At 53.5% G+C, this 57,671-nt stretch carries 53 protein-coding genes and 2 pseudogenes (1 of these 55 running past the window's edge); 37 read left to right on the top strand and 18 right to left on the bottom strand.

The features are described 5' to 3' along the window. The 7 genes from ACUU1M_RS01700 to ACUU1M_RS01670 form a co-directional block, all read left to right on the top strand. Window positions 1-195, top strand: the end of a protein-coding gene (locus tag ACUU1M_RS01700; protein WP_005077881.1) for a DUF4049 domain-containing protein. Its footprint begins 1,428 nt before the window's first position; only the last 195 of its 1,623 coding nucleotides appear in the window; its start codon lies beyond the left edge, outside the window; its stop codon occupies window positions 193-195. A 189-nt stretch (window positions 196-384) separates the two neighbouring features. Further along, window positions 385-498 carry a protein YhiY gene (gene yhiY, locus ACUU1M_RS01695; protein WP_001296785.1) on the top strand — a complete coding sequence of 38 codons (114 nt, stop codon included), beginning with the start codon at window positions 385-387 and terminating at the stop codon, window positions 496-498. Between the two features lie 62 nt (window positions 499-560). Then, entirely contained in the window at window positions 561-1,628 is a 1,068-nt protein-coding gene (locus ACUU1M_RS01690; RefSeq protein ID WP_000361463.1) for an HlyD family secretion protein, read from the top strand. After that, on the top strand, window positions 1,625-4,360 hold the full coding sequence (gene rbbA, locus ACUU1M_RS01685) for a ribosome-associated ATPase/putative transporter RbbA (protein WP_000149092.1): 2,736 nt from the start codon (window positions 1,625-1,627) through the stop codon (window positions 4,358-4,360). The genes ACUU1M_RS01690 and rbbA overlap by 4 nt, the downstream gene beginning before the upstream one ends. Next, on the top strand, window positions 4,360-5,484 hold the full coding sequence (locus tag ACUU1M_RS01680) for an ABC transporter permease (protein WP_001216257.1): 1,125 nt from the start codon (window positions 4,360-4,362) through the stop codon (window positions 5,482-5,484). Before rbbA ends, ACUU1M_RS01680 begins: the two co-directional genes overlap by 1 nt. Before the next feature lie 58 nt (window positions 5,485-5,542). Next, the gene (locus ACUU1M_RS01675; RefSeq protein ID WP_001259385.1) at window positions 5,543-5,818 is read left to right on the top strand and encodes a type II toxin-antitoxin system HicA family toxin; all 276 of its coding nucleotides are present in this window, start codon (window positions 5,543-5,545) and stop codon (window positions 5,816-5,818) included. Further along, window positions 5,815-6,174, top strand: a complete 360-nt coding sequence (locus ACUU1M_RS01670) for a type II toxin-antitoxin system HicB family antitoxin (RefSeq protein ID WP_000593555.1) — start codon at window positions 5,815-5,817, stop codon at window positions 6,172-6,174. Before ACUU1M_RS01675 ends, ACUU1M_RS01670 begins: the two co-directional genes overlap by 4 nt. A 119-nt stretch (window positions 6,175-6,293) precedes the next feature. On the opposite strand, the gene nikR is transcribed toward ACUU1M_RS01670, so the two are convergent. The 8 genes and pseudogenes from nikR to ACUU1M_RS01630 all read right to left on the bottom strand — a co-directional run bounded on the left by nikR (window position 6,294) and on the right by ACUU1M_RS01630 (window position 13,377). Continuing rightward, window positions 6,294-6,695 carry a nickel-responsive transcriptional regulator NikR gene (nikR, locus tag ACUU1M_RS01665; RefSeq protein ID WP_001190062.1) on the bottom strand — a complete coding sequence of 134 codons (402 nt, stop codon included), beginning with the start codon at window positions 6,693-6,695 and terminating at the stop codon, window positions 6,294-6,296. Between the two features lie 5 nt (window positions 6,696-6,700). Next, complete coding sequence (gene nikE, locus ACUU1M_RS01660; RefSeq protein ID WP_000173669.1) at window positions 6,701-7,507, bottom strand: nickel import ATP-binding protein NikE; 807 nt, start codon at window positions 7,505-7,507, stop codon at window positions 6,701-6,703. Further along, the gene (gene nikD, locus ACUU1M_RS01655; protein WP_001136237.1) at window positions 7,504-8,268 is read right to left on the bottom strand and encodes a nickel import ATP-binding protein NikD; all 765 of its coding nucleotides are present in this window, start codon (window positions 8,266-8,268) and stop codon (window positions 7,504-7,506) included. Before nikD ends, nikE begins: the two co-directional genes overlap by 4 nt. Next, complete coding sequence (gene nikC, locus ACUU1M_RS01650; RefSeq protein ID WP_001008975.1) at window positions 8,268-9,101, bottom strand: nickel ABC transporter permease subunit NikC; 834 nt, start codon at window positions 9,099-9,101, stop codon at window positions 8,268-8,270. The genes nikD and nikC overlap by 1 nt, the downstream gene beginning before the upstream one ends. Continuing rightward, on the bottom strand, window positions 9,098-10,042 hold the full coding sequence (gene nikB / locus ACUU1M_RS01645) for a nickel ABC transporter permease subunit NikB (RefSeq protein WP_000947068.1): 945 nt from the start codon (window positions 10,040-10,042) through the stop codon (window positions 9,098-9,100). Before nikB ends, nikC begins: the two co-directional genes overlap by 4 nt. Continuing rightward, window positions 10,042-11,616, bottom strand: a complete 1,575-nt coding sequence (gene nikA, locus ACUU1M_RS01640) for a nickel ABC transporter substrate-binding protein (protein ID WP_000953356.1) — start codon at window positions 11,614-11,616, stop codon at window positions 10,042-10,044. Before nikA ends, nikB begins: the two co-directional genes overlap by 1 nt. A gap of 110 nt (window positions 11,617-11,726) precedes the next feature. Further along, window positions 11,727-12,314, bottom strand: coding sequence for a 4'-phosphopantetheinyl transferase AcpT (acpT, locus tag ACUU1M_RS01635; RefSeq protein WP_000285784.1), 588 nt, complete (start codon window positions 12,312-12,314; stop codon window positions 11,727-11,729). 54 nt (window positions 12,315-12,368) lie between these two features. Next, a pseudogene (locus ACUU1M_RS01630) lies at window positions 12,369-13,377 on the bottom strand (AI-2E family transporter). A gap of 131 nt (window positions 13,378-13,508) precedes the next feature. On the opposite strand from ACUU1M_RS01630, the gene ACUU1M_RS01625 reads away from it, so the two are divergent. Next, window positions 13,509-14,726: an MFS transporter gene (locus ACUU1M_RS01625; RefSeq protein ID WP_005077893.1), complete on the top strand. Its 1,218-nt coding sequence runs from the start codon at window positions 13,509-13,511 to the stop codon at window positions 14,724-14,726. Window positions 14,727-14,729: 3 nt separating this feature from the next. Here ACUU1M_RS01625 and dcrB read toward each other — a convergent pair whose 3' ends face one another. Next, window positions 14,730-15,287, bottom strand: coding sequence for a phage sensitivity protein DcrB (gene dcrB / locus ACUU1M_RS01620; RefSeq protein WP_001245295.1), 558 nt, complete (start codon window positions 15,285-15,287; stop codon window positions 14,730-14,732). 72 nt (window positions 15,288-15,359) lie between these two features. Further along, a complete protein-coding gene (locus tag ACUU1M_RS01615) occupies window positions 15,360-16,025 on the bottom strand; it encodes a 7-cyano-7-deazaguanine/7-aminomethyl-7-deazaguanine transporter (protein ID WP_001100467.1) in 666 nt (221 codons plus the stop codon). A gap of 220 nt (window positions 16,026-16,245) precedes the next feature. Between ACUU1M_RS01615 and tusA the strand changes: the two genes are divergently transcribed. Then, entirely contained in the window at window positions 16,246-16,491 is a 246-nt protein-coding gene (tusA, locus tag ACUU1M_RS01610; RefSeq protein ID WP_000130621.1) for a sulfurtransferase TusA, read from the top strand. Between the two features lie 101 nt (window positions 16,492-16,592). Here the strand turns inward: tusA and zntA are convergent, their stop codons facing one another. Together zntA and ACUU1M_RS01600 are read right to left on the bottom strand one after the other, a co-directional pair. Further along, window positions 16,593-18,791 carry a Zn(II)/Cd(II)/Pb(II) translocating P-type ATPase ZntA gene (gene zntA, locus ACUU1M_RS01605; RefSeq protein ID WP_000106523.1) on the bottom strand — a complete coding sequence of 733 codons (2,199 nt, stop codon included), beginning with the start codon at window positions 18,789-18,791 and terminating at the stop codon, window positions 16,593-16,595. Between the two features lie 73 nt (window positions 18,792-18,864). Further along, on the bottom strand, window positions 18,865-19,491 hold the full coding sequence (locus tag ACUU1M_RS01600; protein ID WP_000964718.1) for a lysoplasmalogenase: 627 nt from the start codon (window positions 19,489-19,491) through the stop codon (window positions 18,865-18,867). 140 nt (window positions 19,492-19,631) lie between these two features. Between ACUU1M_RS01600 and ACUU1M_RS01595 the strand changes: the two genes are divergently transcribed. Then, window positions 19,632-19,991 carry a DUF2500 domain-containing protein gene (locus tag ACUU1M_RS01595; protein WP_000042900.1) on the top strand — a complete coding sequence of 120 codons (360 nt, stop codon included), beginning with the start codon at window positions 19,632-19,634 and terminating at the stop codon, window positions 19,989-19,991. A 2-nt stretch (window positions 19,992-19,993) separates the two neighbouring features. Here the strand turns inward: ACUU1M_RS01595 and ACUU1M_RS01590 are convergent, their stop codons facing one another. Both ACUU1M_RS01590 and rsmD read right to left on the bottom strand, forming a co-directional pair. Then, the gene (locus tag ACUU1M_RS01590) at window positions 19,994-20,263 is read right to left on the bottom strand and encodes a DUF1145 family protein (protein ID WP_001295207.1); all 270 of its coding nucleotides are present in this window, start codon (window positions 20,261-20,263) and stop codon (window positions 19,994-19,996) included. Beyond that, the gene (rsmD, locus tag ACUU1M_RS01585; RefSeq protein ID WP_000743201.1) at window positions 20,253-20,849 is read right to left on the bottom strand and encodes a 16S rRNA (guanine(966)-N(2))-methyltransferase; all 597 of its coding nucleotides are present in this window, start codon (window positions 20,847-20,849) and stop codon (window positions 20,253-20,255) included. Before rsmD ends, ACUU1M_RS01590 begins: the two co-directional genes overlap by 11 nt. Window positions 20,850-20,998: 149 nt before the next feature. On the opposite strand from rsmD, the gene ftsY reads away from it, so the two are divergent. From ftsY to livJ, 5 genes are all read left to right on the top strand, one after another. Further along, window positions 20,999-22,492, top strand: coding sequence for a signal recognition particle-docking protein FtsY (ftsY, locus tag ACUU1M_RS01580; protein ID WP_001040707.1), 1,494 nt, complete (start codon window positions 20,999-21,001; stop codon window positions 22,490-22,492). Between the two features lie 2 nt (window positions 22,493-22,494). Next, on the top strand, window positions 22,495-23,163 hold the full coding sequence (gene ftsE, locus ACUU1M_RS01575; protein ID WP_000617723.1) for a cell division ATP-binding protein FtsE: 669 nt from the start codon (window positions 22,495-22,497) through the stop codon (window positions 23,161-23,163). Then, a complete protein-coding gene (gene ftsX / locus ACUU1M_RS01570) occupies window positions 23,156-24,214 on the top strand; it encodes a permease-like cell division protein FtsX (RefSeq protein ID WP_001042003.1) in 1,059 nt (352 codons plus the stop codon). Before ftsE ends, ftsX begins: the two co-directional genes overlap by 8 nt. 244 nt (window positions 24,215-24,458) lie before the next feature. Beyond that, complete coding sequence (gene rpoH, locus ACUU1M_RS01565) at window positions 24,459-25,313, top strand: RNA polymerase sigma factor RpoH (RefSeq protein WP_000130216.1); 855 nt, start codon at window positions 24,459-24,461, stop codon at window positions 25,311-25,313. A 270-nt stretch (window positions 25,314-25,583) separates the two neighbouring features. Beyond that, a complete protein-coding gene (gene livJ, locus ACUU1M_RS01560) occupies window positions 25,584-26,687 on the top strand; it encodes a branched chain amino acid ABC transporter substrate-binding protein LivJ (protein ID WP_001021996.1) in 1,104 nt (367 codons plus the stop codon). A gap of 198 nt (window positions 26,688-26,885) precedes the next feature. Here livJ and panM read toward each other — a convergent pair whose 3' ends face one another. After that, window positions 26,886-27,269, bottom strand: coding sequence for an aspartate 1-decarboxylase autocleavage activator PanM (panM, locus tag ACUU1M_RS01555; RefSeq protein ID WP_000778795.1), 384 nt, complete (start codon window positions 27,267-27,269; stop codon window positions 26,886-26,888). Between the two features lie 423 nt (window positions 27,270-27,692). Between panM and livK the strand changes: the two genes are divergently transcribed. The 10 genes and pseudogenes from livK (at window position 27,693) to ugpQ (ending at window position 37,801) form a co-directional block, all read left to right on the top strand. After that, on the top strand, window positions 27,693-28,802 hold the full coding sequence (livK, locus tag ACUU1M_RS01550) for a high-affinity branched-chain amino acid ABC transporter substrate-binding protein LivK (protein ID WP_152028845.1): 1,110 nt from the start codon (window positions 27,693-27,695) through the stop codon (window positions 28,800-28,802). Between the two features lie 47 nt (window positions 28,803-28,849). Further along, the gene (livH, locus tag ACUU1M_RS01545) at window positions 28,850-29,776 is read left to right on the top strand and encodes a high-affinity branched-chain amino acid ABC transporter permease LivH (protein WP_001295108.1); all 927 of its coding nucleotides are present in this window, start codon (window positions 28,850-28,852) and stop codon (window positions 29,774-29,776) included. Next, window positions 29,773-31,050 (top strand): branched chain amino acid ABC transporter permease LivM, encoded by a 1,278-nt coding sequence (gene livM / locus ACUU1M_RS01540; protein ID WP_000803792.1) that lies wholly within the window; start codon window positions 29,773-29,775, stop codon window positions 31,048-31,050. Before livH ends, livM begins: the two co-directional genes overlap by 4 nt. Continuing rightward, complete coding sequence (livG, locus tag ACUU1M_RS01535) at window positions 31,047-31,814, top strand: high-affinity branched-chain amino acid ABC transporter ATP-binding protein LivG (protein ID WP_000082101.1); 768 nt, start codon at window positions 31,047-31,049, stop codon at window positions 31,812-31,814. Before livM ends, livG begins: the two co-directional genes overlap by 4 nt. Before the next feature lies 1 nt (window position 31,815). Then, the gene (livF, locus tag ACUU1M_RS01530; RefSeq protein ID WP_000416895.1) at window positions 31,816-32,529 is read left to right on the top strand and encodes a high-affinity branched-chain amino acid ABC transporter ATP-binding protein LivF; all 714 of its coding nucleotides are present in this window, start codon (window positions 31,816-31,818) and stop codon (window positions 32,527-32,529) included. A 396-nt stretch (window positions 32,530-32,925) separates the two neighbouring features. Then, a complete protein-coding gene (gene ugpB, locus ACUU1M_RS01525; protein WP_000803201.1) occupies window positions 32,926-34,242 on the top strand; it encodes a sn-glycerol-3-phosphate ABC transporter substrate-binding protein UgpB in 1,317 nt (438 codons plus the stop codon). Window positions 34,243-34,339: 97 nt separating this feature from the next. Next, window positions 34,340-35,227: a sn-glycerol-3-phosphate ABC transporter permease UgpA gene (ugpA, locus tag ACUU1M_RS01520; protein WP_000099271.1), complete on the top strand. Its 888-nt coding sequence runs from the start codon at window positions 34,340-34,342 to the stop codon at window positions 35,225-35,227. Next, a complete protein-coding gene (gene ugpE, locus ACUU1M_RS01515; RefSeq protein WP_000572170.1) occupies window positions 35,224-36,069 on the top strand; it encodes a sn-glycerol-3-phosphate ABC transporter permease UgpE in 846 nt (281 codons plus the stop codon). The genes ugpA and ugpE overlap by 4 nt, the downstream gene beginning before the upstream one ends. Window positions 36,070-36,127: 58 nt before the next feature. Beyond that, window positions 36,128-37,061 (top strand): annotated as a pseudogene (locus ACUU1M_RS01510) (sn-glycerol-3-phosphate import ATP-binding protein UgpC). Beyond that, a complete protein-coding gene (gene ugpQ / locus ACUU1M_RS01505; RefSeq protein ID WP_000073597.1) occupies window positions 37,058-37,801 on the top strand; it encodes a glycerophosphodiester phosphodiesterase in 744 nt (247 codons plus the stop codon). The pseudogene ACUU1M_RS01510 and the gene ugpQ overlap by 4 nt, the downstream one beginning before the upstream one ends. On the opposite strand, the gene ACUU1M_RS01500 is transcribed toward ugpQ, so the two are convergent. Then, the gene (locus ACUU1M_RS01500) at window positions 37,788-38,228 is read right to left on the bottom strand and encodes a DUF2756 family protein (RefSeq protein WP_000825996.1); all 441 of its coding nucleotides are present in this window, start codon (window positions 38,226-38,228) and stop codon (window positions 37,788-37,790) included. The genes ugpQ and ACUU1M_RS01500 overlap by 14 nt on opposite strands. 119 nt (window positions 38,229-38,347) lie before the next feature. Here ACUU1M_RS01500 and ggt point away from each other — a divergent pair, with 119 nt between their 5' ends. Then, a complete protein-coding gene (gene ggt / locus ACUU1M_RS01495; protein ID WP_000595079.1) occupies window positions 38,348-40,090 on the top strand; it encodes a gamma-glutamyltransferase in 1,743 nt (580 codons plus the stop codon). A gap of 58 nt (window positions 40,091-40,148) precedes the next feature. On the opposite strand, the gene yhhY is transcribed toward ggt, so the two are convergent. Beyond that, window positions 40,149-40,637: an N-acetyltransferase gene (yhhY, locus tag ACUU1M_RS01490; RefSeq protein ID WP_001315054.1), complete on the bottom strand. Its 489-nt coding sequence runs from the start codon at window positions 40,635-40,637 to the stop codon at window positions 40,149-40,151. Window positions 40,638-40,969: 332 nt separating this feature from the next. Between yhhY and ACUU1M_RS01485 the strand changes: the two genes are divergently transcribed. From ACUU1M_RS01485 to gntU, 5 genes are all read left to right on the top strand, one after another. Further along, the gene (locus tag ACUU1M_RS01485) at window positions 40,970-42,007 is read left to right on the top strand and encodes an oxidoreductase (protein WP_000236313.1); all 1,038 of its coding nucleotides are present in this window, start codon (window positions 40,970-40,972) and stop codon (window positions 42,005-42,007) included. 122 nt (window positions 42,008-42,129) lie between these two features. After that, entirely contained in the window at window positions 42,130-42,825 is a 696-nt protein-coding gene (gene yhhW, locus ACUU1M_RS01480) for a quercetin 2,3-dioxygenase (RefSeq protein ID WP_000639811.1), read from the top strand. Window positions 42,826-43,048: 223 nt separating this feature from the next. Further along, window positions 43,049-44,044 (top strand): gluconate operon transcriptional repressor GntR, encoded by a 996-nt coding sequence (gene gntR, locus ACUU1M_RS01475; RefSeq protein ID WP_000730261.1) that lies wholly within the window; start codon window positions 43,049-43,051, stop codon window positions 44,042-44,044. A gap of 138 nt (window positions 44,045-44,182) precedes the next feature. Then, window positions 44,183-44,710, top strand: coding sequence for a gluconokinase (gntK, locus tag ACUU1M_RS01470; protein WP_000108334.1), 528 nt, complete (start codon window positions 44,183-44,185; stop codon window positions 44,708-44,710). A gap of 3 nt (window positions 44,711-44,713) precedes the next feature. Beyond that, the gene (gene gntU, locus ACUU1M_RS01465; RefSeq protein ID WP_000210127.1) at window positions 44,714-46,054 is read left to right on the top strand and encodes a gluconate transporter; all 1,341 of its coding nucleotides are present in this window, start codon (window positions 44,714-44,716) and stop codon (window positions 46,052-46,054) included. A 56-nt stretch (window positions 46,055-46,110) separates the two neighbouring features. Here the strand turns inward: gntU and yhgN are convergent, their stop codons facing one another. Next, window positions 46,111-46,704 (bottom strand): NAAT family transporter YhgN, encoded by a 594-nt coding sequence (gene yhgN, locus ACUU1M_RS01460; protein ID WP_001002544.1) that lies wholly within the window; start codon window positions 46,702-46,704, stop codon window positions 46,111-46,113. 191 nt (window positions 46,705-46,895) lie between these two features. On the opposite strand from yhgN, the gene asd reads away from it, so the two are divergent. From asd to glgP, 6 genes are all read left to right on the top strand, one after another. Further along, the gene (asd, locus tag ACUU1M_RS01455) at window positions 46,896-47,999 is read left to right on the top strand and encodes an aspartate-semialdehyde dehydrogenase (protein WP_000799956.1); all 1,104 of its coding nucleotides are present in this window, start codon (window positions 46,896-46,898) and stop codon (window positions 47,997-47,999) included. Window positions 48,000-48,271: 272 nt separating this feature from the next. Beyond that, the gene (gene glgB / locus ACUU1M_RS01450; RefSeq protein WP_001283739.1) at window positions 48,272-50,458 is read left to right on the top strand and encodes a 1,4-alpha-glucan branching enzyme; all 2,187 of its coding nucleotides are present in this window, start codon (window positions 48,272-48,274) and stop codon (window positions 50,456-50,458) included. After that, complete coding sequence (gene glgX / locus ACUU1M_RS01445) at window positions 50,455-52,428, top strand: glycogen debranching protein GlgX (RefSeq protein ID WP_000192556.1); 1,974 nt, start codon at window positions 50,455-50,457, stop codon at window positions 52,426-52,428. Before glgB ends, glgX begins: the two co-directional genes overlap by 4 nt. A gap of 17 nt (window positions 52,429-52,445) precedes the next feature. Further along, window positions 52,446-53,741: a glucose-1-phosphate adenylyltransferase gene (gene glgC / locus ACUU1M_RS01440; RefSeq protein WP_152028846.1), complete on the top strand. Its 1,296-nt coding sequence runs from the start codon at window positions 52,446-52,448 to the stop codon at window positions 53,739-53,741. Further along, a complete protein-coding gene (glgA, locus tag ACUU1M_RS01435) occupies window positions 53,741-55,174 on the top strand; it encodes a glycogen synthase GlgA (protein ID WP_001197646.1) in 1,434 nt (477 codons plus the stop codon). The genes glgC and glgA overlap by 1 nt, the downstream gene beginning before the upstream one ends. A gap of 18 nt (window positions 55,175-55,192) precedes the next feature. Continuing rightward, window positions 55,193-57,640 carry a glycogen phosphorylase gene (gene glgP / locus ACUU1M_RS01430; protein WP_000993449.1) on the top strand — a complete coding sequence of 816 codons (2,448 nt, stop codon included), beginning with the start codon at window positions 55,193-55,195 and terminating at the stop codon, window positions 57,638-57,640. The last annotated feature ends 31 nt before the right edge of the window (window positions 57,641-57,671 follow it).

The raw sequence follows: 57,671 nt of genomic DNA, 5'->3' as shown, positions 1-57,671 counted from the left end.
GGTGAAACGGGGACAGTTTTAGGTCTTAACGCCCGTGACAGTAAACATGCTGGAAGAATGTTCAGCATGCATAATTGCCAAATTAACCCTGGTGCAGGGCCAGAGATAACCACTCCCTGGAAGTCTTACCAGCATGAAAAAAACAGAAATGGACTTATGCCTTTGATTAGAAGGCGCACAATGTTACAGCTCTGAACCATAGACAACATGAATATTAATGTTACTATCTGGTTGAGACTGTTGATAAAACGTAAAAAGGAATGCTCTGTTCCTGCAACTGAACAGGCGTGAAACGCGATCCAACAGGATGGATACCGTTTTGTCAGCCAGTTTTATAGATCACACTTATGAGTATGCGTGTTTCATTTACGGCCAGGAATGCTGATGATGACAACATTACTACCCGTTTTCACTAAGCCTTCCCCGTTGGCGCTCAATGCTCTGCGCGCTGGTCGTATTTGTCGTTTCCTTCTTATCCCGGATGGAAGAATCCGCTGAACGTCGTTCGGCGGCAGTTGTAACACGCGTCGTTTGCTTACAGGGATTATGGCGGGTCGATTATGGATAAGAGTAAGCGCCATCTGGCGTGGTGGGTTGTCGGGGCACTGGCGGTGGCTGCCGTCGTGGCGTGGTGGCTGTTGCGCCCGGCGGGTGTGCCGGAAGGCTTTGCTGTCAGCAATGGGCGCATTGAAGCGACGGAAGTGGATATCGCCAGCAAAATTGCCGGGCGTATCGACACCATTCTGGTGAAAGAAGGCCAGTTTGTTCGCGAAGGCGAAGCGCTGGCGAAGATGGATACTCGCGTGTTGCAGGAACAGCGACTGGAAGCCATCGCGCAAATCAAAGAGGCACAAAGCGCCGTTGCCGCCGCGCAGGTTTTGCTGGAGCAACGACAAAGTGAAACTCGTGCCGCACAGTCGCTGGTCAATCAACGCCAGGCCGAACTGGACTCTGTTGCCAAACGTCATACGCGTTCCCGCTCGCTCGCCCAACGAGGGGCTATTTCTGCGCAACAGCTGGATGACGACCGCGCCGCCGCTGAGAGCGCCCGAGCTGCGCTGGAATCAGCGAAAGCCCAGGTTTCGGCTTCTAAAGCGGCTATAGAAGCAGCACGCACCAATATCATTCAGGCGCAAACTCGGGTCGAAGCAGCGCAAGCCACTGAACGGCGCATTGCCGCAGATATCGATGACAGTGAACTGAAAGCCCCGCGTGACGGACGCGTGCAGTATCGGGTTGCCGAGCCAGGGGAAGTGCTGGCGGCAGGCGGTCGGGTGCTGAATATGGTCGATCTCAGCGACGTCTATATGACCTTCTTCCTGCCAACCGAACAGGCGGGCACGCTGAAACTGGGCGGTGAAGCCCGGCTGATCCTCGATGCCGCGCCAGATCTGCGTATTCCTGCAACCATCAGTTTTGTCGCCAGTGTCGCCCAGTTCACGCCAAAAACCGTCGAAACCAGCGATGAACGGCTGAAACTGATGTTCCGCGTCAAAGCGCGTATCCCACCGGAATTACTCCAGCAGCATCTGGAATATGTCAAAACCGGTTTACCGGGCGTAGCGTGGGTGCGGGTGAATGAAGAACTTCCGTGGCCTGACGACCTCGTGGTGAGGTTGCCGCAATGACGCATCTGGAACTGGTTCCCGTCCCGCCTGTCGCGCAACTGGCGGGCGTGAGCCAGCATTATGGAAAAACCGTTGCGCTGAACAATATCACTCTCGATATTCCGGCCCGTTGCATGGTCGGGCTGATTGGTCCGGATGGCGTCGGGAAGTCGAGTTTATTGTCACTGATTTCCGGTGCCCGCGTCATTGAGCAGGACAATGTGGTGGTGCTGGGTGGCGATATGCACGACCCGAAGCATCGCCGAGACGTCTGCCCGCGCATCGCCTGGATGCCGCAGGGGCTGGGCAAAAACCTCTACCACACCTTGTCGGTGTATGAAAATGTCGATTTTTTCGCTCGCCTGTTCGGTCACGATAAAGCGGAGCGGGAAGTGCGAATTAATGAGCTGCTGACCAGCACCGGGTTAGCACCGTTTCGCGATCGTCCGGCAGGTAAACTCTCCGGCGGGATGAAGCAAAAACTTGGGCTGTGCTGCGCGTTAATCCACGACCCGGAACTGTTGATCCTTGATGAGCCAACAACGGGGGTTGACCCGCTCTCCCGCGCCCAGTTCTGGGAGCTGATCGACAGTATTCGCCAGCGGCAGAGCAATATGAGCGTGCTGGTCGCCACCGCCTATATGGAAGAGGCCGAACGCTTCGACTGGCTGGTAGCGATGAATGCCGGAGAAGTGCTGGCAACCGGCAGCGCCGAAGAGCTGCGGCAGCAAACGCAAAGCGCCACGCTGGAAGAAGCATTTATTAATCTGTTACCGCAAGCGCAACGCCAGGCGCATCAGGCGGTAGTGATCCCACCGTATCAACCTGAAAACGCAGAGATTGCCATCGAAGCGTGCGATCTGACCATGCGTTTTGGTTCCTTCGTTGCCGTTGATCACGTCAATTTCCGCATTCCACGCGGGGAGATTTTTGGATTCCTTGGTTCGAACGGCTGCGGTAAATCCACCACCATGAAAATGCTTACCGGACTGCTGCCCGCCAGCGAAGGTGAGGCGTGGCTATTTGGGCAACCGGTTGATCCAAAAGATATCGATACCCGCCGTCGTGTGGGCTATATGTCGCAGGCGTTTTCGCTCTATAACGAACTCACCGTGCGGCAAAACCTGGAGTTACATGCCCGTTTGTTTCACATCCCGGAAGCGGAAATTCCCGCGCGAGTGGCTGAAATGAGCGAGCGTTTTAAGCTCAACGACGTTGAAGATGTTCTGCCGGAGTCATTGCCGCTCGGCATTCGCCAGCGGCTTTCGCTGGCGGTGGCGGTGATTCATCGCCCGGAGATGTTAATCCTCGATGAGCCTACTTCTGGTGTCGATCCGGTGGCGAGGGATATGTTCTGGCAGTTGATGGTCGATCTCTCGCGCCAGGACAAAGTGACTATCTTCATCTCCACCCACTTTATGAACGAAGCGGAACGTTGCGACCGCATCTCACTGATGCACGCCGGAAAAGTGCTTGCCAGCGGTACACCGCAGGAACTGGTTGAGAAACGCGGAGCCGCCAGTCTGGAAGAGGCATTTATCGCCTATTTGCAGGAAGCGGCAGGGCAGAGCAACGAAGCCGAAGCGCCGCCCGTGGTACACGACACCACCCACGCGCCGCGTCAGGGATTTAGCCTGCGCCGTCTGTTTAGCTACAGCCGCCGCGAAGCGCTGGAACTGCGACGCGATCCAGTACGTTCGACGCTGGCGCTGATGGGAACGGTGATCCTGATGCTGATAATGGGTTACGGCATCAGTATGGATGTGGAAAACCTGCGCTTTGCGGTGCTCGACCGCGACCAGACCGTCAGTAGCCAGGCGTGGACACTCAACCTCTCCGGTTCCCGTTACTTTATCGAACAGCCGCCGCTCACCAGTTATGACGAGCTTGATCGTCGGATGCGTGCGGGCGATATCACGGTGGCCATTGAGATCCCGCCCAATTTCGGGCGCGATATCGCGCGTGGTACGCCTGTGGAACTCGGCGTCTGGATCGACGGAGCGATGCCCAGTCGTGCCGAAACGGTAAAAGGTTACGTGCAGGCAATGCACCAGAGTTGGCTTCAGGATGTGGCGAGCCGACAATCGACACCCGCCAGCCAAAGCGGGCTGATGAACATTGAGACGCGTTATCGCTATAACCCGGACGTAAAAAGCCTGCCAGCGATTGTTCCGGCGGTGATCCCGCTTCTGCTGATGATGATCCCGTCAATGCTAAGCGCCCTTAGCGTGGTGCGGGAAAAAGAGCTAGGGTCGATTATCAACCTTTACGTGACCCCCACCACCCGTAGCGAATTTTTGCTTGGCAAACAGCTGCCGTACATCGCGCTGGGGATGCTGAACTTTTTCCTGCTCTGCGGCCTGTCGGTGTTTGTGTTTGGCGTACCGCATAAAGGCAGTTTCCTGACGCTCACCCTGGCGGCGCTGCTGTATATCATCATTGCCACTGGAATGGGGCTGCTGATCTCCACCTTTATGAAAAGCCAGATTGCCGCCATTTTCGGAACGGCGATTATCACATTGATCCCGGCGACACAGTTTTCCGGGATGATCGATCCGGTAGCTTCGCTGGAAGGGCCTGGACGTTGGATCGGCGAGGTTTACCCGACCAGTCATTTTCTGACTATCGCCCGCGGAACGTTCTCGAAAGCGCTGGATCTGACTGATTTGTGGCAACTTTTTATCCCGTTGCTGATAGCCATCCCGCTGGTGATGGGCTTAAGCATCCTGCTGCTGAAAAAACAGGAGGGATGATGCGCCATTTACGCAATATTTTTAATCTGGGTATCAAAGAGTTGCGCAGTCTGCTCGGTGATAAAGCGATGCTGACGCTGATTGTCTTCTCGTTTACGGTGTCGGTGTATTCGTCAGCGACCGTTACGCCAGGATCGTTGAACCTCGCGCCGATCGCCATTGCCGATATGGATCAATCGCAGTTATCGAACCGGATCGTTAACAGCTTCTATCGTCCGTGGTTTTTGCCACCGGAGATGATCACCGCCGATGAGATGGATGCCGGACTGGACGCCGGACGCTATACCTTCGCGATAAATATTCCGCCTAATTTTCAGCGTGATGTCCTCGCCGGACGCCAGCCGGATATTCAGGTGAACGTCGATGCCACGCGCATGAGCCAGGCATTTACCGGCAATGGGTATATTCAGAATATTATCAACGGTGAAGTGAACAGCTTTGTCGCGCGCTACCGTGATAACAGCGAACCGTTGGTATCGCTGGAAACCCGGATGCGCTTTAACCCGAACCTTGATCCCGCGTGGTTTGGCGGGGTGATGGCGATCATCAACAACATTACCATGCTGGCGATTGTATTGACCGGATCGGCGCTGATCCGCGAGCGTGAACACGGCACGGTGGAACATTTACTGGTGATGCCGATAACGCCGTTTGAGATCATGATGGCGAAGATCTGGTCGATGGGGCTGGTGGTGCTGGTGGTATCGGGATTATCGCTGGTGCTGATGGTGAAAGGTGTACTGGGCGTACCGATTGAAGGCTCGATCCCGCTGTTTATGCTGGGCGTGGCGCTCAGTCTGTTTGCCACCACGTCAATCGGCATTTTTATGGGGACGATAGCGCGTTCAATGCCGCAACTGGGGCTGCTGGTGATTCTGGTGCTGCTGCCGCTGCAAATGCTTTCCGGTGGATCCACGCCGCGCGAAAGTATGCCGCAGATGGTGCAGGACATTATGCTGACCATGCCGACGACACACTTTGTTAGCCTCGCGCAGGCCATCCTCTACCGGGGTGCCGGATTCGAAATCGTCTGGCCGCAGTTCCTGACGCTGATGGCAATTGGCGGCGCGTTTTTCACCATCGCACTGCTGCGATTCAGGAAGACGATTGGGACAATGGCGTAAGGAAGGGAAACTTGACTTCATACTGTGATGTCATAAAGTGAAGTCATAAGGACATGCCATGAGAACCAAGGTACAGGCTTTACGGAAGAAACAAAAAAATACATTGGATCAAATATTTAAAACTCCTGTTCCTCAAGGGATCAAGTGGTCTGATATAGAGTCACTGGTTAAAGCATTAGGCGGAGAAATTAAGGAAGGAAGAGGTTCGCGTTGCAAGTTCATACTAAATATGAGCGTTGCGTGTTTCCATCGGCCTCATCCGTCGCCAGATACCGATAAAGGCGCTGTAGAAAGCGTGCGTGACTGGTTACTAAGTATAGGGGTAAAACCATGATCAAACTGAAGACGCCAAACTCTATGGAGATTGCCGGGCAACCAGCTGTTATTACCTACGTGCCAGAACTGAATGCATTTCGTGGCAAATTCTTGGGCTTGTCAGGTTATTGTGATTTTGTCTCTGACAGTATTCAGGGGCTGCAAAAAGAAGGAGAGCTTTCCCTGCGAGAGTATCTTGAGGATTGTAAAGCTGCGGGTATTGAGCCGTATGCGCGTACAGAAAAGATTAAGACCTTTACGTTACGCTATCCAGAATCGCTGAGTGAACGCCTTAATAATGCGGCTGCGCAGCAACAAGTCTCTGTTAATACCTATATTATTGAAACACTGAATGAGCGTTTGAATCATTTATAAATTTTAGCGACGTACATTACGCAGAATATCTGCCTTTACAGGATCTATCTATGCAACTGAACTTAATTTTATAAATTAAGTTCAGTTAATATCTTTTCTTTCCTTGTTTTAGAAATAACTCAATCTTCCTTCGGCAGGCACTGCAAATGCCCGTGCCGCACGCCGCGCTGGGCGATAACGTCATCGGCAAAATGCTGCACGTCACCCATGTCACCTTTCAACACGGCGATTTCCAGACAGTCGTCGTGGTTGATGTGCACATGTAGCGTGGCGACGGAGAGGTCGTGGTGATGATGCTGGGTGGAAACAATACGGCTGGCTAAGTCGCGTTTTTCGTGTTCATACACATACGACAGCACCGCGAAACCTTGTGTGCCGTGCTGCTGGGTAGCTTCCTGCGCCAGGGCACTACGCAGAATATCGCGGATAGCTTCGGAACGGTTGTTATAACCACGACGCTGGCTCAGGCTGTCCAGCGTCTCCAGTAAATCGTCATCAAGCGTGATGGTGACTCGTTGCATTGGCGTTAAACCTTTTCTGAGGTGCGACGGCGCACGGGGAATGCGGGTAATACCGCGTTTTGTAGCACACGTCCGGCGTCAGAGGAAAAGGTTAATTTATCTCCCACCGCCTGGGTTTCGACGATTTGTCCGTTGTCCATCACCATCACTCGCTGGCAAAAGCGTTCCACTAGGCGTAAGTCATGAGTGATGAACAGGCAGGCAGTGCCAAACTGTTGTTGTAGCTTTTTCAGCAGGCGAATGACGCCCGCCTGTAACACGAGATCAAGGTTAGAAACGGCTTCATCCAGAATCAGCAATTTCGGTTCGACCGCCAGCGCGCGTGCCAGGCAGACGAGCTGGAGCTGGCCGCCGCTTAACTGCGGTGGGCGTTTGTCGAGAACGCTGTCATCGAGATCGACCGCCTTCAGCATTTCGCTGGCGCGCGCCAGTTGTTCGGATTTTTTCAGTGATAGCAGGTGGCGCATCGGTTCACGCAGGATCTCGCGCACGGTTTTGCGCGGATTCACGGCACTGATGGAGTCCTGAAACACCATCTGAATATCACGGCGGAAGGCTTTACGTTGGGCGCAATTAAGTTTCGCCAGCGATTCGCCGCGCCAGCTAATATTCCCTTGTGAGGGAGACTCTAAGCCTACCAGCAGCCGCGCGAGGGTGCTTTTTCCGCAGCCGCTGCGTCCCAGCAGGGCGACGGTTTCGCCGCTTTTCAGGGTCAGGGAAACGTTATTCAGCACCGCCTGATGTTGATGTTTTCCGCTAAATCCACCGTGGGCATAGTGATGGGAAAGGCCGCAGACGTTAAGTAAGGTCATGATGCCTGCTCCATACCGTAGAGGGCGAGATGAGCGGAAACCAGGCTGCGCGTCACCGTATGTTTGGGGGCGTTAAACAGCGTTTCTACATCGCCCTGTTCGACAATTTTACCTTGTGACATCACCGCCACGTCATCCGCCAGACGCGCCACAACGCCCATATCATGGGTGACCAGCAGCATTCCCGGCGCTTGTTTTTGCATAATGCTTTCCAGCAGATCGAGGATGCGCGCCTGTGCTACCACGTCGAGGTCGGTGGTCGGTTCATCGGCGATGATAAACGGTGATTCACACAGCACCGCCATCGCAATCATCATGCGCTGCAACATGCCGCCGCTCATCTCGAACGGGTACAGCTTCAGCACGCGCGCGGCGTTTTCCAGCCCCACCGCTTCTATGGCAGCGGTAAGCGTAGCGTCATCGGCGGGTTTCCCTAACGCCAGGCAGGTTTCCCGCGCGTGGGTGTGCATGGTGTGCAGTGGATTAAAGGCGCTGCGCGGGTTCTGCATGATGGTGGCAATTTTGATGCCGCGCAGGGCGCAAGGCGAAACCGGTTTGCCATCGGCTAAAATTTCCCCCGCCGTCTGGCGAACGCCAGCGGGCAAAATGCCCAGCGTCGCGGCGCAGGTTAATGATTTCCCGCTGCCGCTACCGCCGACTAACGCCAGCACGCGCCCGCGTTGCAGGGTTAACGATACACCGTGTACCAGCGGCTGCGCGGCCTGTAGCGCGATATTACGTAGTTCAATCTGTTGCGGCATTAGTGTGCGTGCTCCGTCACCAGATGAGGATCCAGATGATCGCGCAGTGCGTCACCCACCAGGTTAAAGGCCATCATGCTGATAAACAGCGCCAGCCCCGGCCAGAACATTTGCAGCGGCTGGGTCCAGATATACTGGCGCGCGTCGTTAATCATCACGCCCCATTCGGCGGTCGGTGCGGTCACACCGAGGCCAAGGAAAGACATCCCCGCGACGTGCAGCATCATATGGCCGATATCCAGCGTTGCTAGCACCAGCAGCGAAGGGATCACCGCGCCTGCCAGATGATCGACAAACACCCGCACATGGCCCGCACCGGAAAGCCGTGACGCCAGCACAAACTCGCGTTGGCGTAGTGAAATCACCAAGCTGCGCACCATGCGTGCATACCACGCCCAGTGCGACAGGGCGATGGCGATAATTACGTTGGTCAGCCCGGTGCCGAGCACGCCAACCATAAAGAACGACAGAATCGAGGTCGGGAAGGTCATAAACATATCGGCGACGCGCATGGTGGCCTGATCAACGCGCCCGCCAATCAACCCGGCGCTGCCGCCAATAACCAGCCCTAATGTCAGCACCAGCAGCAGGCAGGCCATTACCGAACCGAGCGACACGCGAGTCGCTGCCATCAGCCGCGAGAAAATATCGCGACCTAAGTGATCGGTGCCCAGCCAGTGCTGCGCATCCGGCGAAAGCAGGCACGACGGCAAATCAATTGCCTGTGGATCGTACGGCAGCCACCACTGGCTGGTGAGCGCAATCAGCGCCAGCAGGGCGATAATGATCAGCTCCAGGCGTACCGACCAGCGGGAAGAGAGGAAAAAGTTCACGCGTGCGCTCCTTCATGACGACGAATGCGTGGGTCCAGCGCGGCGTTGAGCAAATCGACAATCAAATTACAGACCACAAAAACCACCACCATCATCAGCGTAAAGCACTGAATCACCGGATAGTCACGGTTAAAAATCGCCGACACCGCATAGCGCCCGACGCCAGGCCAGGCAAAGATGTTTTCGATAATCATCGTCCCGCCAATCAATTCGCCAATGTGCATCCCCACGGCGGTGATCATCGGCAGCGAGGCATTGCGCAGAATATGGCGGCGTTCGGTCTGTTTGTCATTCAGGCCGCGTAGCCGCGCCCAGGTGACGTGACGCTGACCGGCGACGTCCAGCATACTGGCGCGCAGCAGTCGCGCGTTAATCGCCAGCGACATAAAGGCGATGGAAACCGCAGGTAAAATGATGTGCTGCCAGCCGCCGTAGCCCATCGCGGGTAGCCATTGCAGATACACCGAAAACGCCATCACTAGCAAAAATGCCAGCCAGAAGTTGGGCATCGACACGCCAAGAAACGCGATAAAGCGCACGGCGAAATCCGGCAAACGATCGCGGTGGCGCGCCGCCCAGATACCGAGCGGTACGGAAGTGAGCAGAATTAATACCAGCGCCGCACCTGCAAGTTCCAGCGTGGCGGGCAGGAAGTTCAGCATATCGTCCAGTACCGGGCGTTGGCTGGCGAATGAGATACCAAAGTCAAGATGCAGCGCCTTCCACAACCAGGTACCGTACTGGACGTACAGCGGCTGATCCAGCCCGAGCATGGTGCGGGTAGAGGCCAGCATCTCCGGCGTCGGCGGCAGGTTAGATAAACGCAGATAATCGAGCGCCGGGTCGCCGGTACCGAGGCGCAGCATCAGAAAAATGATCACCGAGGCGGCGAGCACCATCGGGATCAGCAGCAGAAAGCGGCGTAATACGTAACGCAACATTAAGGTTTCACCGGTTTAATCTGTTCGAACGGAATTTCGGTGGCGATCGGCGCGTAGGGGATATTACCCAGCTCCGGTTTTGATACCACCATCATCGAGATGTAGCTGATAGGCAGATAAACCGCCTCGTCATGCAGACGGGTCAGAATGTCGCGATACAGCGCCTGACGTTGCGTTTCGTCATGGGTCGCCAGCACTTCGCCGATCTCTTTATCAATCAGCGGCTTGTCGGCTAATCCTTGCTGTGCCTGGAAGTCAGCGTGCGACGGTACGCGCATTGAACTCAGGAAGGCGTGTGGATCGTATGGCGCGCCCCAGGTGCGGTGGAAAATCATGCCAAAACGACCGTCGCGCTGACGAGCATAGATACTGCTCTCTTCTTCGCCAATCAGCGAGACATCTGCGCCAATCTGGCGCATATCAGCCTGAATGATTTCCGCCATCGATTTGCTTAACGCATCGGTGCCGATGAACGACAGTTCAATGCGCAGCGGCTGACCATTTTTCTCGCGGATGTCTTTGCCCGCAGGCAGCGTCCAACCGGCTTTTTCCAGCAACTCTTTCGCTTTCTGCGGATCGTACTGGCGCGGTTTCAGGCCGAGATTAGCGTAAGGCACAGAAGGGGCAAACAGGGTGTCGGCGACCTGCTGGGTGCCATATAACGCGTTATCAATCAGCGATTTTTTGTTTACCGCGTAATTAAGAGCTTCACGTACTGCCAGCTCGTTGGTGGGGGCTTTGGCGGTATTGAGCGCCAGCATCACGGTTTCGATCGGCTGTGACAGTTGGGTGTGGTAAGCCGGATTCTGGCTAAAGCGGGCGAAGGTATCGAGCGGTAATAACCCTTCGTTTCCGTACAGCAGGTCGATATCGCCAGTTTCAAACGCCACCGCGCGGGTAGTCGGGTCCGGGATGACGTTAAAGGTGATCTTTTTAATCGCTGGCTTTTCGCCCCAGTAGTTTTCGTTACGGACGAAGACATCGTACTGATTCAGTTTCGATTCCTGCAAAATCCACGGTCCGGTGCCAATCGGCGCTTTAATTCCGTTCATGGTTTCATGGTTTTTAAACTGCGAGGGAGCGATAAAACGGAAAGGACGGGGCAGGGCCAGTTCTTGCAGGAAAGGATAGTAGGCGCTTTTCAGGGTAATTTGCAGCTCTGTTTTACTGAGTGCTTTAACATCAACAATCTGGTTTGCCAGCTCCAGCCAGGCGTGACGTTGACGGTTATCGAGCACTGCGCGGAAGTTTTCTGCCGCCGCCTCGGCATCGAACGGTTCACCGTTGGAGAATTTCACGTCATCACGCAGGGTGAAGGTCCAGGTTTTACCATCTTCTGAATGAGTCCAGCTTTTTGCCAGCCACGGGATCACCGAACCGTCTGCCTGATATTTCACCAATGGTTCATAAACCATGCTCTGGGCGAACATCTGGTTAGGCGTGTAAAGGTGCGGGTTTAGTGGCCCGACATTCACCGGCCAGGCGGTGGTGATTTCATCTGGTGCAGCGGCATGGACGATAAAAGACGCACAAGCCAGCAGCGCAAATAGAGTGCGGCGGAGTGTGGAGAGCATGGTAACCCCAATGGATTAAAATAGATGGCGGAAATAAGTATGACGATTTTAAGTATTCGTCATACTGATTACCTGTTCTGGATCAATAGATGGGCAGTCGGGTGGGCGGATCAGTTAACTGAATCGATCCATTGCACACTGTCGGCGGTGAGCGTAAAGGGGGTGGGGGTGCAGATCGCAAGGCTTAAATTTTCTAGCTGACAATGGCTGACTGACAGCGAGGAGTGATAGGTGCTATCTACGCTGACGATTTGCCAGGCGCTGCCGCCACGCTGTTTAACGATGGCTTCTTTGCGCGTCCAGATGCGCCAGAACATTTCCAGTTGCTGATCAGGATGCACGGCGTCCATTTCAGCGTGTTCCCCGAGGCTGAACACGGCGTTCGCCAGCCAGCGCCAGTTGGCGCGCGGGCGAATCACTTCGATATCGCAGCCGACTTCGCCTTCATCGCTCAACAGCAGAGCGATATCGTCACCGCTATGGCTTAAGTTGAACCATAGCGGCGTTTCCGGCGCGAATGCAGGTTTGCCTTGTTCGCCATAGATGATCTCCGGTAGCGGGGAAAGCGTGTGCGAAAGCAATGCACGCCCCGCCAGCCAGCGTTCGCGTCGTGGACCTTGCGGTGCTTGCTCGCGTAAACCCGGTGGCAGTGGAGCTGCGCTTAAGGTCGAAACTTTCCCCAGAACTATCCGATACATATCAGGGCCAACGTTTAATGGAAAATGAAAGTGCGTATCGTATCACTTGTCGCCTCATCCCGGTAACCGACTTTTCGGTCTGCCCGGCCCCAGTAAAATCGCCAGTTTGCTGCCACCTTTCGTCGTTTCCATCCAGATTTTACACACGCTGGTTAATGGCACCGAAAGTAGCATCCCTACCGGGCCGAGCAGCCATCCCCAGGCGATGGCCCATCATCCGTGGTTCTAAAATATTGCCGATGACCATATGGACCACTAAAAACAATGCGCCGACCAGAATACATTCGTAAACACCATTAAACAGCAGCACCTGAATCATTGGCGGTACGGCGGAAATTACCGCGCCGATATTGGGCACGTAGTTGAGCAAAAACGCCAGTACTGCCCACATCAGCGCAAACTGTACGCCCATTAGCGCCAGCCCCAGCCAGACGATGACACCTGTCCATAAACTGAGTAGCGTCTTTAACGCCAGATAATGCGAAACGCCTTTAAGTGCGCGGTGTAATCCTGCGATGTGAATCTGTGGGTTATTCAGCGCAAAACGCATTTTGTAAGGGACGTGGCGCACTTCAAACAGCATAAAAACTACGGTCATCACCAGCAAAAGCACGCTCGCCATTGCCCTGGAAAGCCCGGTCATTAGCGCTGTGGTGAAGGTAACCACTTTTTCCGAGTCCATCCGCTGCAGCATTCGCTCCGGCGACATATGCAAATTAAGAAAAGGCAACATCTCCTGCAATTTAAAAAGTTTGCGCGTCAGCTCCTTATTAAACTTCGGCAGCATAGAGATAAATTCGTTAAACGATGCCGCCAGTACGCCGACCAGCGCGGTTAGTGCGATCAGCATCACCACCACTACAATCGTAATGGCAACGGGGCGTTGTACTCCCCGACGAATAAACCAGGTAACGAGCGGGTTGAGGACGATGGCAAAAAACAGCGCCAGTAACAGCTGCACAATGATATCTGCCGCTGCGTGAATGCCCGCGAGGATCACTACCAGCGAGGCCAACTTGAGCAGAATGTGCATGCCCGTTTTATCGGGTTGAGGGGTTTCCATTGGGGCTTCCTTGTGACTTTTTGTGTTAAGTGTAGCGGGAGTCACGCCAGCAATATTCTGATTCTTACTGCTGATTTTCACGTCAGCACATGGTAAAAATGAAACACTGTTGTAAAAATGTGGTGATCCTCATGCCCGAACCCGTAGCCGAACCCGCGCTAAACGGATTGCGCCTGAATTTGCGCATTGTCTCCATTGTCATGTTTAACTTCGCCAGCTACCTCACCATCGGGTTGCCGCTCGCTGTATTACCGGGCTATGTCCATGATGTGATGGGCTTTAGCGCCTTCTGGGCAGGATTGGTTATCAGCCTGCAATATTTCGCCACCTTGCTGAGCCGCCCTCATGCCGGACGTTACGCCGATTTGCTGGGACCCAAAAAGATTGTCGTCTTCGGTTTATGCGGCTGCTTTTTGAGCGGTCTGGGGTATCTGACGGCAGGATTAACCGCCAGTCTGCCTGTCATCAGCCTGTTATTACTTTGCCAGGGGCGCGTCATCCTTGGGATTGGGCAAAGTTTTGCCGGAACGGGATCGACCCTATGGGGCGTTGGAGTGGTTGGCTCGCTGCATATCGGGCGGGTGATTTCGTGGAACGGCATTGTCACTTACGGGGCGATGGCGATGGGTGCGCCGTTAGGCGTCGTGTTTTATCACTGGGGCGGCTTGCAGGCGTTAGCGTTAATCATTATGGGCGTGGCGCTGGTGGCCATTTTGTTGGCGATCCGGCGTCCGACGGTAAAAGCCAGTAAAGGCAAACCGCTGCCGTTTCGCGCGGTGCTTGGGCGCGTCTGGCTGTACGGTATGGCGCTGGCACTGGCTTCCGCCGGATTTGGCGTCATCGCCACCTTTATCACGCTGTTTTATGACGCTAAAGGTTGGGACGGTGCGGCTTTCGCGCTGACGCTGTTTAGCTGTGCGTTTGTCGGTACGCGTTTGTTATTCCCTAACGGCATTAACCGTATCGGTGGCTTAAACGTAGCGATGATTTGCTTTAGCGTTGAGATAATCGGCCTGCTACTGGTTGGCGTGGCGATTATGCCGTGGATGGCGAAAATCGGCGTCTTACTGGCGGGGGCCGGGTTTTCGCTGGTGTTCCCGGCATTGGGTGTAGTGGCGGTAAAAGCGGTTCCGCAGCAAAATCAGGGGGCGGCGCTGGCAACTTACACCGTATTTATGGATTTATCGCTTGGCGTGACTGGACCACTGGCTGGGCTGGTGATGAGCTGGGCGGGCGTACCGGTGATTTATCTGGCGGCGGCGGGACTGGTCGCAATCGCGTTATTACTGACGTGGCGATTAAAAAAACGGCCTCCGGAACACGTCCCTGAGGCCGCCTCATCATCTTAAAACTTACTGAATAACCAGCGTATTAATGATGTTTTCTGCGGTGGTTTGCGCTTTTTGCTGATCGTCAGCTGGCAGCGTAATTTGCATGGTCAGCAGTTGATTACCCACGTTACCCAGAATAACGGAAGAGTACGCCGTCTGGCCTTTCGCGGAGATAATACTGTCTAACTGCTGCATTTTGTGACCTTTCAGCTCAATGGCTTTATTGGTTACCACTTGCAGCTGCGGATCGCGGCTACGTTGCTGATCTTCCAGACGCTTCGCCAACACCGCCAGATCTTCTTTCGGATCATCGCCCATGATGACGATGACTGCTTTCTGCCCGGTGGCGTCGGACCAGACATGCATGTTATTGGCCTGCGTTCCCAGCTTACCGCTCTGGTCGGTCATATCCGCTGGCAGCGAGAAACTTAACTTGCCATCAAGCAGGTTGACGGGATTCCCGGTAGCGTTACTTTCCGCGACCGAACCCTGCGCCGTAGCGTTAGTGTCTTTATCATCACAGGCCGCAAGCCCCATAACCAGCAGGCCAATTCCGACATATTTAACCAGATTGCGCATTGACTTCTTCCTTTCGATAAACGGCCATAACGGCTCATTCATCCATCTTATCACAACTCTGATAACGAACCTTTAACTCGCCTGCAAAGCGTTGATTTCGGATTTATCTGCCAGTCTTTTCAACAGCATATTGAGTAATACGCCATACATTGGCAGGAAGAAAACGATACTGATTAACACTTTGAAACAGTAATCGACCAGCGCGATTTCCATCCAGTGTTCAGCCATAAAGGCATCCGGGCTACGCCAGAAGGCAATGAAGAAAAAGGCCAGCGTGTCGCTGACGTTACCGAACAGTGTGGACGCTGTCGGTGCCAGCCACCAGCGGCGACTCTGACGCAGGCGGTTAAAAACGTGCACGTCGAGGATTTGCCCCAGCGCGTAGGCCATGAAACTGGCGGTGGCGATACGGGCGACAAACAGGTTGAAGTGGGCGAGTGCGCCGAATCCCTGCCAGGAACCCATATAGAATAGCGACGAGATGACGTAGGAGATTAATAACGCAGGGATCATTACCGCGAAGATAATGCGTCGGGCCAGCGGTGCGCCAAAAATACGCACGGTCAGGTCGGTAGCAAGAAAAATAAACGGAAAGCTAAACGCGCCCCAGGTGGTATGGAAACCAAAAATGGAGACGGGAAGCTGAACCAGATAGTTACTGGAGGTGATCACCAGAAGATGAAATAACGATAACCAGAACAACGCCTTATAGCGTTGAGTTTGCGAGAAAACGTTCATATTGTACCTTTTTGATTAACCATTGGGGTGAGGGAACCCAATACGTACGACACGTCTGTTACCTTAACATAATAACGTGCTTACCCTTTTTTCGAGCCGCCGCATGATACTGCTTTACGTTGACAATGCAATGGTTAATTTTCACGCAATCGTTAACCTGGTTTGCTTACGGACTCACAGGGCGTAAACTAGCGCCGTTTTTTTAAGTGATGAGAAGAAAATGACCGATCTCTTTTCCAGCCCTGACCACACACTCGACGCGCTTGGCCTGCGCTGCCCGGAACCGGTGATGATGGTGCGCAAAACCGTGCGCAATATGCAGCCTGGCGAAACGTTGCTGATTATCGCCGACGATCCGGCCACTACCCGCGATATTCCTGGGTTTTGTACCTTTATGGAACACGAACTGGTTGCGAAAGAGACGGATGGACTGCCTTATCGTTATTTGATTCGTAAAGGCGGTTGATAGGGGCTGATTGGCTTCGATGCCGCCTTTTCCTCACCCCCTAACCCTCTCCCCAGAGGGGCGAGGGGACCGATCGCGCTCAATGTTGCGATCGGTTTGCCTTATCTCCTGCGCAACAACCTTAACGCATTCGCCGTCACCAGCACCGTCGCACCCGTATCTGCCAGCACTGCCAGCCACAACCCGGTCATCCCTAAAAGCGTGGTGACGAGGAAGATCCCTTTCAGTCCCAGCGCAATGGTGATGTTCTGGCGGATATTGGCGTGAGTGGCGCGTGCCAGTTCAATCATTTGCACCAGGCCGCGCAGGTGGTTATGGGTTAATGCTGCGTCGGCGGTTTCCAGCGCCACGTCTGTGCCGCTACCCATAGCAATCCCGATGGCGGCAGCTTTCATCGCTGGCGCGTCGTTAATACCATCACCGACCATCGCCAGGGGCGCATGTTGATTCAGCTTGGTCACCGCTTTGACTTTATCTTCCGGCAATAGGCCCGCTTTAAACTCCAGCCCCAGCTCCCCGGCAATTGCCGCCGCTGCGCGTGGATTATCGCCGGTGAGGATCACTCCTTTAACCCCCAGCGCGTTCAGTTCACTGATGGCAGTTGTAGCGTCGGCGCGCAGGGTATCCTGCAATGCAATGATACCCAGCACGTCATCATTACGTACTACCAGCACAACCGTTTGCCCGGCGCTTTCCAGTTCATTAATCAAACCAGCAAATGCATCAGCGGGATGTTTCCCGGCAGCGCATATCAACACGCGCTCACCATTAACCTGCGCTTCAATGCCAGACCCGACCAGTGCCCGCTGTGATTCGGCGGTGGGAATGGCGAGTTCAGCAACCTGTGCTTCGCGTACGATGGCTTGCGCCAGTGGATGCGTCGCGCCTTGCTCGACCGCCGCCGCCAGTGTCAGCAGTTCAGATTCACTAATACCCGTTGCCGGATGAATCGCGGTAACGCGCGGTTTACCGACGGTCAGCGTACCGGTTTTATCAAACGCCACTTGGGTAACACGACCTAGTTGTTCCAGCGCCGCACCGCCTTTAATTAACGCCCCACGACGCGCTGCTGCTGCCAGCCCGGAGGTTATCGCCGCAGGCGTTGAGATAACTAACGCACACGGGCAACCAATCAGCAGCAGCGTCAGACCTTTATAAATCCACTCCTGCCAGCTGGCGGCAAACAGCAGCGGCGGCACTAGCGTTACCAGCAGGGCGACGGCCATAATCGCTGGCGTATAAATACGGCTGAAACGGTCGATAAACCGCTCAATGGGGGCGCGGCGCTCTTCGGCTTCTTCGATCAGTTTCAGAATCCGGTCAATGGCGCTGGCACCCGGTTCTGACAGCACTTCCAGCGTTACCAGACGGTCTACGCTGGTGGCTCCTGCAGGAACTTTATCGCCCGTCGCGCGCTCCACCGGAATGGATTCTCCGGTTAGGGCGCTTTCATCAAAACTGGCAAACGGTGAGAGCAGTTTACCGTCGGCAGGCAAACGCCCACCTGCGGCGACTTCAATCACATCGCCAGGCCGCAGGCTGTTAATCGCCACCTCTTCCTGCTCACCGTTACGCAGGCGCGTGGCGGTTTCTGGTTTCAGCGCCATTAACGCGCTAACGCCCTGACGCGCGCGGCTGGCGGCCCAGCCTTCCAGTCGTTCACCAATCAAAAACAGCAGCAACACCATCGCAGCTTCAGCCGTTGCGCCAATAAACAGTGCACCAATAGCGGCTACGCTCATTAAGGTTTCAATGGCGAAGTAGCTGCCGGATTTGATCAGCCGTAATGCCTGACGAGCAATCGGGTACAGCCCAACTAGCGTGGTCGCGATAAACGCCAGTTGCCCGAACGGATGATTGAACTGCTCCAGACCCCAGCTGATTGCCATCATCACGATAAGCGTAATCAGCGGCAGATTCTCTTTCAGGCGCGATGCTTGTGGCTCGTCGGCGGCCTGCTCATCGCGCAGGGAATAGCCCGCTTTTTGCACCGCAGATTCAACCTGGGCACGGATGTCATTGTCGGCATCAACCACCAGTTTTTCGGTGGCGAACAACACCTGCACCTGATTCACGCCTGCAAGCTGGCGCACGGCATTTTCTACCTTGCGCGCACAGGCGGCGCAGTCCATGCCGCTGACTTTCCAGCTATAGCGGGTGCCGGAGACGTTTTCAGAGAGCGTTGGCGAGCTGGAGCATGCGCCGTCGCAGCAACAGTCGTTGGCGTTCTGTACCGTGGTTAGCGGTTTGAACGCAGCAAATTGAGGGGCTTTCTTGCCGTGATTGTCAGGTGTCGACATGGCATCCTCCGGTTAAGTTTTTTCTCATTAACCGAAGGATACACTCTGGAGTCGACTCCAGAGTCAAGTTTTATCAGAGATACAGTGAGCGGACGATGAGGAAGTGACCGGCAAAGTAGCAGGCCGCAGCAATCGCGTTATCCGCACGGAAGCGTCGGCGATAGTGGCTCCCCAGCCAGACAAAGTTACTGATAAACAGCAACGAAGCGCCAACAAACGCAGAGAGCGCCGGAGCGGTCGGACGGAAGAACCACAGTTCACCTGCCAGCCACACCATCACCAGCGTCATGCCGATAAACGTGCAGATAGGCCAACGGTACTCTTCCAGCCGCGTCCAGATAATCGCCAGTAGCAGCGCACCCAGAACCAGCAACACCAGTGGCAGAGGCCAGAAGAAAGAGAGCGTCATCTGACTGGCGAAATAGATGGTGTACAGCAGGTGCGAGAGGAAAAACGCGCCGATGGCGTACATCAGACGTTGACGTGGCAACAGGGTTAGCGCATCGCCCAGCAGTGAGGCGCACAGTCCCGCCAGCACCAGATAGCTAATGGCGTCGAACATCGGTGCTTGCCAGGCCAGTAACAGCAGGAGAAGAAGGGTTAACGGTTTAAACACCCAGCGTTGCCAGGTTGGCCCACGATACGATGCATCCACAGATAGCCATGCGGAAAGACAGACAGCGATAAACGACCAAAGCATCTTAGTTCCTTGAATTCGTTATTTTTTCGTAAGCGGAATGCCTACGGTCTTGCTTCCAGTTTAGTGGCGAGGGTGGACGGATGACAACACCATAACTGGCAGGGTATGCTTAATTCCGCATTTTCCGATGAGGGATAAAGATGAGTAAACCACCTCTTTTCTTTATTGTTATCATTGGCTTAATTGTCGTCGCCGCATCGTTTCGTTTTATGCAACAGCGACGGGAAAAAGCTGATAATGATATGGCTCCGCTCCAGCAAAAGCTGGTGGTGGTGAGCAACAAGCGGGAAAAACCGATTAACGATCGCCGTTCGCGCCAGCAGGAAGTGACTCCGGCAGGCACCAGTATGCGCTATGAGGCAAGCTTCAAACCGCAAAGCGGAGGAATGGAGCAGACGTTTCGCCTCGACGCCCAGCAGTACCACGCCCTGACAGTGGGCGATAAAGGTACGCTGAGCTATAAAGGAACGCGCTTTGTTAGCTTTGTTGGCGAACAATAAGGTTATTTTTTAACTTTAAATTTCTTCTGCCAGACCAGCAGTTCAAACACGCCGAAAAGGAAAATCCGCACCTTTTCGGCGGTGGTCATCTGCGGGCCATCTTTCGGTAAAGTGGATTTCAATAGCGCCAGCTGCATACCATGCATCAGCACGGTAAAAATCAGCGCCACGTTAACGAAAATATTTAGCGGGCGCGGGAAGGGATGCACCAGATTGAGGATTAAAAATCCCCAAACGCAGAGCATTAACAAACGACCAATATTAATCAGCATCACTTTCTCCTTGTGCTTCGTGTTGATACAGCCGATAAGCCACCTGACCCGCCACTTTTTCCCGATGTAATGACCAGTTTGCCGGAACAGTGGGCAGACCGTTTTCGACTTCGCTTTCGACATAAATCAGGGCTTCGTCAGCCAGCCAGCCGTTATCTTCCAGTAAATTTATCGTCTCTTCTAACAAGCCACGGCGGAACGGTGGATCGACAAACACGATATTATGCGGTGTGCCTTTTTGCGCCAGGAATGACATTGCGTTGCTGTTCACCACGCGTGCATTGCCTGCTTTTAGTGTCGCCAGATTCTTAATTAACTGCTGAGAAACCACGCGATCCATCTCAATCAACGTTGCCCCCGCAGCGTAGCGCGATAACGCTTCCAGCCCCAGCGCGCCGCTCCCGGCGAAGCAATCCAGACATTGGGCGTCAACAATGACCGGAGCCAGCCAGTTAAACAACGTTTCGCGTACGCGGTCGGTGGTGGGGCGCAGACCTGGGCTATCAGGAACCGGGAGTTTACGGCCTCGCCACTGCCCGCCAATAATGCGGATTTGGCCGCTGCCGGAATGATTCGGTTTTTTCATGATAAATTGCTCAATCCGCCAGATAACACATACTTGCAGGCGGTGATGTGAATTAAGTTAAGTGATAGACTATTTCATCATTTTTTTAGCTGCTATGTACATAGCGTTAACGCTGTGCCATGAAGCAACAGCGAGGAGTGTAGTCGCAAATGGCGAAAGAAAAAAGACGTGGCTTTTTTTCCTGGCTGGGCTTTGGTCAAAAAGAGCAGACCCCGGAAAAAGAGACAGAAGTTCAGAATGAACAACCGGTTGTAGAAGAAATCGTTCAGGCGCAAGAGCCTGCGAAGGCTTCTGAACAAGCCGTTGAAGAGCAGCCGCAGGCGCATACTGAAGCCGAGGCGGAAACTTTTGCTGCCGACGTTGTGGAAGTCACTGAACAGGTTGTTGAAAGTGAAAAAGCGCAGCCTGAAGCGGAAGTTGTTGCACAGCCGGAACCGGTCGTAGAAGAAACGCCGGAGCCAGTGGCTATCGAACGTGAAGAGCTGCCGTTGCCGGAAGACGTCAACGCCGAAGAGGTTTCGCCAGAAGAGTGGCAGGCTGAAGCGGAAACCGTAGAGATTGTCGAAGCGGCAGAAGAAGCGGCTAAAGAAGAAATCACCGACGAAGAGCTGGAAGCACAGGCGCTGGCTGCCGAAGCGGCAGAAGAGGCGGTGATGGTAGTTCCTCCGGCAGAAGAAGAGCAGCCGGTTGAAGAAATTGCCCAGGAGCAAGAAAAACCGACCAAAGAAGGCTTCTTCGCGCGCCTGAAACGCAGCCTGTTAAAAACCAAAGAAAATCTCGGTTCCGGATTTATCAGCCTGTTCCGCGGTAAAAAAATCGACGATGATCTGTTTGAAGAGCTGGAAGAACAGCTGTTGATCGCCGATGTGGGCGTGGAAACCACACGTAAAATTATCACCAATCTGACGGAAGGCGCATCCCGCAAGCAGCTTCGTGATGCCGAGGCGCTCTATGGCCTGCTGAAAGAAGAGATGGGCGAGATTCTGGCGAAAGTCGATGAGCCGCTGAATGTTGAAGATAAAACGCCGTTCGTGATCCTGATGGTGGGCGTCAACGGTGTGGGTAAAACCACGACGATTGGTAAGCTGGCGCGTCAGTTTGAGCAGCAGGGTAAATCGGTGATGCTGGCGGCGGGCGATACTTTCCGTGCAGCTGCGGTTGAACAGCTTCAGGTCTGGGGTCAGCGCAACAATATTCCGGTGATTGCCCAGCATACCGGTGCGGATTCCGCCTCTGTTATCTTCGACGCCATTCAGGCAGCTAAAGCGCGTAATATCGACGTCCTGATTGCCGATACCGCCGGACGTCTGCAGAACAAATCGCATCTGATGGAAGAGTTGAAGAAAATCGTCCGCGTGATGAAGAAACTCGACGTTGAAGCGCCGCATGAAGTTATGCTGACTATTGATGCCAGCACCGGGCAGAACGCGGTAAGCCAGGCCAAACTGTTCCACGAAGCTGTTGGCTTAACCGGCATCACGCTAACGAAACTGGACGGCACGGCGAAAGGCGGGGTAATTTTCTCGGTGGCTGACCAGTTTGGTATCCCTATCCGCTACATTGGTGTCGGCGAACGTATTGAGGATTTGCGTCCGTTTAAGGCGGACGACTTTATAGAGGCACTTTTTGCCCGAGAGGATTAACAATGATTCGCTTTGAACATGTCAGCAAGGCTTATCTCGGTGGGAGACAGGCGCTGCAGGGCGTTACGTTCCATATGCAGCCGGGTGAGATGGCGTTTCTGACCGGTCATTCCGGCGCAGGGAAAAGTACCCTCCTGAAGCTGATCTGTGGGATTGAGCGGCCCAGCGCCGGGAAAATCTGGTTTAGCGGCCATGACATCACGCGTCTGAAAAACCGTGAAGTTCCGTTTCTGCGCCGCCAGATTGGCATGATTTTCCAGGATCACCATCTACTGATGGACCGTACTGTCTACGATAACGTGGCGATCCCGCTGATTATCGCTGGTGCCAGCGGTGACGATATTCGTCGCCGGGTGTCGGCGGCACTGGATAAAGTCGGGCTACTGGACAAAGCGAAGAACTTCCCTATTCAGCTTTCCGGCGGTGAACAACAGCGTGTTGGCATTGCCCGCGCGGTGGTGAATAAGCCCGCGGTACTGCTGGCGGACGAACCGACCGGTAACCTGGACGACGCGTTGTCGGAAGGGATTCTACGTCTGTTTGAAGAGTTTAACCGCGTTGGGGTAACCGTATTGATGGCAACGCACGACATTAACCTGATTTCACGGCGTTCCTATCGCATGCTCACCCTGAGCGATGGTCACTTGCATGGAGGCGTGGGCCATGAATAAGCGCGATGCAATCAATCATATTCGGCAGTTTGGTGGGCGTCTGGATCGCTTCCGTAAATCGGTCGGCGGCTCAGGCGACGGCGGTCGTAACGCACCGAAACGCGCGAAATCCTCGCCAAAACCGGTAAATCGCAAAACCAACGTTTTCAACGAACAGGTGCGCTATGCCTTCCACGGCGCATTGCAGGATCTGAAAAGCAAACCGTTCGCCACGTTTTTAACGGTGATGGTTATCGCCATCTCCCTGACGCTGCCCAGCGTCTGTTATATGGTGTACAAAAACGTTAATCAGGCGGCGACGCAGTATTATCCGTCACCGCAAATCACTGTTTACTTGCAAAAAACGCTGGACGATGACGCCGCTGCGGGCGTGGTGGCACAGTTGCAGGCCGAGCAAGGCGTGGAGAAAGTGAACTATCTTTCTCGTGAAGACGCACTGGGCGAGTTCCGTAACTGGTCTGGTTTTGGTGGTGCGCTGGATATGCTGGAAGAAAACCCGCTTCCGGCAGTGGCGGTGGTGATCCCGAAACTCGATTTTCAGGGGACGGAATCACTCAATACGCTGCGTGATCGTATCACGCAGATTAACGGCATTGACGAAGTGCGGATGGATGACAGCTGGTTTGCCCGTCTGGCGGCGTTGACCGGGCTGGTTGGGCGCGTTTCGGCGATGATCGGCGTGTTGATGGTGGCGGCAGTGTTCCTCGTCATCGGCAACAGCGTACGTCTGAGCATCTTTGCTCGCCGTGACTCCATCAACGTGCAGAAACTGATTGGTGCGACGGATGGTTTCATCCTTCGCCCGTTCCTGTACGGCGGTGCGCTGCTGGGATTTTCTGGCGCATTGTTGTCATTAATTTTGTCAGAAATTCTGGTACTGCGTTTGTCGTCAGCGGTGGCGGAAGTGGCACAGGTTTTCGGAACGAAGTTTGATATCAATGGTTTATCGTTCGATGAATGCCTGCTATTGCTGCTGGTATGTTCGATGATTGGCTGGGTGGCAGCGTGGCTTGCCACGGTACAACATTTACGCCACTTTACGCCTGAATAATAAAAGCGTGTTATACTCTTTCCCTGCAATGGGTTCCGTAGCAGGGAAAGAGACCCCGTTGTCTCTTCCCGGTATTTCATCTCTATGTCACATTTTGTGCGTAATTTATTCACAAGCTTGCATTGAACTTGTGGATAAAATCACGGTCTGATAAAACAGTGAATGATAACCTCGTTGCTCTTAAGCTCTGGCACAGTTGTTGCTACCACTGAAGCGCCAGAAGATATCGATTGAGAGGATTTGAATGACTGACAAAATGCAAAGTTTAGCTTTAGCCCCAGTTGGCAACCTGGATTCCTACATCCGGGCAGCTAACGCGTGGCCGATGTTGTCGGCTGACGAGGAGCGGGCGCTGGCTGAAAAGCTGCATTACCATGGCGATCTGGAAGCAGCTAAAACGCTGATCCTGTCTCACCTGCGGTTTGTTGTTCATATTGCTCGTAATTATGCGGGCTATGGCCTGCCACAGGCGGATTTGATTCAGGAAGGTAACATCGGCCTGATGAAAGCAGTGCGCCGTTTTAACCCGGAAGTGGGTGTGCGCCTGGTCTCCTTCGCCGTCCACTGGATCAAAGCAGAGATCCACGAATACGTTCTGCGTAACTGGCGTATCGTCAAAGTTGCGACCACCAAAGCGCAGCGCAAACTGTTCTTCAACCTGCGTAAAACCAAGCAGCGTCTGGGCTGGTTTAACCAGGATGAAGTCGAAATGGTGGCCCGTGAACTGGGCGTAACCAGCAAAGACGTACGTGAGATGGAATCACGTATGGCGGCACAGGACATGACCTTTGACCTGTCTTCCGACGACGATTCCGACAGCCAGCCGATGGCACCGGTGCTCTATCTGCAGGATAAATCATCTAACTTTGCCGACGGCATCGAAGATGATAACTGGGAAGAGCAGGCGGCAAACCGTCTGACCGACGCGATGCATGGTCTGGACGAACGCAGCCAGGACATCATCCGTGCGCGCTGGCTGGACGAAGACAACAAGTCCACGTTGCAGGAACTGGCTGACCGTTACGGTGTTTCCGCTGAACGTGTGCGCCAACTGGAAAAGAACGCGATGAAAAAACTTCGCGCCGCTATTGAAGCGTAATTTCCGCTATTAAGCAGAGAACCCTGGATGAGAGTCCGGGGTTTTTGTTTTTTGGGCCTCTACAATAATCAATTCCCCCTCCGGCAAAACGCCAATCCCCACGCAGATTGTTAATAAACTGTCAAAATAGCTATTCCAATATCATAAAAATCGGGTATGTTTTAGCAGAGTATGCTGCTAAAGCACGGGTAGTCATGCATAAAACGAAATAAAGTGCTGAACAACAACATCACAACACACGTAATAACCAGGAGAATGGGGATTCTCAGGATGAACATAAAGGGTAAAGCGTTACTGGCAGGATGTATCGCGCTGGCATTCAGCAATATGGCTCTGGCAGAAGATATTAAAGTCGCGGTCGTGGGTGCAATGTCCGGTCCGGTTGCGCAGTACGGTGACCAGGAGTTTACCGGCGCAGAGCAGGCGGTTGCGGATATCAACGCTAAAGGCGGCATTAAAGGCAACAAACTGCAAATCGTAAAATATGACGATGCCTGTGACCCGAAACAGGCGGTTGCGGTGGCGAACAAAGTCGTTAACGATGGCATTAAATATGTGATTGGTCACCTCTGTTCTTCATCAACGCAGCCTGCGTCTGACATCTACGAAGACGAAGGCATTTTAATGATCACCCCAGCGGCAACCGCGCCGGAGCTGACCGCCCGTGGCTATCAGCTGATCCTGCGCACCACCGGCCTGGACTCCGACCAGGGGCCGACGGCGGCGAAATATATTCTTGAGAAAGTGAAACCGCAGCGTATTGCTATCGTTCACGACAAACAGCAATACGGCGAAGGTCTGGCACGAGCGGTGCAGGACGGCCTGAAGAAAGGCAATGCTAACGTGGTGTTCTTTGATGGTATCACCGCCGGGGAAAAAGATTTCTCAACGCTGGTGGCGCGTCTGAAAAAAGAGAATATCGACTTCGTTTACTACGGCGGTTATCACCCGGAAATGGGGCAAATCCTGCGTCAGGCACGCGCGGCAGGGCTGAAAACTCAGTTTATGGGGCCGGAAGGTGTGGCTAACGTTTCGCTGTCTAACATTGCGGGCGAATCAGCGGAAGGGCTGCTGGTGACCAAGCCGAAGAACTACGATCAGGTTCCGGCGAACAAACCCATTGTTGATGCGATCAAAGCGAAAAAACAGGACCCAAGCGGCGCATTCGTCTGGACCACCTACGCCGCGCTGCAATCTTTGCAGGCGGGCCTGAATCAGTCTGACGATCCGGCTGAAATCGCCAAATACCTAAAAGCGAACTCCGTGGATACCGTGATGGGGCCACTGACCTGGGATGAGAAAGGCGATCTAAAGGGCTTTGAGTTCGGCGTATTTGACTGGCACGCCAACGGCACGGCGACCGATGCGAAGTAATTGTTAATCGGCAACTTTGGGTTGCCGCCAAATTGCTAATATCGAATACGTTGCTTCATGCCGGATGCGGCATAAACGCCTTATCCGGCCTACAAGAACCAAAGAAATCAGTAAATTGCAGCACACATTATAGGCCTGATAAGCGTAGCGCATCAGGCAATTTCTCGTTGGTCATCACTTTTGAAATCAACTTGACGATTAACGCTTCTCCCAGCCGCCCTGCTGTGCCGTAAATCCCAGTGCCTGCATAAACGCCGTCATCACACCGCGATCTTCCACGCCTGCATCCGCCATCCACCAGCATGAAACGCCAGGATTGTTACGCAAAACCTCTTCCAGCAGATATTGCCCCACACCGCGACGGCGGGTGACTTCCCGCACGCGTAGAGAATCCAGTGCTCCCTCGGTGCCGCTTAAGGTTACCCGCACGGCCGCAAGCAGACGCTCGTTAAAACGCGCGGCGTAGATACGGTGGTTATCGTCAACCTGTAAAGAGGAAGGGGAATACTCCGGCCAGATCTTTTGCAGGTCAATCCGGTCCTGGTCGCTAAAGTTTTCTAATCGAATGATGGTCAGCTTCATGGGTAACCCGTGTAAATCACAAAAGTGGAACCAGTGTAGCGAAATAATTTAATCGGAGGCTTTCTCTTTTTTATTTCTTTTGGCAGGTGATTAATTTTTTAACAGCAATAATTACAAAGTTAAAACATTAGAGAATGAAAAATGTCCAGCATAATCCCCTGAATGATAGTGAATTATTCCGCCCTTTGTGCCGTTATTTTATGCTGACAAAGGCACTTTTTTCTGTTTATCTATCAATAAATTCAGAATATTATCTGTTCTTAATCGACTGAAAAATAGGGATTTTAATCGCTATCATCACAAAATACTGCGCTAACCCCTTAATCAGACAGGCAAAAACAGTGCAGTATAAAAAAAGAACAGTCTGACTTGTTAACACATAAAAACAAAGCAACACAACATCACGAATGGGGATTTTTGACTATGAAACGGAATGCGAAAACTATCATCGCAGGGATGATTGCACTGGCAATTTCACACACCGCTATGGCTGACGATATTAAAGTCGCCGTTGTCGGCGCGATGTCCGGCCCGATTGCCCAGTGGGGCGATATGGAATTTAACGGCGCGCGTCAGGCGATTAAAGACATTAATGTCAAAGGGGGAATTAAGGGCGACAAGCTGGTTGGCGTGGAATATGACGACGCCTGCGACCCGAAACAAGCCGTTGCGGTCGCCAACAAAATCGTTAACGACGGCATTAAATACGTTATTGGTCATCTGTGTTCTTCCTCTACCCAGCCAGCGTCGGATATCTACGAAGACGAAGGTATTCTGATGATCTCGCCGGGAGCGACCAACCCGGAGCTGACCCAACGCGGTTATCAACACATTATGCGTACTGCCGGGCTGGACTCTTCCCAGGGGCCTACGGCGGCAAAATACATTCTTGAGACGGTGAAGCCCCAGCGCATCGCCATCATTCACGACAAACAACAGTATGGCGAAGGGCTGGCGCGTTCGGTGCAGGACGGGCTGAAAGCGGCTAACGCCAACGTCGTCTTCTTCGACGGTATTACCGCCGGGGAGAAAGATTTCTCCGCGCTGATCGCCCGCCTGAAAAAAGAAAATATCGACTTCGTTTACTACGGCGGTTACTACCCGGAAATGGGGCAGATGCTGCGCCAAGCCCGTTCCGTTGGCCTGAAAACCCAGTTTATGGGGCCGGAAGGTGTCGGTAACGCATCGCTGTCGAACATTGCCGGTGATGCCGCCGAAGGCATGTTGGTCACTATGCCAAAACGCTATGACCAGGATCCGGCAAACCAGGGCATCGTTGATGCGCTGAAAGCAGACAAGAAAGATCCGTCCGGGCCTTATGTCTGGATCACTTACGCGGCAGTGCAATCTCTGGCAACTGCCCTTGAGCGTACCGGCAGCGATGAGCCGCTGGCGCTGGTGAAAGATTTAAAAGCTAACGGTGCAAACACCGTGATTGGGCTGCTGAACTGGGATGAAAAAGGCGATCTTAAGGGATTTGATTTTGGTGTCTTCCAGTGGCACGCCGACGGTTCATCCATGGCAGCCAAGTGATCATCCCACCGCCCGTAAAATGTGGGCGGGTTTAGAAAGGTTACCTTATGTCTGAGCAGTTTTTGTATTTCTTGCAGCAGATGTTTAACGGCGTCACGCTGGGCAGTACCTACGCGCTGATAGCCATCGGCTACACCATGGTTTACGGCATTATCGGCATGATCAACTTCGCCCACGGCGAGGTTTATATGATTGGCAGCTACGTCTCATTTATGATCATCGCCGCGCTGATGATGATGGGCATTGATACCGGCTGGCTGCTGGTGGCGGCGGGATTCGTCGGCGCAATCGTCATCGCCAGCGCCTACGGCTGGAGTATCGAACGGGTAGCTTACCGCCCGGTGCGTAACTCTAAGCGCCTGATTGCGCTTATTTCCGCAATCGGTATGTCCATCTTCCTGCAAAACTACGTCAGCCTGACCGAAGGTTCGCGCGACGTGGCGCTGCCGAGCCTGTTTAACGGTCAGTGGGTGGTGGGCCATAGCGAAAACTTCTCTGCCTCTATTACCACCATGCAGGCGGTGATCTGGATTGTCACCTTCCTCGCCATGCTGGCGCTGACGATTTTCATTCGCTATTCCCGTATGGGGCGCGCCTGTCGTGCCTGCGCGGAAGATCTGAAAATGGCGAGCCTGCTTGGCATCAACACCGACCGGGTGATTGCTTTGACCTTTGTTATTGGCGCGGCGATGGCGGCAGTGGCTGGCGTACTGCTCGGTCAGTTCTACTGCGTCATTAACCCCTATATCGGCTTTATGGCCGGGATGAAAGCCTTTACCGCTGCGGTGCTCGGTGGGATTGGCAGCATTCCAGGGGCGATGATTGGCGGGCTGATCCTGGGGATTGCGGAGGCGCTCTCTTCTGCCTATCTGAGTACGGAATATAAAGATGTGGTCTCATTCGCCCTGCTGATTCTGGTGCTGCTGGTGATGCCGACCGGTATTCTGGGTCGCCCGGAGGTAGAGAAAGTATGAAACCGATGCATATTGCAATGGCACTGCTCTCTGCCGCGATGTTCTTTGTCCTGGCGGGCGTCTTTATGGGCGTACAACTGGAGCTGGATGGCACCAAACTGGTGGTCGACACGGCTTCAGACATCCGTTGGCAGTGGATGTTTATCGGCACGGCGGTGGTCTTTTTCTTCCAGCTTTTGCGACCGGCTTTCCAGAAAGGGTTGAAAAGCGTTTCCGGGCCGAAGTTTATTCTGCCCGCGATTGATGGGTCCACGGTGAAGCAAAAGCTGTTCCTCGTGGCGCTGCTGGTGCTTGTGGTGGCGTGGCCGTTTATGGTGTCACGTGGGACGGTGGATATCGCCACTCTGACCATGATCTACATTATCCTCGGTCTCGGGCTGAATGTGGTTGTTGGTCTTTCTGGTCTGCTGGTGCTGGGGTACGGCGGTTTTTACGCCATCGGCGCTTACACTTTTGCGCTGCTCAATCACTATTACGGTCTGGGGTTCTGGACCTGTTTGCCGATTGCCGGACTGATGGCAGCGGCGGCGGGTTTCCTGCTCGGTTTTCCGGTGCTGCGTCTGCGCGGTGACTATCTGGCGATCGTTACCCTTGGTTTCGGCGAAATTGTGCGCATATTGCTGCTCAATAACACTGAAATCACCGGCGGCCCGAACGGAATCAGTCAGATCCCGAAACCGACACTCTTCGGACTCGAGTTCAGCCGTACCGCTCGTGAAGGCGGCTGGGACACGTTCAGTAATTTCTTTGGCCTGAAATACGATCCGTCCGATCGCGTTATCTTCCTCTACCTGGTGGCGTTGCTGCTGGTGGTGTTAAGCCTGTTTGTCATTAACCGCCTGCTGCGGATGCCGCTGGGCCGCGCGTGGGAAGCGTTGCGTGAAGACGAGATCGCCTGTCGTTCGCTGGGCTTAAGCCCGCGCCGTATCAAGCTGACCGCTTTTACCATCAGCGCCGCATTTGCCGGTTTTGCCGGAACGCTGTTTGCGGCGCGTCAGGGCTTTGTCAGCCCGGAATCCTTCACCTTTGCTGAATCGGCCTTTGTGCTGGCGATAGTGGTGCTCGGCGGTATGGGCTCGCAATTTGCAGTGATTCTGGCGGCTGTTCTGCTGGTGGTGTCGCGCGAATTGATGCGTGATTTCAACGAATACAGCATGTTAATGCTCGGTGGTTTGATGGTGCTGATGATGATCTGGCGTCCGCAGGGTTTGCTGCCCATGACGCGCCCGCAACTGAAGCTGAAAAACGGCGCAGCGAAAGGAGAGCAGGCATGAGTCAGCCATTATTATCTGTTAACGGTCTGATGATGCGCTTCGGCGGCCTGCTGGCGGTGAACAACGTCAATCTTGAACTGTACCCGCAGGAAATCGTCTCGTTAATCGGCCCTAACGGTGCCGGAAAAACCACGGTTTTTAACTGCCTGACCGGTTTCTACAAACCCACCGGCGGCACCATTTTACTGCGCGATCAGCATCTTGAAGGTTTACCGGGGCAGCAAATTGCTCGCATGGGCGTGGTGCGCACCTTCCAGCATGTGCGTCTGTTCCGTGAAATGACGGTAATTGAAAACCTGCTGGTGGCGCAGCATCAGCAACTGAAAACCGGGCTGTTCTCTGGCCTGTTGAAAACGCCTTCTTTCCGTCGCGCCCAGAGCGAAGCGCTCGACCGCGCCGCCACCTGGCTTGAGCGCATTGGTTTGCTGGAACACGCCAACCGTCAGGCGAGTAACCTGGCCTATGGTGACCAACGCCGTCTGGAGATTGCCCGCTGCATGGTGACGCAGCCGGAGATTTTAATGCTCGACGAACCGGCGGCAGGTCTTAACCCAAAAGAAACCAAAGAGCTGGATGAGCTGATTGCCGAACTGCGCAATCATCACAACACCACTATCTTGTTGATTGAACACGATATGAAGCTGGTGATGGGGATTTCAGACCGAATTTATGTGGTCAATCAGGGGACGCCACTGGCAAACGGTACGCCGGAGCAAATCCGTAATAACCCGGACGTGATCCGTGCCTATTTAGGTGAGGCATAAGATGGAAAAAGTCATGTTGTCCTTTGACAAAGTCAGCGCCCACTACGGCAAAATCCAGGCGCTGCATGAGGTGAGCCTGCATATCAATCAGGGCGAGATTGTCACTCTCATTGGCGCGAACGGGGCGGGGAAAACCACCTTGCTCGGCACGTTATGCGGCGATCCGCGCGCCACCAGCGGGCGAATTGTGTTTGATGATAAAGACATTACCGACTGGCAGACGGCGAAAATCATGCGCGAAGCGGTAGCGATTGTCCCGGAAGGGCGTCGCGTCTTCTCGCGGATGACGGTGGAAGAGAACCTGGCGATGGGCGGCTTCTTTGCCGAACGTGACCAGTTTCAGGAGCGCATAAAGTGGGTGTATGAACTGTTTCCACGTCTGCATGAGCGCCGTGTTCAGCGGGCGGGCACCATGTCCGGCGGTGAACAGCAGATGCTGGCGATTGGTCGCGCGCTGATGAGCAATCCGCGTTTGTTGTTACTTGATGAGCCATCGCTCGGTCTTGCGCCGATTATCATCCAGCAAATTTTCGACACCATCGAGCAGCTGCGCGAGCAGGGGATGACTATCTTCCTCGTCGAGCAGAACGCCAACCAGGCGCTAAAGCTGGCGGATCGCGGCTACGTGCTGGAAAACGGCCATGTGGTGCTCTCCGATACCGGCGACGCGCTGCTGGCGAACGAAGCAGTGAGAAGTGCGTATTTAGGCGGGTAATAACACGTTGATTGATAAGGAGTCAAAAGACTCCTTTGAGACAGGTGACAAATGCAAAATTGCCTGATGCGCTGCGCTTATCAGGCCTACTGGGTGAGTTGCAATATATTGAATTTGCACGATCTTGTAGGCCGGATAAGGCGTTTACGCCGCATCCGGCATGAAACGATGAGTAATCTGTAGAGTTTGATTCAGACCTTCTATTTTTCCGCTTATCCGTGCCCCATCTCCCATTTTCCCTCACCCACGCCGTCACCGCCTTGTCATCTTTCTGACACCTTACTATCTTACAAATGTAACAAAAAAGTTATTTTTCTGTAATTCGAGCATGTCATGTTACCCCGCGAGCATAAAACGGGTGAATTCGCGCATTCGGTACAACAAGAGAGATAAACGATGAAACCGTTACATTATACAGCTTCAGCACTGGCGCTCGGACTGGCGTTAATGGGGAATGCACAGGCAGTGACGACCATTCCGTTCTGGCATTCTATGGAAGGGGAACTGGGTAAAGAGGTGGATTCTCTGGCCCAACGTTTTAACGCCGAAAATCCGGATTACAAAATTGTACCGACCTATAAAGGCAACTACGAACAGAATTTAAGCGCGGGGATTGCCGCATTTCGTACCGGCAACGCTCCGGCTATTTTGCAGGTTTATGAAGTTGGCACCGCCACCATGATGGCGTCGAAAGCCATTAAACCGGTGTATGACGTGTTTAAAGAGGCAGGGATTCAGTTCGATGAGTCGCAGTTTGTGCCGACGGTTTCCGGTTACTACTCCGACAGCAAAACCGGCCACTTACTCTCCCAGCCGTTCAACAGCTCGACTCCCGTTCTCTATTACAACAAAGACGCCTTCAAGAAAGCGGGGTTAGACCCGGAACAGCCGCCGAAAACCTGGCAGGATCTGGCGGACTATTCCGCAAAACTGAAAGCCTCCGGTATTAAGTGCGGCTACGCCAGCGGCTGGCAGGGCTGGATCCAACTGGAAAACTTTAGCGCCTGGAACGGTCTGCCGTTTGCCAGCAAAAACAACGGCTTTGACGGCACGGACGCGGTGCTGGAGTTCAACAAGCCGGAGCAGGTGAAACACATCGCCATGCTCGAGGAGATGAACAAGAAGGGCGACTTCAGCTACGTCGGTCGTAAGGATGAATCCACCGAGAAGTTCTATAACGGTGATTGCGCGATGACCACCGCCTCTTCCGGTTCTCTTGCCAACATTCGCGAGTACGCCAAATTTAACTACGGCGTAGGTATGATGCCTTACGACGCCGATGCGAAAGATGCGCCACAAAACGCCATTATCGGCGGAGCCAGCCTGTGGGTGATGCAGGGCAAAGATAAAGAAACGTATACCGGCGTGGCGAAGTTTCTCGACTTCCTCGCGAAGCCAGAAAACGCTGCTGAGTGGCATCAGAAAACCGGTTATCTGCCAATTACCAAAGCGGCGTATGACCTGACCCGTGAGCAGGGCTTTTACGAGAAAAACCCAGGTGCGGATACCGCGACGCGTCAGATGCTGAACAAGCCGCCGTTGCCGTTCACCAAAGGGCTTCGTCTGGGCAACATGCCGCAGATCCGCGTGATTGTGGATGAAGAGCTTGAGAGCGTGTGGACCGGTAAGAAGACGCCACAGCAGGCGTTGGATACCGCAGTTGAGCGTGGGAACCAGTTACTGCGCCGCTTTGAGAAATCGACGAAGTCTTAATCAGTGTAATGCCGGATGCGTTTCGCTTATCTGACCTGGCATCGCGTGTAGGGCGGATAAGCGAAGCGCATCCGGCACAGTTCAGGAATTAACCGTAATGTCATCATCCCGTCCGGTGTTCCGCTCGCGCTGGCTGCCTTATCTGCTGGTCGCGCCGCAGCTCATCATCACCGTTATCTTTTTTATCTGGCCTGCGGGCGAAGCGTTGTGGTACTCGCTACAAAGCGTCGATCCGTTTGGTTTCTCCAGCCTGTTTGTCGGTCTGGATAACTTCGTCACGCTGTTTCATGACAGCTATTATCTCGACTCCTTCTGGACGACGATAAAATTCAGCACCTTTGTCACCGTCAGCGGTTTGCTGGTATCGCTGTTCTTTGCGGCGCTGGTGGAGTACATCGTGCGCGGCAGTCGTTTCTACCAAACCTTAATGTTGCTGCCGTATGCCGTGGCTCCCGCTGTTGCCGCCGTATTGTGGATCTTCCTGTTTAACCCCGGTCGCGGGCTGATCACCCATTTTCTCGCTGAGTTCGGCTACGACTGGAACCACGCGCAAAATAGCGGTCAGGCGATGTTTCTGGTGGTGTTTGCCTCGGTGTGGAAGCAAATCAGCTACAACTTTCTGTTCTTCTATGCCGCGCTGCAATCCATTCCCCGTTCGTTGATCGAAGCCGCAGCCATCGACGGTGCAGGGCCGATTCGCCGCTTCTTTAAGATTGCGCTGCCGCTTATCGCCCCGGTGAGTTTCTTCCTGCTGGTAGTGAACCTGGTGTATGCCTTCTTCGACACCTTCCCGGTGATCGACGCCGCCACGTCCGGCGGGCCGGTTCAGGCCACCACGACGCTGATTTATAAGATCTACCGCGAAGGTTTTACCGGACTGGATCTGGCTTCGTCTGCCGCACAGTCGGTGGTGTTGATGTTCCTCGTCATCGTGCTGACGGTGGTGCAGTTCCGCTATGTTGAAAGCAAGGTGCGTTACCAATGATTGAGAACCGTCCGTGGCTGACGATATTCAGCCATACCATGCTGATCCTCGGGATCGCGGTGATCCTCTTCCCGCTGTACGTGGCGTTTGTCGCGGCGACGCTGGATAAACAGGCCGTCTACGCCGCGCCGATGACGCTCATCCCCGGCACGCATCTGCTGGAAAACATCCACAACATCTGGGTGAACGGGGTAGGCACAAATAGCGCGCCGTTCTGGCGGATGTTGCTTAACAGCTTTGTGATGGCGTTCAGCATTACGCTCGGCAAAATTACTGTCTCGATGCTCTCGGCATTTGCCATTGTCTGGTTTCGTTTTCCGCTACGTAACCTCTTCTTCTGGATGATTTTTATCACCCTGATGCTGCCGGTTGAAGTACGTATCTTCCCGACGGTGGAAGTCATCGCCAACCTGAAGATGCTCGACAGCTACGTCGGTTTAACGCTGCCGCTGATGGCCTCGGCGACCGCCACGTTTCTGTTTCGCCAGTTCTTTATGACGCTGCCGGATGAACTGGTGGAAGCGGCGCGGATCGACGGTGCGTCACCAATGCGCTTCTTTTGCGACATCGTTTTTCCGCTCTCCAAAACTAATCTGGCGGCGCTGTTTGTGATCACCTTTATTTACGGCTGGAACCAGTATTTGTGGCCGTTGTTGATTATTACCGACGTGGATCTCGGCACCACCGTGGCAGGGATCAAAGGGATGATCGCCACTGGCGAAGGCACCACGGAATGGAACTCAGTGATGGCGGCGATGTTGTTAACCCTGATCCCACCAGTAGTGATTGTTTTAGTGATGCAGCGTGCCTTCGTGCGCGGCCTGGTCGATAGTGAGAAATAAGATGGCAGGACTGAAATTACAGGCAGTAACCAAAAGCTGGGATGGCAAAACCTAGGTCATTAAACCGCTGACCCTTGATGTGGCGGATGGCGAATTTATCGTGATGGTCGGGCCGTCTGGCTGCGGGAAATCGACGCTGCTGCGTATGGTTGCCGGGCTGGAGCGGGTGACCGAAGGCGATATCTGGATCAACGACCAGCGCGTGACCGAAATGGAGCCGAAAGATCGCGGGATTGCGATGGTGTTCCAGAATTACGCGCTTTATCCGCATATGAGCGTCGAAGAAAACATGGCGTGGGGGCTGAAAATTCGCGGCATGGGCAAGCAGCAAATAGCCGAGCGCGTTAAAGAAGCGGCGCGCATTCTGGAGCTGGACGGTCTGCTCAAACGTCGCCCGCGCGAGCTTTCCGGCGGTCAGCGCCAGCGTGTGGCGATGGGACGCGCGATTGTGCGCGATCCGGCGGTGTTCTTGTTTGATGAGCCACTCTCTAACCTCGATGCCAAGCTGCGCGTACAGATGCGTCTTGAACTGCAACAGCTGCACCGTCGCCTGAAAACGACTTCACTCTACGTTACTCACGATCAGGTTGAGGCGATGACGCTCGCCCAGCGAGTAATGGTGATGAACGGCGGCGTTGCCGAACAGATTGGCACGCCGGTGGAAGTCTACGAAAAGCCCGCCAGCCTGTTTGTGGCGAGTTTTATCGGCAGCCCGGCGATGAACCTGCTGACAGGCCGCATGAATAATGAAGGCACGCATTTCGAACTGGACGGCGGTATCGTGCTACCGCTAAACGGTGGCTACCGTCAGTATGCCGGGCGTAAAATGACCCTCGGCATTCGCCCGGAACATATTGCGTTAAGCTCGCAAGCAGAAGCTGGTGGTGCGACTGGCGCATCAGGAGCGCCCGACGGCAGGCAGCACGCTGTGGCTGCATCTGGCGGAAAATCAGCTGCATCTTTTTGATGGTGAAACAGGACAACGAGTATGAGTAACTGGCCTTATCCCCGCATCGTCGCTCATCGTGGCGGCGGTAAGCTGGCCCCGGAAAACACCCTGGCGGCAATCGACGTCGGGGCAAAATACGGTCATAAGATGATCGAATTTGACGCGAAGTTATCGAAAGATGGCGAGATCTTCCTGCTCCATGACGACAATCTCGAACGCACCAGCAACGGCTGGGGCGTCGCGGGTGAACTGAACTGGCAGGATTTACTGCGCGTGGATGCGGGCAGTTGGTACAGCAAAGCGTTTAAAGGTGAGCCGCTGCCGTTGCTTTCGCAGGTGGCGGAACGCTGTCGCGAACACGGGATGATGGCGAATATCGAAATCAAACCCACCACTGGCACTGGACCATTAACGGGCAAAATGGTGGCGCTGGCGGCACGCCAACTGTGGGCCGGTATGACGCCGCCGCTGCTGTCATCGTTTGAGATTGATGCTTTAGAAGCTGCACAACAGGCGGCACCGGAACTGCCGCGTGGTTTATTGCTTGATGAGTGGCGCGACGACTGGCGCGAACTGACCGCGCGGCTGGGCTGCGTCTCTATTCATCTCAATCATAAGTTACTCGATAAAGCGCGAGTGATGCAGTTGAAAGACGCCGGATTACGGATTCTGGTTTATACCGTCAATAAACCCCAGCGCGCGGCAGAGTTGCTGCGCTGGGGCGTGGATTGCATCTGTACCGATGCGATTGACGTGATTGGTCCGAACTTTACGGCCCAATAGTTTTCAACGGAATGTCAGGCTGCGGCGTGCTGGGCTGATTCAGCATGTCGCCGTTTCTCCTCTCCGGCAGCATATGCTGCTGATTCAACGAACTATCCGGATTACGGTTGCTGTTTAACATCCCGCCGTTGGTGTTGGGCAGCATTTGCTGCCGGGCGGGATTTCGCTCCCCCGGCTGTGACTGCAACACCCGCTGAGAATTATTGTTTATCTGGTTTTCTAAATGCTGCTGTTGCAACTGAGTTTGCGTTTTCAGTTGCTGATTCAGCATCCCTTTTTGCTGGATTTGCTGAGTCTGCATCTGGGTTTGCATCCGCTGCTGGCTGGGTATCTGATACCCCGGCTGGTTAGGGTTGTTCAGAGTATTAATGGGCTGTGCAAAGCCGACAAACGGCAGGAGTGCCGTAAGAATCAGAAGTCGTTTCATCGCGTATCCTCCTCTGAAGATATCCTTTAAGTTTACTCGCTTCCCGACAAAACGATGATTAATTCAGAGTTATATACCAGGCTTAGCTGGGGTTGCCCCTTAATCTCTGGAGAATAACGATGATAAAACCGACGTTTTTACGCCGGGTGGCCATTGCTGCTCTGCTCTCAGGAAGTTGTTTTAGCGCCGCCGCCGCGCCTCCTGCGCCGCCCGTCTCGTATGGTGTGGAGGAAGATGTCTTCCACCCGGTACGCGCGAAACAGGGAATGGTAGCGTCTGTGGACGCCACTGCCACTCAGGTGGGGGTGGATATCCTCAAGGAGGGCGGGAATGCCGTTGATGCCGCCGTGGCGGTGGGCTACGCGCTGGCGGTAACGCATCCGCAGGCAGGGAATTTGGGCGGTGGTGGTTTTATGTTAATCCGCTCGAAAAATGGCAATACCACGGCTATCGATTTCCGCGAAATGGCACCCGCCAAAGCGACCCGCGATATGTTCCTCGATGATCAGGGCAACCCGGACAGCAAAAAATCACTCACTTCGCATCTGGCTTCCGGCACACCGGGTACGGTAGCAGGTTTCTCGCTGGCGCTGGATAAATACGGCACCATGCCGCTGAACAAAGTCGTGCAGCCCGCGTTTAAACTGGCACGCGATGGTTTTATCGTTAACGACGCGCTGGCTGACGATCTCAAAACCTACGGTAGCGAAGTGTTGCCGAATCACGAAAACAGTAAAGCTATCTTCTGGAAAGAGGGCGAGCCGCTGAAAAAGGGCGACACGCTGGTGCAGGCGAACCTGGCAAAGAGCCTGGAGATGATTGCTGAAAACGGCCCGGACGAATTCTATAAAGGCACGATTGCGGAACAGATCGCCCAGGAGATGCAGAAAAACGGTGGCTTGATCACTAAAGAAGATTTAGCGGCCTATAAAGCGGTCGAACGCACTCCGATAAGCGGCGATTATCGCGGGTATCAGGTTTACTCCATGCCACCGCCATCCTCCGGCGGGATCCATATCGTACAAATCCTCAATATTCTGGAAAACTTCGATATGAAGAAATACGGCTTTGGCAGCGCCGATGCGATGCAAATCATGGCTGAAGCGGAGAAATACGCCTACGCCGACCGCTCGGAATATCTTGGCGACCCGGATTTTGTCAAAGTCCCGTGGCAGGCACTGACCAATAAAGCCTATGCCAAATCCATTGCCGATCAAATTGATATCAAAAAAGCGAAGCCGTCCAGTGAGATTCGCCCTGGCAAGCTTGCGCCTTATGAGAGTAATCAAACTACCCATTACTCTGTAGTGGATAAAGACGGTAACGCGGTGGCGGTGACCTATACGCTGAACACCACCTTCGGTACGGGTATTGTCGCGGGCGAGAGCGGTATTCTGCTTAATAACCAGATGGATGATTTCTCCGCCAAACCGGGCGTACCGAACGTTTACGGGCTGGTGGGCGGTGATGCCAACGCCGTCGGGCCGAACAAACTCCCGCTGTCGTCGATGTCGCCGACCATTGTGGTGAAAGACGGTAAAACCTGGCTGGTTACCGGTAGCCTAGGCGGTAGCCGGATTATCACCACGGTGCTGCAAATGGTGGTGAATAGCATCGATTATGGCATGAACGTCGCCGAAGCGACCAATGCGCCGCGTTTCCACCATCAGTGGTTGCCGGACGAGCTGCGTGTCGAAAAAGGGTTTAGCCCGGATACGCTCAAGCTGCTGGAAGCAAAAGGTCAGAAAGTGGCGCTGAAAGAGGCGATGGGCAGCACACAAAGCATTATGGTTGGGCCGGACGGTGAGTTGTACGGCGCATCCGACCCGCGCTCGGTGGATGATTTAACGGCGGGGTATTAATATCTTAAGCCCTCCCGGTAGGTGAGGGCTTAAATGACAAACTTAGATTGCAAATTCTCTATTTCACCCGCGCCATATAATACGCATCGACATATTCACCATTACGCAATGCGTACTTCTTACCGGTCCCTTCAATCTCAAAGCCGAATTTTTTATAGACCTTAATTGCTGGCGCGTTATCGACAAACACGGTTAGTTCAATGCGATCTACCCGTAACCAGTTGTCGCACATTTCAATCATCTCTCGCATCAGGGCGCTGGCGACGCCGCGGTTCTTCCAACGAGAGTCGACACAGATACCAAAATCGGCAACATGACTGCGGCGTGGGCGCTGTTGCACGTCAATGGTGAGATGGCCCACGACGTCTCCATCAATACAGGCGACGAGTTGCTTGATGCCGGGACGATCGGCGAGTCGCTCCTGCCACATATGATCGGAAGGATGAGGCACCTGTAGTGTGTTGCAATACACCTCCGGCTGGGCGTGAATCTGCCTGATGGCCTCGTAATCCCGTGTTTCTGCGTGGCGTATTACTATCTCACTCATTCCTTTGTCCTCTTTGGGGTAAATGTCCCTTTCAACATCATTGACTTTCAAATGCGAGTCAAATGCATTTTTTTGCAAAAAGTGTTGGACAAGTGCGAATGAGAATGATTATTATTGTCTCGCGATCAGGAAGACCCTCGCGGAGAACCTGAAAGCACGACATTGCTCACATTGCTTCCAGTATTACTTAGCCAGCCGGGTGCTGGCTTTTTTTTTGATCTTTCGTTCTCAATTTATCCACGGGAGTGCTTGTGTTCGTTATGCGCACTCCAGTAGGAACCACGTCCGCTTTGCGCTAAGGTGTAAATAACCACCTTAAAAAGGACGAAATCATGGTCATCAACTGCGCCTTTATTGGCTTCGGCAAAAGCACCACCCGTTACCATCTGCCGTATGTACTTAACCGCAAGGATAGCTGGCATGTCGCGCATATTTTTCGTCGCCATGCGAAGCCGGAAGAACAGGCTCCCATTTACTCTCATATCCATTTCACCAGCGATCTCGACGAAGTGCTAAACGATCCCGATGTTAAGTTGGTTGTTGTCTGCACCCATGCGGACAGCCACTTCGAGTACGCGAAGCGCGCGCTGGAAGCCGGGAAAAATGTGCTGGTCGAAAAAACGTTCACTCCGACACTTGCGCAGGCGAAAGAGCTGTTTGCACTGGCGAAAAGCAAAGGGCTGACCGTCACGCCATATCAGAATCGTCGCTTTGATTCCTGCTTCCTGACGGCGAAAAAAGCGATTGAAAGCGGCAAGCTGGGAGAGATTGTCGAAGTGGAAAGCCATTTTGACTATTACCGCCCGGTGGCAGAAACCAAACCTGGACTGCCGCAGGATGGCGCGTTCTATGGCCTTGGTGTGCATACGATGGACCAGATTATTTCTCTGTTCGGTCGCCCGGATCACGTCGCTTATGACATCCGCAGCCTGCGTAATAAAGCCAATCCTGACGACACCTTTGAAGCGCAACTGTTTTATGGCGACCTGAAAGCCATCGTCAAAACCAGCCATCTGGTGAAAATCGATTATCCGAAATTTATCGTTCACGGTAAGAAAGGTTCGTTTATTAAATACGGTATCGACCAGCAGGAAACCAGCCTGAAGGCTAATATTATGCCGGGCGAACCGGGATTCGCAGCGGATGATTCGGTCGGTGTGCTGGAGTATGTCAATGACGAGGGTGTGACGGTCAGAGAAGAGATGAAGCCGGAGATGGGCTATTACGGGCGCGTTTATGATGCGTTGTATCAAACCATCACCCACGGTGCGCCAAATTACGTCAAGGAATCTGAAGTTCTTACCAATCTGGAAATCCTTGAACGCGGATTTGAGCAAGCCTCTCCCTCCACAGTGACTCTCGCGAATTAAGTTTGATGGCCCCTCGAATAGTTCAATTTTTTTGAACAGAGGGGTCAATTTTCACCCTCTATCATCCCAGGCAGATCGGGTCCACACTAAGCCCATCGAAATCATTCAGGGGGCGAATACAAATGATCTACTTACGCAAAGCAAATGAACGTGGTCATGCAAATCATGGCTGGCTGGACTCCTGGCATACTTTCTCTTTTGCCAACTATTACGATCCGAACTTTATGGGCTTCTCCGCGCTGCGCGTGATTAACGACGACGTGATTGAAGCAGGGCAGGGCTTCGGCACTCACCCGCATAAAGATATGGAAATTTTGACCTACGTGCTGGAAGGTACTGTTGAGCATCAGGACAGCATGGGCAATAAAGAGCAGGTTCCGGCGGGTGAGTTCCAGATTATGAGTGCGGGTACGGGTATTCGTCACTCAGAGTACAACCCAAGCAGCACCGAGCGTCTGCATCTGTATCAGATCTGGATCATGCCTGAAGAAAATGGCATTACGCCGCGTTATGAACAGCGTCGCTTCGATGCCGTGCAGGGCAAACAGCTGGTGCTCTCGCCGGATGCGCGAGATGGTTCGCTGAAAGTGCATCAGGATATGGAACTGTATCGTTGGGCGTTGCTGAAAGATGAGCAGTCGGTGCATCAGATTGCCGCTGAACGCCGCGTCTGGATCCAGGTGGTAAAAGGCAATGTTACCATTAACGGCGTGAAAGCCTCGACCAGCGATGGTCTGGCAATCTGGGATGAGCAGGCAATCTCCATCCATGCGGATAGCGACAGCGAAGTGTTACTGTTCGATCTGCCGCCGGTTTAAAACTCAACGGCATCTTTGAAGCCTGCCTTTTTGCAGGCTTCCTCGCTCGCTCCGGTCGCGTGCTGATGCACGCTTCCGGGGTTTTGCCGCGTCGTTAGCACAATGCGATGCAATTGATTTAGTGTATATCTAATAATTGTAAACAAGCACTGTTTTCCCCGGGAAGGTTCTGATGCGTCCGTGTTAAACTAAGAGAATCTATCTCTTTTGTACCTTCAGGACGATGAAAAAGAAAAGACCCGTACTTCAGGATGTGGCTGACCGTGTAGGCGTGACCAAAATGACGGTCAGCCGTTTTTTACGCAACCCGGAGCAGGTTTCCGTCGCTCTACGCGGCAAGATTGCCGCCGCTCTTGATGAACTGGGCTATATTCCCAATCGTGCGCCCGATATCCTCTCTAACGCTACCAGCCGGGCGATTGGCGTCCTGTTACCTTCTCTTACCAACCAGGTTTTCGCGGAAGTATTACGCGGAATCGAAAGCGTCACCGACGCGCACGGTTATCAGACCATGCTGGCGCACTACGGTTATAAACCGGAAATGGAGCAAGAACGTCTCGAATCCATGCTCTCCTGGAATATCGACGGCCTGATCCTCACCGAACGTACCCACACGCCGCGCACCTTAAAGATGATTGAAGTGGCGGGGATCCCGGTGGTGGAGTTGATGGACAGCCAGTCGCCGTGCCTCGATATCGCCGTCGGTTTTGATAACTTTGAAGCGGCACGCCAGATGACTACCGCCATTATTGCTCGCGGGCATCGCCACATTGCCTATCTCGGCGCACGTCTCGACGAACATACTATCATCAAACAGAAGGGATACGAACAGGCGATGCTGGATGCAGACCTGGTGCCATATAGCGTGATGGTTGAGCAATCTTCTTCTTACTCTTCCGGTATTGAACTGATTCGCCAGGCGCGGCGGGAATATCCGCAGCTGGATGGCGTGTTCTGTACTAATGATGATCTGGCGGTCGGCGCGGCGTTTGAATGTCAGCGTCTGGGGTTAAAAGTTCCTGACGATATGGCGATTGCCGGTTTCCACGGTCATGACATTGGTCAGGTGATGGAGCCACGACTTGCGAGCGTGCTGACGCCGCGTGAGCGGATGGGCAGTATTGGCGCTGAACGCCTGCTGGCGCGTATTCGTGGCGAATCTGTGACACCGAAAATGTTAGATTTAGGTTTCACCTTGTCACCGGGCGGATCTATTTAAGCCCACAAATTTGAAGTAGCTCACACTTATACACTTAAGGCACGGATGGATATTGCTTCTGATATTGTCCGGCTGGATAATGTTACCGATAACAGTTACCCGTAACATTTTTAATTCTTGTATTGTGGGGGCACCACTTTGAGCACGACTAACCATGATCACCACATTTACGTCTTGATGGGCGTATCGGGCAGCGGCAAATCTGCGGTCGCCAGTGAAGTGGCGCATCAACTTCATGCCGCGTTTCTTGATGGCGATTTCCTCCATCCACGGCGCAATATCGAAAAAATGGCGTCTGGCGAACCGCTGAATGACGACGATCGCAAACCCTGGTTGCAGGCGCTGAACGACTCCGCGTTTGCTATGCAGCGCACCAATAAAGTGTCGCTGATCGCCTGTTCTGCACTGAAAAAGCACTATCGCGACTTGCTGCGTGAAGGTAATCCGAATCTCTCTTTCATCTACCTGAAAGGCGATTTTGATGTGATTGAAAGTCGCCTGAAAGCGCGCAAAGGCCATTTCTTTAAAACCCAAATGTTGGTGACGCAGTTTGAAACGCTGCAGGAGCCGGGTGCGGACGAAACCGATGTACTGGTGGTGGATATCGATCAACCGCTGGAAGGTGTTGTGGCAAGCACCATTGAGGTTATTAAAAAAGGCAAATAAGTAGTGACTACATTAACGCTTGTTTTAACAGCAGTAGGGTCTGTTTTACTGCTGCTGTTTTTAGTCATGAAGGCGCGTATGCACGCTTTCCTGGCTTTGATGGTGGTGTCCATGGGGGCTGGCCTTTTTTCCGGTATGCCGCTCGATAAAATCGCAGCGACGATGGAAAAAGGGATGGTAGGCACCCTCGGCTTCCTGGCGGTGGTTGTCGCCCTGGGAGCTATGTTTGGCAAGATCTTATATGAAACCGGCGCAGTCGATCAGATTGCCGTAAAAATGCTCAAATCCTTCGGTCACAGCCGCGCGCATTATGCCATCGGCCTTGCGGGGCTGGTCTGTGCGCTACCGCTGTTCTTTGAAGTGGCGATTGTTCTGCTGATTAGCGTTGCTTTCTCAATGGCGCGCCACACCGGTACGAACCTGGTGAAGCTGGTAATCCCATTATTCGCAGGCGTGGCGGCCGCGGCAGCGTTCCTGGTGCCTGGGCCAGCGCCAATGCTGCTGGCATCGCAGATGAATGCCGACTTTGGCTGGATGATCCTGATTGGCCTGTGTGCGGCAATTCCGGGAATGATTATTGCCGGGCCGCTGTGGGGTAACTTCATCAGCCGTTACGTTGAGCTGCATATTCCTGACGACATCAGCGAACCGCATCTCGGCGAAGGTAAAATGCCATCTTTCGGATTCAGCCTGTCGCTGATCCTGTTGCCGCTGGTGCTGGTGGGGCTGAAAACCATTGCCGCGCGTTTTGTGCCAGAAGGCTCTACCGCTTACGAATGGTTCGAGTTTATTGGTCATCCGTTTACCGCGATTCTGGTTGCTTGTCTGGTAGCGATTTATGGCCTGGCAATGCGTCAGGGCATGCCAAAAGACAAAGTGATGGAGATTTGCGGTCACGCGCTGCAACCGGCGGGGATCATTCTGCTGGTGATTGGTGCAGGCGGCGTGTTCAAACAGGTGCTGGTTGACTCTGGCGTAGGTCCGGCACTGGGCGAAGCGTTAACCGGCATGGGCCTGCCGATTGCTATCACCTGCTTCGTGCTGGCTGCTGCAGTGCGCATCATTCAGGGGTCTGCCACCGTAGCCTGTTTAACGGCGGTGGGACTGGTGATGCCAGTCATTGAACAACTGAACTACTCTGGTGCGCAAATGGCGGCACTGTCGATTTGTATCGCTGGTGGTTCGATTGTTGTCAGCCACGTTAACGACGCTGGTTTCTGGTTGTTCGGTAAATTTACCGGCGCGACCGAAGCCGAAACGCTGAAAACCTGGACCATGATGGAAACCATCCTCGGCACTGTTGGTGCCATCGTTGGGATGATTGCGTTCCAGCTGTTGAGTTAAGTTTGTTCGCCCGGTAGTTGTGACGCTACCGGGCTCTTTTCGAAAAACTCTCCTCGTTACCCCTTCATCCACATTCGAATGCCGTCGAGGAACATCTGAGTTGCCATCATCACCAGAATCAATCCCATCAGGCGTTCAAGTGCGTTCACCCCTTTCTCGCCCAGCAGACGTAAAAATAGCGAAGACTGTAGCAGGATGACAAAGGTGCCGCCCCAGGCCAGCAGCAGAGCAATCACCAGATGTCCCATCTGATTCGGGTACTGATGAGACAACAACATCAGCGTGGCGAGAATAGTCGGCCCGGCGACTAACGGAATTGCCAACGGCACGATAAATGGCTCTTCACCTGCCGGAAGCCCGCTGCTATTTCCTGAAGCGCTGGGGAAAATCATCTTAATGGCGATTAGAAACAGAATGATGCCGCCAGAAATGGAGACGGTTTCTGCTCGCAGGCTGAGAAATGCCAGAATTTTCTCACCCGCAAACAGGAACACCAGCATCACCAGGAGAGCAATAAGCAACTCTCGCACCATGATTGCCCGCCGTCTTTTCGGTTCAGTATGTTTCAGTACGGACATGAAAATAGGCAGGTTTCCGAGCGGATCCATAATCAGGATCAATAAAACTGCTGCAGAAATGATTTCATTCATAACTCAAATTCCCTGATAATTGCCGCGGACTTTCTGCGTGCTAACAAAGCAGGATAAGTCGCATTACTGATGGCTTCGCTATCATTGATTAATTTCACTTGCGACTTTGGCTGCTTTTTGTATGGTGAAAGATGTGCCAAGAGGAGACCGGCACATTTATACAGCACACATCTTTGCAGGAAAAAACGCTTATGAAAAATGTTGGTTTTATCGGCTGGCGCGGTATGGTCGGCTCCGTTCTCATGCAACGCATGGTTGAAGAGCGCGACTTCGACGCCATTCGCCCTGTCTTCTTTTCTACTTCTCAGCTTGGCCAGGCTGCGCCGTCTTTTGGCGGAACCACTGGCACACTTCAGGATGCCTTTGATCTGGAGGCGCTAAAGGCCCTCGATATCATTGTGACCTGTCAGGGCGGCGATTATACCAACGAAATCTATCCAAAGCTTCGTGAAAGCGGATGGCAAGGTTACTGGATTGACGCAGCATCGTCTCTGCGCATGAAAGATGACGCCATCATCATTCTTGACCCCGTCAATCAGGACGTCATTACCGACGGATTAAATAATGGCATCAGGACTTTTGTTGGCGGTAACTGTACCGTAAGCCTGATGTTGATGTCGTTGGGTGGTTTATTCGCCAATGATCTTGTTGATTGGGTGTCCGTTGCAACCTACCAGGCCGCTTCCGGCGGTGGTGCGCGACATATGCGTGAGTTATTAACCCAGATGGGCCATCTGTATGGCCATGTGGCAGATGAACTCGCGACCCCGTCCTCTGCTATTCTCGATATCGAACGCAAAGTCACAACCTTAACCCGTAGCGGTGAGCTGCCGGTGGATAACTTTGGCGTGCCGCTGGCGGGTAGCCTGATTCCGTGGATCGACAAACAGCTCGATAACGGTCAGAGCCGCGAAGAGTGGAAAGGGCAGGCGGAAACCAACAAGATCCTCAACACATCTTCCGTAATTCCGGTAGATGGTTTATGTGTGCGTGTCGGGGCATTGCGCTGCCACAGCCAGGCATTCACTATTAAATTGAAAAAAGATGTGTCTATTCCGACCGTCGAAGAACTGCTGGCTGCGCACAATCCGTGGGCGAAAGTCGTTCCGAACGATCGGGAAATCACTATGCGTGAGCTAACCCCAGCTGCCGTTACCGGCACGCTGACCACGCCGGTAGGCCGCCTGCGTAAGCTGAATATGGGACCAGAGTTCCTGTCAGCCTTTACCGTGGGCGACCAGCTGCTGTGGGGGGCCGCGGAGCCGCTGCGTCGGATGCTTCGTCAACTGGCGTAATCTTTATTCATTAAATCTGGGGCGCGATGCCGCCCCTGTTAGTGCGTAATACAGGAGTAAGCGCAGATGTTTCATGATTTACCGGGAGTTAAATAGAGCATTGGCTATTCTTTAAGGGTGGCTGAATACATGAGTATTCACAGCCTTACCTGAAGTGAGGACGACGTAGAGAGGATGCACAGAGTGCTGCGCCGTTCAGGTCAAAAAAATGTCACAACCAGAAGTCAAAAATCCAATTGGATGGGGTGACACAATAAAACAGGAAGACAAGCATGTCCGATCGTATCGATAGAGACGTGATTAACGCGCTAATTGCAGGCCATTTTGCGGATCCTTTTTCCGTACTGGGAATGCATAAAACCACCGCGGGACTGGAAGTCCGTGCCCTTTTACCCGACGCTACCGATGTGTGGGTGATTGAACCGAAAACCGGGCGCAAACTCGCAAAACTGGAGTGTCTCGACTCACGGGGATTCTTTAGCGGCGTCATTCCGCGACGTAAGAATTTTTTCCGCTATCAGTTGGCTGTTGTCTGGCATGGTCAGCAAAACCTGATTGATGATCCTTACCGTTTTGGTCCGCTAATCCAGGAAATGGATGCCTGGCTATTATCTGAAGGTACTCACCTGCGCCCGTATGAAACCTTAGGCGCGCATGCAGATACTATGGATGGCGTCACAGGTACGCGTTTCTCTGTCTGGGCTCCAAACGCCCGTCGGGTCTCGGTGGTTGGGCAATTCAACTACTGGGACGGTCGCCGTCACCCGATGCGCCTGCGTAAAGAGAGCGGCATCTGGGAACTGTTTATCCCTGGGGCGCATAACGGTCAGCTCTATAAATACGAGATGATTGATGCCAATGGCAACTTGCGTCTGAAGTCCGACCCTTATGCCTTCGAAACGCAAATGCGCCCGGAAACCGCGTCTCTTATTTGCGGGCTGCCGGAAAAGGTTGTACAGACTGAAGAGCGCAAAAAAGCGAATCAGTTTGATGCGCCAATCTCTATTTATGAAGTTCACCTGGGTTCCTGGCGTCGCCACACCGACAACAATTTCTGGTTGAGCTACCGCGAGCTGGCCGATCAACTGGTGCCTTATGCTAAATGGATGGGCTTTACCCACCTCGAACTACTGCCCATTAACGAGCATCCCTTCGATGGCAGTTGGGGTTATCAGCCAACCGGCCTGTATGCACCAACCCGCCGTTTTGGTACTCGCGACGACTTCCGTTATTTCATTGATGCCGCACACGCAGCTGGTCTGAACGTGATTCTCGACTGGGTGCCAGGCCACTTCCCGACTGATGACTTTGCGCTTGCCGAATTTGATGGCACGAACTTGTATGAACACAGCGATCCGCGTGAAGGCTATCATCAGGACTGGAACACGCTGATCTACAACTATGGTCGCCGTGAAGTCAGTAACTTCCTCGTCGGTAACGCGCTTTACTGGATTGAACGTTTTGGTATTGATGCGCTGCGCGTCGATGCGGTGGCGTCGATGATTTATCGTGACTACAGCCGTAAAGAGGGGGAGTGGATCCCGAACGAATTTGGCGGGCGCGAGAATCTTGAAGCGATTGAATTCTTGCGTAATACCAACCGTATTCTTGGTGAGCAGGTTTCCGGTGCGGTGACAATGGCTGAGGAGTCTACCGATTTCCCTGGCGTTTCTCGTCCGCAGGATATGGGCGGTCTGGGCTTCTGGTACAAGTGGAACCTCGGCTGGATGCATGACACCCTGGACTACATGAAGCTCGACCCGATTTATCGTCAGTATCATCACGATAAACTGACCTTCGGGATGCTCTACAACTACACTGAAAACTTCGTCCTGCCGTTGTCGCATGATGAAGTGGTCCACGGTAAAAAATCGATTCTCGACCGCATGCCGGGCGACGCATGGCAGAAATTCGCTAACCTGCGCGCTTACTATGGCTGGATGTGGGCATTTCCGGGCAAGAAACTGCTGTTCATGGGGAACGAATTTGCCCAGGGCCGCGAGTGGAACCATGACGCCAGCCTCGACTGGCATCTGTTGGAAGGCGGCGATAACTGGCACCACGGTGTCCAGCGTCTGGTGCGCGATCTGAACCTCACCTACCGCCACCATAAAGCAATGCATGAACTGGATTTTGACCCGTACGGCTTTGAATGGCTGGTGGTGGATGACAAAGAACGCTCGGTGCTGATCTTTGTGCGTCGCGATAAAGAGGGTAACGAAATTATCGTTGCCAGTAACTTTACGCCGGTGCCGCGTCATGATTATCGCTTCGGCATTAATCAGCCAGGCAAATGGCGTGAAATCCTCAATACCGATTCCATGCACTATCACGGCAGTAATGCAGGCAATGGCGGCACGGTACACAGCGATGAGATTGCCAGCCACGGTCGTCAGCATTCACTAAGCCTGACGCTACCACCGCTGGCCACTATCTGGCTGGTTCGGGAGGCAGAATGACACAACTCGCCATTGGCAAACCCGCTCCCCTCGGCGCGCATTACGACGGTCAGGGCGTCAACTTCACACTTTTCTCCGCTCATGCCGAGCGGGTAGAACTGTGTGTCTTTGACGCCAATGGCCAGGAACATCGCTATGACTTGCCAGGGAACAGTGGCGACATTTGGCACGGTTATCTGCCGGATGCGCGCCCGGGTTTGCGTTATGGTTATCGCGTTCATGGCCCCTGGCAACCCGCCGAGGGGCATCGCTTTAACCCGGCGAAGTTGTTGATTGATCCTTGCGCGCGGCAAATTGACGGGGAGTTTAAAGATAACCCGCTGCTGCACGCCGGTCATAATGAACCTGACTATCGCGACAACGCCGCCATTGCGCCGAAATGCGTAGTGGTGGTTGATCACTATGACTGGGAAGATGACGCCCCGCCGCGCACGCCGTGGGGCAGCACCATCATTTATGAAGCCCATGTCAAAGGATTAACGTACTTGCACCCGGAGATCCCGGTCGAGATCCGTGGCACTTATAAAGCCCTCGGGCATCCGGTGATGATCAACTATTTGAAACAATTGGGCATTACCGCGCTGGAACTGCTGCCAGTGGCGCAGTTTGCCAGTGAACCACGTCTGCAACGCATGGGGCTAAGTAACTACTGGGGTTACAACCCGGTGGCGATGTTTGCGCTGCATCCGGCGTATGCCTGCTCGCCAGAAACGGCGCTGGATGAGTTTCGCGATGCAATCAAAGCACTGCATAAAGCGGGTATCGAAGTCATTCTTGATATCGTGCTCAACCATAGTGCGGAACTGGACCTCGACGGCCCGTTATTCTCGCTGCGTGGGATCGATAACCGTAGCTATTATTGGATAAGAGAAGACGGCGATTATCACAACTGGACCGGTTGCGGCAACACGCTCAATTTGAGTCATCCGGCGGTGGTGGATTATGCCAGCGCCTGCCTGCGTTATTGGGTAGAAACCTGCCACGTCGATGGTTTCCGCTTTGATCTGGCGGCAGTCATGGGTCGTACGCCAGAGTTCCGTCAGGATGCGCCGTTGTTTACCGCTATCCAGAACTGCCCGGTGCTCTCGCAGGTGAAGTTAATTGCTGAACCGTGGGATATCGCTCCTAGTGGTTATCAGGTGGGAAATTTCCCGCCGCTGTTTGCCGAGTGGAACGATCATTTCCGCGATGCTGCCCGTCGTTTCTGGCTACATTATGATTTGCCTCTGGGGGCGTTTGCCGGGCGTTTTGCTGCCTCCAGCGATGTTTTTAAACGTAATGGTCGTCTGCCGAGTGCCGCGATTAATCTCGTCACCGCGCATGACGGTTTTACGCTTCGCGACTGCGTTTGCTTCAACCATAAACACAATGAAGCAAACGGAGAAGAAAATCGCGACGGGACCAACAACAATTACAGTAACAATCATGGTAAAGAAGGGTTAGGCGGTACTCTTGACCTGGTTGAACGGCGGCGCGACAGCATTCATGCCCTGTTAACAACGTTGTTGCTCTCCCAGGGCACGCCGATGTTACTGGCCGGTGACGAACATGGTCACAGCCAGCATGGCAATAACAATGCCTACTGTCAGGATAACCAATTAAACTGGTTGGACTGGTCGCAGGCAAGCAGTGGTTTAACCGCATTTACCGCCGCGTTAATCCATCTGCGCAAGCGCATTCCCGCTTTGGTGGAGAATCGCTGGTGGGAAGAAGGTGACGGCAATGTCCGTTGGCTAAATCGATATGCTCAACCTTTAAGCACGGATGAGTGGCAAAACGGGCCGAAACAGCTGCAAATTCTGCTCTCGGATCGCTTTTTGATCGCAATTAACGCCACGCTTGAGGTAACAGAGATTGTTTTACCTGCTGGGGAGTGGCACGCCATTCCCCCATTCGCTGGAGAGGATAACCCAGTGATTACGGTTGTCTGGCAGGGACCTGCACACGGATTGTGTGTGTTCCAGAGATGATAAAAAAGGAGTTAGTCATGGTTAGTTTAGAGAAGAACGATCACTTAATGTTGGCGCGCCAGCTGCCATTGAAATCTGTTGCCCTGATACTGGCGGGAGGACGTGGTACCCGCCTGAAGGATTTAACCAATAAGCGAGCAAAACCGGCCGTACACTTCGGCGGTAAGTTCCGCATTATTGACTTTGCGCTGTCTAACTGCAACAACTCTGGGATCCGTCGTATGGGCGTGATCACCCAGTACCAGTCCCACACTCTGGTGCAGCACATTCAGCGCGGCTGGTCATTCTTCAATGAAGAAATGAACGAGTTTGTCGATCTGCTGCCAGCACAGCAGAGAATGAAAGGGGAAAACTGGTATCGCGGCACCGCAGATGCGGTCACCCAAAACCTCGACATTATCCGCCGTTATAAAGCGGAATACGTGGTGATCCTGGCGGGCGACCATATCTACAAGCAAGACTACTCGCGTATGCTTATCGATCACGTCGAAAAAGGCGCACGTTGCACCGTTGCTTGTATGCCAGTACCGATTGAAGAAGCCTCCGCATTTGGCGTTATGGCGGTTGATGAGAACGATAAAATTATCGAATTCGTTGAAAAACCTGCTAACCCACCGTCAATGCCGAACGATCCGAGCAAATCTCTGGCGAGTATGGGTATCTACGTCTTTGACGCCGACTATCTGTATGAACTGCTGGAAGAAGACGATCGTGATGAGAACTCCAGCCACGACTTTGGCAAAGATTTGATTCCCAAGATCACCGAAGCCGGTCTGGCCTATGCGCACCCGTTCCCGCTCTCTTGCGTACAATCCGACCCGGATGCCGAGCCGTACTGGCGCGATGTGGGTACGCTGGAAGCTTACTGGAAAGCGAATCTCGATCTGGCCTCTGTGGTGCCGGAACTGGATATGTACGATCGCAATTGGCCAATTCGCACCTACAATGAATCATTACCGCCAGCGAAATTCGTGCAGGATCGCTCCGGTAGCCACGGGATGACCCTTAACTCACTGGTATCCGGCGGTTGTGTGATCTCCGGTTCGGTGGTGGTGCAGTCCGTTCTGTTCTCGCGCGTTCGCGTGAATTCATTCTGCAACATTGATTCCGCCGTATTGTTACCGGAAGTATGGGTAGGTCGCTCGTGCCGTCTGCGCCGCTGCGTCATCGATCGTGCTTGTGTTATCCCGGAAGGCATGGTGATTGGTGAAAACGCAGAGGAAGATGCACGTCGTTTCTATCGTTCAGAAGAAGGCATCGTGCTGGTAACGCGCGAAATGCTACGGAAGTTAGGGCATAAACAGGAGCGATAATGCAGGTTTTACATGTATGTTCAGAGATGTTCCCGCTGCTTAAAACCGGCGGTCTGGCTGATGTTATTGGGGCATTACCCGCAGCACAAATCGCAGACGGCGTTGACGCTCGCGTACTGTTGCCTGCATTTCCCGATATTCGCCGTGGCGTGACCGATGCGCAGGTAGTATCCCGTCGTGATACTTTCGCCGGGCATATCACGCTGTTGTTCGGTCATTACAACGGGGTTGGCATATACCTGATTGACGCGCCGCATCTCTATGATCGTCCGGGAAGCCCGTATCACGATACCAACTTATTTGCCTATACCGACAACGTATTGCGTTTTGCGCTGCTGGGGTGGGTTGGGGCAGAAATGGCCAGCGGGCTTGACCCATTCTGGCGTCCTGATGTGGTGCATGCGCACGACTGGCATGCAGGTCTTGCGCCTGCGTATCTGGCGGCGCGCGGGCGTCCTGCGAAGTCGGTGTTTACTGTGCACAACCTGGCCTATCAAGGCATGTTTTATGCACATCACATGAATGACATCCAATTGCCATGGTCATTCTTTAATATTCATGGGCTGGAATTCAACGGACAAATCTCTTTCCTGAAGGCCGGTCTGTACTATGCCGATCACATTACGGCGGTCAGTCCAACCTACGCTCGCGAGATCACCGAACCGCAGTTTGCCTACGGTATGGAAGGTCTGTTGCAACAGCGTCACCGTGAAGGGCGTCTTTCAGGCGTACTGAACGGCGTGGACGAGAAAATCTGGAGTCCAGAGACGGACTTACTGTTGGCCTCGCGTTACACCCGCGATACGTTGGAAGATAAAGCGGAAAATAAGCGCCAGTTACAAATCGCAATGGGGCTTAAGGTTGACGATAAAGTGCCGCTTTTTGCAGTGGTGAGCCGTCTGACCAGCCAGAAAGGTCTCGACCTGGTGCTGGAAGCCTTACCGGGGCTTCTGGAGCAGGGCGGGCAGCTGGCGCTACTCGGCGCGGGCGATCCGGTGCTGCAGGAAGGTTTCCTTGCGGCGGCAGCGGAATACCCCGGTCAGGTGGGCGTTCAGATTGGCTATCACGAAGCATTTTCGCATCGCATTATGGGCGGCGCGGACGTCATTCTGGTGCCCAGCCGTTTTGAACCGTGCGGCTTAACGCAACTTTATGGATTGAAGTACGGTACGCTGCCGTTAGTGCGGCGCACCGGTGGGCTTGCTGATACGGTTTCTGACTGTTCTCTTGAGAACCTTGCAGATGGCGTCGCCAGTGGGTTTGTCTTTGAAGATAGTAATGCCTGGTCGCTGTTACGGGCTATTCGGCGTGCTTTTGTACTGTGGTCCCGTCCTTCACTGTGGCGGTTTGTGCAACGTCAGGCTATGGCAATGGATTTTAGCTGGCAGGTCGCGGCGAAGTCGTACCGTGAGCTTTACTATCGCTTGAAATAGTTTTCAGGAAACGCCTATATGAATGCTCCGTTTACATATTCATCGCCCACGCTTAGCGTAGAAGCTCTTAAGCACTCTATCGCTTACAAGCTGATGTTTACGATTGGAAAGGACCCGGTCGTCGCCAATAAACATGAATGGCTGAACGCAACGTTATTTGCTGTGCGCGATCGTCTCGTGGAGCGCTGGTTACGTTCAAACCGTGCCCAGTTGTCGCAAGAAACTCGTCAGGTTTACTACCTGTCGATGGAGTTTTTGATTGGCCGTACGCTCTCCAACGCCATGTTGTCGCTAGGAATTTACGAAGATGTACAGGGCGCACTGGAAGCGATGGGGTTAAATCTCGAAGAGCTGATTGATGAAGAAAATGACCCCGGCCTCGGTAACGGTGGCCTGGGACGTCTGGCGGCTTGCTTCCTTGATTCTCTGGCGACGTTAGGGTTGCCGGGGCGCGGTTACGGCATCCGCTATGACTACGGTATGTTCAAGCAGAACATCGTTAACGGTAGCCAGAAAGAGTCGCCAGACTACTGGCTGGAATACGGTAACCCGTGGGAATTCAAACGCCACAACACGCGCTATAAAGTCCGTTTTGGTGGTCGCATTCAGCAGGAAGGTAAAAAAACGCGCTGGATTGAAACCGAAGAGATTCTGGGAGTCGCTTACGATCAGATAATCCCTGGTTACGACACCGACGCGACCAACACGCTGCGTTTGTGGAGTGCGCAAGCCAGTAGCGAAATTAACCTCGGTAAATTCAACCAGGGTGACTACTTCGCGGCAGTGGAAGATAAAAACCACTCCGAGAACGTATCTCGCGTACTGTATCCGGATGACTCCACCTACTCCGGGCGTGAGCTGCGCCTGCGTCAGGAATACTTCCTGGTTTCCTCGACCATTCAGGACATTTTAAGCCGCCATTATCAGTTGCATAAAACCTACGATAACCTGGCGGATAAAATCGCGATTCATCTCAATGATACCCATCCGGTACTGTCGATTCCTGAGATGATGCGTCTGCTGATCGATGAGCACCAATTTAGCTGGGACGACGCGTTTGAGGTGTGTTGTCAGGTCTTCTCCTACACTAACCACACGCTGATGAGCGAGGCGCTGGAAACCTGGCCGGTTGATATGCTGGGTAAAATTCTGCCGCGTCACCTGCAGATCATCTTTGAAATCAACGACTATTTCCTGAAAACCTTGCAGGAACAGTATCCGAACGATACCGATCTGCTGGGACGGGCGTCGATCATTGATGAATCCAACGGTCGTCGTGTGCGTATGGCCTGGCTGGCGGTTGTTGTGAGCCACAAAGTTAACGGTGTATCGGAACTGCACTCTAATCTGATGGTGCAATCGTTGTTTGCCGACTTTGCGAAAATCTTCCCGGGTCGTTTCACCAACGTCACCAACGGTGTGACGCCGCGTCGCTGGCTGGCGGTAGCGAACCCATCGCTTTCAGCCGTGCTGGACGAACACCTGGGCCGTAACTGGCGCACCGACCTTAGCCTGCTTAATGAGCTGCAACAACACTGTGATTTCCCAATGGTTAATCACGCTGTGCATCAGGCGAAGCTGGAGAACAAAAAGCGTCTGGCAGAGTATATCGCCCAGCAGCTGAATGTGGTGGTGAATCCAAAGGCGTTGTTCGATGTACAAATCAAACGTATTCACGAATACAAACGTCAATTGATGAATGTGTTGCATGTGATTACCCGCTATAACCGCATCAAGGCCGACCCGGATGCGAAGTGGGTACCGCGCGTGAATATTTTTGGCGGTAAGGCGGCTTCGGCCTATTACATGGCGAAGCACATTATTCATTTGATCAATGACGTAGCGAAAGTGATCAACAACGATCCGCAGATTGGCGATAAGCTGAAAGTCGTGTTCATCCCGAACTACAGCGTTAGCCTGGCGCAGTTGATCATTCCGGCGGCAGATCTGTCTGAACAGATTTCGCTGGCAGGGACGGAAGCTTCCGGCACCAGTAACATGAAGTTTGCGCTTAACGGTGCGCTGACTATCGGTACGTTGGACGGTGCGAATGTCGAGATGCTGGATCATGTCGGTGCTGACAATATCTTTATTTTTGGTAACACAGCGGAAGAAGTGGAAGAACTGCGTCGTCAGGGCTACAAACCGCGTGAATACTACGAGAAAGATGAGGAGCTGCATCAGGTGCTGACGCAAATCGGCAGCGGTGTATTCAGTCCGGAAGATCCGGGTCGCTATCGCGATCTGGTTGATTCGCTGATCAACTTCGGCGATCACTACCAGGTACTGGCGGATTATCGCAGCTATGTCGATTGTCAGGATAAAGTCGACGAACTCTACGAGCTTCAGGAAGAGTGGACCGCAAAAGCGATGCTGAACATTGCCAATATGGGCTACTTCTCTTCTGACCGTACTATCAAAGAGTACGCTGATCATATCTGGCATATCGATCCGGTGAGATTGTAATTTCACTAATAAATAGAACGGGGCCAAAGGG

This window comes from Shigella sp. SIG6, from assembly GCF_053555815.1.
The sequence above is the reverse complement of the archived record's forward strand: the minus strand, read 5'-3'. Positions and strand labels throughout refer to the sequence as shown.

Coding starts and splice junctions, on each gene's coding strand:
- ftsE (WP_000617723.1), top strand. CDS start 22,495: ATGATTCGCTTTGAACATGTCAGCAAGGCTTATCTCGGTGGGAGACAG.
- zntA (WP_000106523.1), bottom strand. CDS start 18,791: ATGTCGACACCTGACAATCACGGCAAGAAAGCCCCTCAATTTGCTGCG.
- ACUU1M_RS01690 (WP_000361463.1), top strand. CDS start 561: ATGGATAAGAGTAAGCGCCATCTGGCGTGGTGGGTTGTCGGGGCACTG.
- ACUU1M_RS01670 (WP_000593555.1), top strand. CDS start 5,815: ATGATCAAACTGAAGACGCCAAACTCTATGGAGATTGCCGGGCAACCA.
- ACUU1M_RS01675 (WP_001259385.1), top strand. CDS start 5,543: ATGAGAACCAAGGTACAGGCTTTACGGAAGAAACAAAAAAATACATTG.
- livJ (WP_001021996.1), top strand. CDS start 25,584: ATGAACATAAAGGGTAAAGCGTTACTGGCAGGATGTATCGCGCTGGCA.
- nikE (WP_000173669.1), bottom strand. CDS start 7,507: ATGACCTTACTTAACGTCTGCGGCCTTTCCCATCACTATGCCCACGGT.
- ugpA (WP_000099271.1), top strand. CDS start 34,340: ATGTCATCATCCCGTCCGGTGTTCCGCTCGCGCTGGCTGCCTTATCTG.
- yhgN (WP_001002544.1), bottom strand. CDS start 46,704: ATGAATGAAATCATTTCTGCAGCAGTTTTATTGATCCTGATTATGGAT.
- panM (WP_000778795.1), bottom strand. CDS start 27,269: ATGAAGCTGACCATCATTCGATTAGAAAACTTTAGCGACCAGGACCGG.
- ugpB (WP_000803201.1), top strand. CDS start 32,926: ATGAAACCGTTACATTATACAGCTTCAGCACTGGCGCTCGGACTGGCG.
- livM (WP_000803792.1), top strand. CDS start 29,773: ATGAAACCGATGCATATTGCAATGGCACTGCTCTCTGCCGCGATGTTC.
- ggt (WP_000595079.1), top strand. CDS start 38,348: ATGATAAAACCGACGTTTTTACGCCGGGTGGCCATTGCTGCTCTGCTC.
- ugpE (WP_000572170.1), top strand. CDS start 35,224: ATGATTGAGAACCGTCCGTGGCTGACGATATTCAGCCATACCATGCTG.
- yhhW (WP_000639811.1), top strand. CDS start 42,130: ATGATCTACTTACGCAAAGCAAATGAACGTGGTCATGCAAATCATGGC.
- ACUU1M_RS01680 (WP_001216257.1), top strand. CDS start 4,360: ATGCGCCATTTACGCAATATTTTTAATCTGGGTATCAAAGAGTTGCGC.
- dcrB (WP_001245295.1), bottom strand. CDS start 15,287: ATGCGCAATCTGGTTAAATATGTCGGAATTGGCCTGCTGGTTATGGGG.
- nikB (WP_000947068.1), bottom strand. CDS start 10,042: ATGTTGCGTTACGTATTACGCCGCTTTCTGCTGCTGATCCCGATGGTG.
- yhiY (WP_001296785.1), top strand. CDS start 385: ATGATGACAACATTACTACCCGTTTTCACTAAGCCTTCCCCGTTGGCG.
- livG (WP_000082101.1), top strand. CDS start 31,047: ATGAGTCAGCCATTATTATCTGTTAACGGTCTGATGATGCGCTTCGGC.
- yhhY (WP_001315054.1), bottom strand. CDS start 40,637: ATGAGTGAGATAGTAATACGCCACGCAGAAACACGGGATTACGAGGCC.
- ACUU1M_RS01500 (WP_000825996.1), bottom strand. CDS start 38,228: ATGAAACGACTTCTGATTCTTACGGCACTCCTGCCGTTTGTCGGCTTT.
- gntR (WP_000730261.1), top strand. CDS start 43,049: ATGAAAAAGAAAAGACCCGTACTTCAGGATGTGGCTGACCGTGTAGGC.
- ACUU1M_RS01615 (WP_001100467.1), bottom strand. CDS start 16,025: ATGAACGTTTTCTCGCAAACTCAACGCTATAAGGCGTTGTTCTGGTTA.
- nikD (WP_001136237.1), bottom strand. CDS start 8,268: ATGCCGCAACAGATTGAACTACGTAATATCGCGCTACAGGCCGCGCAG.
- glgB (WP_001283739.1), top strand. CDS start 48,272: ATGTCCGATCGTATCGATAGAGACGTGATTAACGCGCTAATTGCAGGC.
- ftsX (WP_001042003.1), top strand. CDS start 23,156: ATGAATAAGCGCGATGCAATCAATCATATTCGGCAGTTTGGTGGGCGT.
- glgP (WP_000993449.1), top strand. CDS start 55,193: ATGAATGCTCCGTTTACATATTCATCGCCCACGCTTAGCGTAGAAGCT.
- ACUU1M_RS01595 (WP_000042900.1), top strand. CDS start 19,632: ATGAGTAAACCACCTCTTTTCTTTATTGTTATCATTGGCTTAATTGTC.
- acpT (WP_000285784.1), bottom strand. CDS start 12,314: ATGTATCGGATAGTTCTGGGGAAAGTTTCGACCTTAAGCGCAGCTCCA.
- rsmD (WP_000743201.1), bottom strand. CDS start 20,849: ATGAAAAAACCGAATCATTCCGGCAGCGGCCAAATCCGCATTATTGGC.
- livH (WP_001295108.1), top strand. CDS start 28,850: ATGTCTGAGCAGTTTTTGTATTTCTTGCAGCAGATGTTTAACGGCGTC.
- glgA (WP_001197646.1), top strand. CDS start 53,741: ATGCAGGTTTTACATGTATGTTCAGAGATGTTCCCGCTGCTTAAAACC.
- livF (WP_000416895.1), top strand. CDS start 31,816: ATGGAAAAAGTCATGTTGTCCTTTGACAAAGTCAGCGCCCACTACGGC.
- glgC (WP_152028846.1), top strand. CDS start 52,446: ATGGTTAGTTTAGAGAAGAACGATCACTTAATGTTGGCGCGCCAGCTG.
- rbbA (WP_000149092.1), top strand. CDS start 1,625: ATGACGCATCTGGAACTGGTTCCCGTCCCGCCTGTCGCGCAACTGGCG.
- ACUU1M_RS01625 (WP_005077893.1), top strand. CDS start 13,509: ATGCCCGAACCCGTAGCCGAACCCGCGCTAAACGGATTGCGCCTGAAT.
- rpoH (WP_000130216.1), top strand. CDS start 24,459: ATGACTGACAAAATGCAAAGTTTAGCTTTAGCCCCAGTTGGCAACCTG.
- ftsY (WP_001040707.1), top strand. CDS start 20,999: ATGGCGAAAGAAAAAAGACGTGGCTTTTTTTCCTGGCTGGGCTTTGGT.
- ACUU1M_RS01600 (WP_000964718.1), bottom strand. CDS start 19,491: ATGCTTTGGTCGTTTATCGCTGTCTGTCTTTCCGCATGGCTATCTGTG.
- ugpQ (WP_000073597.1), top strand. CDS start 37,058: ATGAGTAACTGGCCTTATCCCCGCATCGTCGCTCATCGTGGCGGCGGT.
- livK (WP_152028845.1), top strand. CDS start 27,693: ATGAAACGGAATGCGAAAACTATCATCGCAGGGATGATTGCACTGGCA.
- nikR (WP_001190062.1), bottom strand. CDS start 6,695: ATGCAACGAGTCACCATCACGCTTGATGACGATTTACTGGAGACGCTG.
- nikA (WP_000953356.1), bottom strand. CDS start 11,616: ATGCTCTCCACACTCCGCCGCACTCTATTTGCGCTGCTGGCTTGTGCG.
- glgX (WP_000192556.1), top strand. CDS start 50,455: ATGACACAACTCGCCATTGGCAAACCCGCTCCCCTCGGCGCGCATTAC.
- asd (WP_000799956.1), top strand. CDS start 46,896: ATGAAAAATGTTGGTTTTATCGGCTGGCGCGGTATGGTCGGCTCCGTT.
- ACUU1M_RS01590 (WP_001295207.1), bottom strand. CDS start 20,263: ATGCTGATTAATATTGGTCGTTTGTTAATGCTCTGCGTTTGGGGATTT.
- ACUU1M_RS01485 (WP_000236313.1), top strand. CDS start 40,970: ATGGTCATCAACTGCGCCTTTATTGGCTTCGGCAAAAGCACCACCCGT.
- tusA (WP_000130621.1), top strand. CDS start 16,246: ATGACCGATCTCTTTTCCAGCCCTGACCACACACTCGACGCGCTTGGC.